General features: G+C 74.5%; 44 protein-coding genes and 4 pseudogenes (2 of these 48 cut by a window edge). 18 read left to right on the top strand and 30 right to left on the bottom strand.

The features are described 5' to 3' along the window. On the top strand, positions 1-709 hold the 3' portion of the coding sequence (locus tag AB0910_RS17035; RefSeq protein ID WP_366745396.1) for an NlpC/P60 family protein. 377 nt of this gene lie to the left of the window's left edge; only the last 709 of its 1,086 coding nucleotides appear in the window; its start codon lies beyond the left edge, outside the window; its stop codon occupies positions 707-709. A 134-nt stretch (positions 710-843) separates the two neighbouring features. Next, the gene (locus AB0910_RS17040; protein WP_366745397.1) at positions 844-1,239 is read left to right on the top strand and encodes a hypothetical protein; all 396 of its coding nucleotides are present in this window, start codon (positions 844-846) and stop codon (positions 1,237-1,239) included. 34 nt (positions 1,240-1,273) lie between these two features. Here AB0910_RS17040 and AB0910_RS17045 read toward each other — a convergent pair whose 3' ends face one another. The 4 genes from AB0910_RS17045 to AB0910_RS17060 all read right to left on the bottom strand — a co-directional run bounded on the left by AB0910_RS17045 (position 1,274) and on the right by AB0910_RS17060 (position 6,926). Continuing rightward, entirely contained in the window at positions 1,274-2,350 is a 1,077-nt protein-coding gene (locus AB0910_RS17045; protein WP_366745398.1) for a glycoside hydrolase family 172 protein, read from the bottom strand. A 103-nt stretch (positions 2,351-2,453) separates the two neighbouring features. Further along, positions 2,454-4,235: an ABC transporter permease subunit gene (locus AB0910_RS17050; protein WP_366745399.1), complete on the bottom strand. Its 1,782-nt coding sequence runs from the start codon at positions 4,233-4,235 to the stop codon at positions 2,454-2,456. 211 nt (positions 4,236-4,446) lie between these two features. Beyond that, the gene (locus AB0910_RS17055; protein ID WP_366745400.1) at positions 4,447-5,799 is read right to left on the bottom strand and encodes an extracellular solute-binding protein; all 1,353 of its coding nucleotides are present in this window, start codon (positions 5,797-5,799) and stop codon (positions 4,447-4,449) included. Positions 5,800-5,891: 92 nt separating this feature from the next. Beyond that, on the bottom strand, positions 5,892-6,926 hold the full coding sequence (locus AB0910_RS17060; RefSeq protein WP_366745401.1) for a LacI family DNA-binding transcriptional regulator: 1,035 nt from the start codon (positions 6,924-6,926) through the stop codon (positions 5,892-5,894). A 173-nt stretch (positions 6,927-7,099) separates the two neighbouring features. On the opposite strand from AB0910_RS17060, the gene AB0910_RS17065 reads away from it, so the two are divergent. After that, positions 7,100-8,788: a GAF domain-containing protein gene (locus AB0910_RS17065; protein ID WP_366745402.1), complete on the top strand. Its 1,689-nt coding sequence runs from the start codon at positions 7,100-7,102 to the stop codon at positions 8,786-8,788. 12 nt (positions 8,789-8,800) lie between these two features. Here the strand turns inward: AB0910_RS17065 and AB0910_RS17070 are convergent, their stop codons facing one another. The 5 genes from AB0910_RS17070 to AB0910_RS17090 all read right to left on the bottom strand — a co-directional run bounded on the left by AB0910_RS17070 (position 8,801) and on the right by AB0910_RS17090 (position 12,126). Then, entirely contained in the window at positions 8,801-9,511 is a 711-nt protein-coding gene (locus AB0910_RS17070) for a response regulator transcription factor (protein WP_366745403.1), read from the bottom strand. 110 nt (positions 9,512-9,621) lie between these two features. Next, positions 9,622-10,488, bottom strand: a complete 867-nt coding sequence (locus AB0910_RS17075; protein ID WP_366745404.1) for a universal stress protein — start codon at positions 10,486-10,488, stop codon at positions 9,622-9,624. A 37-nt stretch (positions 10,489-10,525) separates the two neighbouring features. Continuing rightward, the gene (locus AB0910_RS17080) at positions 10,526-10,999 is read right to left on the bottom strand and encodes a universal stress protein (RefSeq protein WP_366745405.1); all 474 of its coding nucleotides are present in this window, start codon (positions 10,997-10,999) and stop codon (positions 10,526-10,528) included. A gap of 84 nt (positions 11,000-11,083) precedes the next feature. Beyond that, positions 11,084-11,326: a DUF397 domain-containing protein gene (locus AB0910_RS17085; RefSeq protein WP_366745406.1), complete on the bottom strand. Its 243-nt coding sequence runs from the start codon at positions 11,324-11,326 to the stop codon at positions 11,084-11,086. Next, entirely contained in the window at positions 11,323-12,126 is an 804-nt protein-coding gene (locus tag AB0910_RS17090; RefSeq protein WP_366745407.1) for a helix-turn-helix transcriptional regulator, read from the bottom strand. Before AB0910_RS17090 ends, AB0910_RS17085 begins: the two co-directional genes overlap by 4 nt. A gap of 150 nt (positions 12,127-12,276) precedes the next feature. On the opposite strand from AB0910_RS17090, the gene AB0910_RS17095 reads away from it, so the two are divergent. Beyond that, a complete protein-coding gene (locus AB0910_RS17095) occupies positions 12,277-12,663 on the top strand; it encodes an ATP-binding protein (RefSeq protein WP_366745457.1) in 387 nt (128 codons plus the stop codon). Between the two features lie 234 nt (positions 12,664-12,897). Here the strand turns inward: AB0910_RS17095 and AB0910_RS17100 are convergent. The 4 genes and pseudogenes from AB0910_RS17100 to AB0910_RS17115 form a co-directional block, all read right to left on the bottom strand. Further along, positions 12,898-13,335 (bottom strand): annotated as a pseudogene (locus AB0910_RS17100) (protein kinase); the annotation flags it as partial. A gap of 138 nt (positions 13,336-13,473) precedes the next feature. Then, positions 13,474-13,893, bottom strand: a complete 420-nt coding sequence (locus AB0910_RS17105; RefSeq protein ID WP_366745408.1) for a DUF3592 domain-containing protein — start codon at positions 13,891-13,893, stop codon at positions 13,474-13,476. 67 nt (positions 13,894-13,960) lie between these two features. Next, positions 13,961-14,428, bottom strand: a complete 468-nt coding sequence (locus AB0910_RS17110; RefSeq protein ID WP_366745409.1) for a hypothetical protein — start codon at positions 14,426-14,428, stop codon at positions 13,961-13,963. A 233-nt stretch (positions 14,429-14,661) separates the two neighbouring features. Then, positions 14,662-15,279, bottom strand: a complete 618-nt coding sequence (locus AB0910_RS17115; RefSeq protein WP_366745410.1) for a TetR/AcrR family transcriptional regulator — start codon at positions 15,277-15,279, stop codon at positions 14,662-14,664. 109 nt (positions 15,280-15,388) lie between these two features. Here AB0910_RS17115 and AB0910_RS17120 point away from each other — a divergent pair, with 109 nt between their 5' ends. Next, positions 15,389-16,939, top strand: a complete 1,551-nt coding sequence (locus AB0910_RS17120) for an FAD-dependent oxidoreductase (RefSeq protein ID WP_366745411.1) — start codon at positions 15,389-15,391, stop codon at positions 16,937-16,939. A gap of 314 nt (positions 16,940-17,253) precedes the next feature. Here AB0910_RS17120 and AB0910_RS17125 read toward each other — a convergent pair whose 3' ends face one another. Both AB0910_RS17125 and AB0910_RS17130 read right to left on the bottom strand, forming a co-directional pair. Then, positions 17,254-17,940, bottom strand: a complete 687-nt coding sequence (locus AB0910_RS17125) for a response regulator transcription factor (RefSeq protein WP_366745412.1) — start codon at positions 17,938-17,940, stop codon at positions 17,254-17,256. A 125-nt stretch (positions 17,941-18,065) separates the two neighbouring features. Then, the gene (locus AB0910_RS17130) at positions 18,066-19,394 is read right to left on the bottom strand and encodes a PspC domain-containing protein (RefSeq protein WP_366745413.1); all 1,329 of its coding nucleotides are present in this window, start codon (positions 19,392-19,394) and stop codon (positions 18,066-18,068) included. A 136-nt stretch (positions 19,395-19,530) separates the two neighbouring features. Here AB0910_RS17130 and AB0910_RS17135 point away from each other — a divergent pair, with 136 nt between their 5' ends. Continuing rightward, positions 19,531-21,135 (top strand): PspC domain-containing protein, encoded by a 1,605-nt coding sequence (locus AB0910_RS17135; protein WP_366745414.1) that lies wholly within the window; start codon positions 19,531-19,533, stop codon positions 21,133-21,135. Then, the gene (locus AB0910_RS17140) at positions 21,122-21,385 is read left to right on the top strand and encodes a hypothetical protein (RefSeq protein ID WP_366745415.1); all 264 of its coding nucleotides are present in this window, start codon (positions 21,122-21,124) and stop codon (positions 21,383-21,385) included. The genes AB0910_RS17135 and AB0910_RS17140 overlap by 14 nt, the downstream gene beginning before the upstream one ends. Here AB0910_RS17140 and AB0910_RS17145 read toward each other — a convergent pair. Together AB0910_RS17145 and AB0910_RS17150 are read right to left on the bottom strand one after the other, a co-directional pair. Continuing rightward, positions 21,292-21,822: a DoxX family protein gene (locus AB0910_RS17145; RefSeq protein WP_366745416.1), complete on the bottom strand. Its 531-nt coding sequence runs from the start codon at positions 21,820-21,822 to the stop codon at positions 21,292-21,294. The two genes, AB0910_RS17140 and AB0910_RS17145, sit on opposite strands and share 94 nt — an antisense overlap. A 252-nt stretch (positions 21,823-22,074) precedes the next feature. Next, positions 22,075-23,349 (bottom strand): hypothetical protein, encoded by a 1,275-nt coding sequence (locus AB0910_RS17150; RefSeq protein WP_366745417.1) that lies wholly within the window; start codon positions 23,347-23,349, stop codon positions 22,075-22,077. Positions 23,350-23,729: 380 nt separating this feature from the next. Between AB0910_RS17150 and AB0910_RS17155 the strand changes: the two genes are divergently transcribed. From AB0910_RS17155 to AB0910_RS17165, 3 genes are all read left to right on the top strand, one after another. Continuing rightward, on the top strand, positions 23,730-24,071 hold the full coding sequence (locus AB0910_RS17155) for a MerR family transcriptional regulator (RefSeq protein ID WP_366745418.1): 342 nt from the start codon (positions 23,730-23,732) through the stop codon (positions 24,069-24,071). 310 nt (positions 24,072-24,381) lie between these two features. Beyond that, positions 24,382-24,585 carry a cold-shock protein gene (locus AB0910_RS17160; protein WP_345652238.1) on the top strand — a complete coding sequence of 68 codons (204 nt, stop codon included), beginning with the start codon at positions 24,382-24,384 and terminating at the stop codon, positions 24,583-24,585. A gap of 239 nt (positions 24,586-24,824) precedes the next feature. Then, positions 24,825-26,426, top strand: a complete 1,602-nt coding sequence (locus AB0910_RS17165; RefSeq protein WP_366745419.1) for a DEAD/DEAH box helicase — start codon at positions 24,825-24,827, stop codon at positions 26,424-26,426. 254 nt (positions 26,427-26,680) lie between these two features. Here the strand turns inward: AB0910_RS17165 and AB0910_RS17170 are convergent. Further along, positions 26,681-27,265, bottom strand: a pseudogene (locus AB0910_RS17170) (DUF998 domain-containing protein); the annotation flags it as partial. Between the two features lie 189 nt (positions 27,266-27,454). On the opposite strand from AB0910_RS17170, the gene AB0910_RS17175 reads away from it, so the two are divergent. Next, positions 27,455-28,369, top strand: coding sequence for a hypothetical protein (locus AB0910_RS17175; RefSeq protein WP_366745420.1), 915 nt, complete (start codon positions 27,455-27,457; stop codon positions 28,367-28,369). Positions 28,370-28,426: 57 nt separating this feature from the next. Here AB0910_RS17175 and guaA read toward each other — a convergent pair whose 3' ends face one another. After that, a complete protein-coding gene (gene guaA, locus AB0910_RS17180) occupies positions 28,427-30,022 on the bottom strand; it encodes a glutamine-hydrolyzing GMP synthase (RefSeq protein ID WP_366745421.1) in 1,596 nt (531 codons plus the stop codon). 358 nt (positions 30,023-30,380) lie between these two features. Here guaA and AB0910_RS17185 point away from each other — a divergent pair. Beyond that, positions 30,381-30,680: pseudogene (locus tag AB0910_RS17185) on the top strand (chorismate mutase); the annotation flags it as partial. Between the two features lie 498 nt (positions 30,681-31,178). Here the strand turns inward: AB0910_RS17185 and AB0910_RS17190 are convergent. From AB0910_RS17190 to AB0910_RS17210, 5 genes are all read right to left on the bottom strand, one after another. Continuing rightward, the gene (locus tag AB0910_RS17190) at positions 31,179-33,029 is read right to left on the bottom strand and encodes a GMC family oxidoreductase (protein WP_366745422.1); all 1,851 of its coding nucleotides are present in this window, start codon (positions 33,027-33,029) and stop codon (positions 31,179-31,181) included. Positions 33,030-33,061: 32 nt separating this feature from the next. After that, entirely contained in the window at positions 33,062-34,726 is a 1,665-nt protein-coding gene (locus tag AB0910_RS17195; protein WP_366745423.1) for a succinic semialdehyde dehydrogenase, read from the bottom strand. A 133-nt stretch (positions 34,727-34,859) separates the two neighbouring features. Continuing rightward, a complete protein-coding gene (locus AB0910_RS17200) occupies positions 34,860-36,713 on the bottom strand; it encodes a serine/threonine-protein kinase (protein WP_366745424.1) in 1,854 nt (617 codons plus the stop codon). 149 nt (positions 36,714-36,862) lie between these two features. After that, entirely contained in the window at positions 36,863-40,153 is a 3,291-nt protein-coding gene (locus tag AB0910_RS17205) for a protein kinase (RefSeq protein WP_366745425.1), read from the bottom strand. 210 nt (positions 40,154-40,363) lie between these two features. After that, positions 40,364-42,724, bottom strand: coding sequence for a protein kinase (locus AB0910_RS17210; protein WP_366745426.1), 2,361 nt, complete (start codon positions 42,722-42,724; stop codon positions 40,364-40,366). 665 nt (positions 42,725-43,389) lie between these two features. On the opposite strand from AB0910_RS17210, the gene AB0910_RS17215 reads away from it, so the two are divergent. Next, entirely contained in the window at positions 43,390-44,658 is a 1,269-nt protein-coding gene (locus AB0910_RS17215) for a nucleotide sugar dehydrogenase (protein WP_366745427.1), read from the top strand. 22 nt (positions 44,659-44,680) lie between these two features. Here AB0910_RS17215 and AB0910_RS17220 read toward each other — a convergent pair whose 3' ends face one another. The 4 genes from AB0910_RS17220 to AB0910_RS17235 form a co-directional block, all read right to left on the bottom strand. Continuing rightward, positions 44,681-45,805 (bottom strand): GuaB3 family IMP dehydrogenase-related protein, encoded by a 1,125-nt coding sequence (locus AB0910_RS17220; RefSeq protein ID WP_366745428.1) that lies wholly within the window; start codon positions 45,803-45,805, stop codon positions 44,681-44,683. 124 nt (positions 45,806-45,929) lie between these two features. After that, positions 45,930-47,432, bottom strand: a complete 1,503-nt coding sequence (guaB, locus tag AB0910_RS17225) for an IMP dehydrogenase (protein ID WP_366745429.1) — start codon at positions 47,430-47,432, stop codon at positions 45,930-45,932. A 305-nt stretch (positions 47,433-47,737) separates the two neighbouring features. Next, on the bottom strand, positions 47,738-48,313 hold the full coding sequence (locus tag AB0910_RS17230) for a sigma-70 family RNA polymerase sigma factor (RefSeq protein WP_345647859.1): 576 nt from the start codon (positions 48,311-48,313) through the stop codon (positions 47,738-47,740). A gap of 479 nt (positions 48,314-48,792) precedes the next feature. Continuing rightward, positions 48,793-49,404: a response regulator transcription factor gene (locus AB0910_RS17235; RefSeq protein WP_003948568.1), complete on the bottom strand. Its 612-nt coding sequence runs from the start codon at positions 49,402-49,404 to the stop codon at positions 48,793-48,795. Positions 49,405-49,721: 317 nt separating this feature from the next. Between AB0910_RS17235 and AB0910_RS17240 the strand changes: the two genes are divergently transcribed. After that, positions 49,722-50,081: a WhiB family transcriptional regulator gene (locus tag AB0910_RS17240; protein WP_366745430.1), complete on the top strand. Its 360-nt coding sequence runs from the start codon at positions 49,722-49,724 to the stop codon at positions 50,079-50,081. 111 nt (positions 50,082-50,192) lie between these two features. Here the strand turns inward: AB0910_RS17240 and AB0910_RS17245 are convergent, their stop codons facing one another. Continuing rightward, a complete protein-coding gene (locus tag AB0910_RS17245) occupies positions 50,193-51,083 on the bottom strand; it encodes a LysR family transcriptional regulator (protein ID WP_366745431.1) in 891 nt (296 codons plus the stop codon). A 94-nt stretch (positions 51,084-51,177) separates the two neighbouring features. Here AB0910_RS17245 and AB0910_RS17250 point away from each other — a divergent pair, with 94 nt between their 5' ends. Then, positions 51,178-51,927 (top strand): MOSC domain-containing protein, encoded by a 750-nt coding sequence (locus AB0910_RS17250; RefSeq protein ID WP_366745432.1) that lies wholly within the window; start codon positions 51,178-51,180, stop codon positions 51,925-51,927. Between the two features lie 75 nt (positions 51,928-52,002). On the opposite strand, the gene AB0910_RS17255 is transcribed toward AB0910_RS17250, so the two are convergent. Beyond that, the gene (locus tag AB0910_RS17255) at positions 52,003-54,114 is read right to left on the bottom strand and encodes an FUSC family protein (protein ID WP_366745433.1); all 2,112 of its coding nucleotides are present in this window, start codon (positions 54,112-54,114) and stop codon (positions 52,003-52,005) included. A 103-nt stretch (positions 54,115-54,217) separates the two neighbouring features. On the opposite strand from AB0910_RS17255, the pseudogene AB0910_RS17260 reads away from it, so the two are divergent. The 3 genes and pseudogenes from AB0910_RS17260 to AB0910_RS17270 all read left to right on the top strand — a co-directional run. Next, positions 54,218-54,988, top strand: a pseudogene (locus AB0910_RS17260) (SDR family oxidoreductase); the annotation flags it as partial. Between the two features lie 196 nt (positions 54,989-55,184). Further along, positions 55,185-56,282, top strand: coding sequence for a substrate-binding domain-containing protein (locus AB0910_RS17265; RefSeq protein WP_366745434.1), 1,098 nt, complete (start codon positions 55,185-55,187; stop codon positions 56,280-56,282). Positions 56,283-56,494: 212 nt separating this feature from the next. After that, positions 56,495-57,544, top strand: the 5' portion of a protein-coding gene (locus AB0910_RS17270) for a sugar ABC transporter substrate-binding protein (protein ID WP_366745435.1). 285 nt of this gene lie beyond the right edge of the window; 1,050 of the gene's 1,335 nt are visible here — the first part of the coding sequence; it begins with the start codon at positions 56,495-56,497; the stop codon falls past the right edge of the window.

Here is a 57,544-nt window from a genome sequence, read left to right on the forward strand (position 1 = left end):
GGGCGGCCTCGACCCTTCGATGCAGCTCGCGCTCTCGCCCGACCCCGACACGTTCCTGGAGAACGCGTCGGCGGCGCAGCGCGCGGGGACGCGCAACGCGAAGGCGGTCGAGCGCGTCCGCACGGAACTCACCCAGCTCGGGCGGCTGCGCACCGCGGCCGACAGCAGGCTCGCCACGCTCACCGCGCAGCAGAAGCAGCTCGCGCGCCACAAGAGCGAGATCCACGACAAGCTCACCACCGCGCGGCAGCTGCTCGACCGGCTGAGCGCGCCCGAGCGCACCGCGGTCCAGGCGGGCACCGGGGCCGCCGCCGGTGTGCAGCGCACCGCCGCCGTGCCGCGCCAGGCGGCCGCCCCCGACGCGCGGGCCGCGGCCGCCGTCGCCTTCGCGTACCGCGCGCTCGGCAAGCCGTACGTCTGGGGCGCGACCGGCCCGAACGCCTTCGACTGCTCCGGCCTGACGCAGGCCGCCTGGCGGGCGGCGGGCGTGTCGCTGCCGCGCACCACCTACACCCAGATCGGCGCGGGCCGCCGCGTCGCGAAGTCCCAGCTGGCCCCCGGCGACCTGGTGTTCTTCTACTCCGGGATCAGCCACGTCGGGATGTACGTCGGCGGCGGCAAGATGATCCACGCCCCGCACCCGGGCGCGCCGGTGCAGGTGGCGCCGGTCGACGAGATGCCGTTCGCGGGTGCCACCCGTCCGGCGTAGCCCGGGGGGCCGGTGCCGGGCGCCCGGGTCAGGATGGGCGCGGACACGCCGTCCGCGCACCGGCCACCCGCCGGCGGGCGGCGCGTGCGAGCATCCGCACACGCACAGGGGGCCGGCCAGAAGGGACGACCGCCGTGAGACGAGTCACCGCCGTGCGCGCCGCGGGAGCCTGCCTGGCCGCAGGCTCCCTCCTCCTGCTGGCCCCGGTGACCCCCGCCCCGCGCGGCTGCGGCGACCTCGCGTCCGGCCGCCTGTGCATCGAGGGCCCGATCGGCGGCGCCGGGGGCTTCACCACCCGGTACGTACAGTACGACGGGCGCCCCGAGACCCGCGTACGCCTCGGCTACCAGCGCAGGGACCACCGCCTCACGGCCTTCACCGACTGGTTCGGCACCACCGCCACCCGCCACGGCCGCGCCCAGCTCTCCGGCCACCTGGCCACGGCCCCCGACGAGTGCATCCGCGGCATCCTCACCGACGCCACAGGCCACACCCACGCCACCCCCTGGCGCTGCGCCCCGACGGCCTGACGCGACGGTTTCCCGGGCCGGCGGGCGGCGTGGGTCAGCGTGGCCGCCGCCCCGGGGCGGTGGGGAGTGGGGGGAAGGGGGTGTGGGGGGCGGTCTGGTACCAGTAGGCGGTGGTGCAGATGTCGTCGCTGCGTTCGAAGAGGCCGTGGTCCCAGGCGCCGATCTGCTGGAGGGTGACGCGCAGACGCTCGGTGAAGACGACCGGGTCGGGGAGGTGCCAGCGGTAGAGGCCGTGCGTGGGGGGCATGGCGACGGCGAAGGGGGACGCCTTCGTGGTGTCGGTGTGGGCGCTGTGCGGGTAGCCGAAGTACGGGGCGCTGAACGGGATCGGCTGCGGCTCCGGGGTGTGCGCCAGCGCGTTCTGGAAGGCCCACGCGCCGCCCGCGTAGTCTTCGAGGCCCGTGCTGCACAGGGTCGGGTGCTCCTCGTCCGCGTCGACGAAGAACTTCACCTCGCCCTCGCCCCACCAGTAGCGTTCGAGCGCGGTGAGGGCGATGTACGTGCCGACGTAGTGGCCGCCGCCCCGTACGCCGTCGAGGATGGTGTGGTCCGTGCCGGGCTCGCCGCCGCCGCGGGTGCGGCGCCACTGGGCGTGGAACGTGGCGAGGTCGGCGGGGAGTTCGTCCCCGACCGTGTAGTCGACCTGGAAGAACACGTGCTCCAGGTCGCCCGGGTGCTGGCTCTCCAGGGTGAGGCGCGCGCCCTCGCGGAACGGCATCGGGAAGTAGCAGTTCATGCCGCCGGTCGGCGCGACGGTGATCGGCAGGGAGGTGACCTGGGCCCGCGTGCCGAAGCCGTTGCAGAAGAAGTCGCCGAGCGGCACCTCGACCGCCGGATTGGGGTCGCCGTCCCAGTGGGCCCGCAGCACCAGGTCGCGCAGGACGAAGGGGCCAGCGGGCGTGGAGTCGGCGACGGTGATCCAGAGGTGCCTGATCACGCCGGGGCCCTCGATCTCGGCGAGCGTCAGGGTCTCGCCCGCGGGCAGCGGCAGGTACGCGCGCCCCTTGCGTCCTGGGCCGAGCGGCGACGCCTCCCGCGCCGCGGCGCCCGGGGCGCCGGTCGGGTTCTCTGCGTTGATCGACCGGCTGCGCACCGCGGTCGGGGCGGACATCAGACGGTTCCAGGAGACGTACACGGGGCTCGCTTTCGTGATGCGGGTGGTGCGTGGGCGCGTGCATGGGTGCGTGGCGCCAGGGGGACGGGGTCTCGGGGGCCTACTTCATCGCGCCCGCCGTCACCCCCCGGGTGAGCGTCCGCTGGAAGAGGAGGAAGAAGAGGAGGGTGGGGAGCAGCGACAGCAGCGACCCCGCGTTGAGTTCGGTGATGTCGATGGTGTTCTGGCCCTTGAGCGTGGACAGCGCGATGGGCACGGTCTGCGAGCCGGGGTCGGTGAGCATCACCATGGGGATGTAGAACTCGTTCCACGTCCAGATGAAGAAGAAGACCAGCAGCACGCTGAGGGTGGGCCGCATCGCGGGCAGCACGATCCGCCACAGGATGCGGAAGCGGCCCGCGCCGTCCAGGGCCGCCGCCTCAAGCACGGAGCGCGGGAACGTCGAGAGCAGCGACGACAGCAGATAGGTGCCGTACGCGCCCTGGAGCACGGTGAAGACGATCACCACGGACCAGATGGTGTTGCGCAGGCCGAGCGCCTGGGCGCCGCTGAACAGCGGGTAGAGCAGCGCCTCTTGGGGCAGCATCGTGGCGAACAGCAGGACGCCGGTGATCGCGGTCCTGCCCCGGATGCGGCCGATCCCGATGGCGTACGCGGCCAGCAGGCCCACGGCGACGCCGAAGACCGCGACGAGCCCCGAGATCAGGACCGAGTTGACGAGCGCCGCGGGGTAGTCGACGTCGGCGATGTACTTGGACCAGGCGCTGAAGGAGAGCGAGGTGGGCCAGGAGAGCGGCCCTCCCCGCGCGTAACCCGCCTCGGTCTTCACCGAGTTGAGGATCAGCAGCAGGAACGGCGAGGCGACGAGCAGCGCCGCGAGCGACATCGCGGCGAGCACGAACCAGCGGGCGGGGCCCTGCCCGCGCCCGGCGCGGAAGCGCTCGGACCTGAACCGGTGCGGCCTGGGGCGCGGCGCCCGTCCTGCCGCGCGCGGCGGCGCGGCCTGGGCGGCGCCAGGGGTGACGGGGGCGGTCATGCTTCGTCCCTTCGCGCTGCGCTGCCAGGCGAGCAGCAGCGTCGCCACCACCAGGATGAGCACGCTCATCACGGTCGCGATGGCGGCGCCGTAGCCGACCCGGGAGTACTCGAAGAAGTTGAGGTAGGAGTAGTACGAGGGCACGTACGTGGAGTTCTGCGGCCCGCCCTGCGTGAGGATGAGGACCGGCGCGAACACCTTCAGCGCGCCGACGGTCGCGGTGAGCACGACGACGAAGACCTCGGGGCGTATCTGCGGCAGCGTGACGGCGAAGAACCGCCGCCACCAGCCCGCGCCGTCCACCTCCGCGGCCTCGTGGAGCTCGGGGTCGAGCCGCTGGAGCGCGGCCATGAAGATCAGCACCGGGTAGCCGGTCTGGAGCCAGACGAGCACCAGCATCACGGAGTAGACGGCGATGTGCGGGTCGCCGAGCCAGTCCGGGGTGTCGTGCGCGCCGAGCGCGCGCAGCACGGCGTTGACCGCGCCGTCGCGCTGGGCGAGTATCCAGCTCCACAGCACGCCCGCGACGGCGATGGGCAGGATCTGCGGCAGGTAGAAGGTGGCGCGCAGCACGCTGACCACGCGGTCGCCGAAGCGCCGCCCGAGGTAGTCGAACAGCACGGCGGCGATGACGAGCCCGATGACGGTGGGCACGACGACGACCGCGACGACCATGTAGACGCTGTTCTCGAAGGAGCGCCAGAAGGTCGCGTCGGTGAACAGCTCGCGGTAGTTGCCGAGGCCGACGAAGTGCATCGGGGCGGCGCCGCCGAGCCAGGAGAACAGGCTGGTGACGACGTTGGCGACGAACGGCGCGAGCACGATGCCCGCGAAGCCGACCGCCATGGGCACGACGTACCACCAGTAGCCACAAGGCCCGCGGCGCCGCCGGGGCCGGGGCCGCGGGGGCGGCGCTGCGGTGTCGGGGAGGGTTGCCACGGTGGTTCTCCTGGGGTGGGGCGTGTGAGGTGGGTGGGGCGTGGGGACGGGCAGAGCCCGGGTACGGACGGGGTGGCGGCGCAGGTACAAGCGGGTGCGGTACACGGGCCGGGCCGGGTCAGCGCCCGAGCCGCGCCCGCCCGTCGTCGTAGAAGGCCTGGAGCTCGCGGTCGAAGCGGCTCGCGGAGACGTCCCCGCTCGCCAGGCCCTGGAGCCGGCTCTCCAGGAATTCGAGGAGCCCGGTGACCGGGTAGTCGGGGAAGTACGCGAAGGCGTCGCGCTTCTTCAGCGCGTCGAACTGCGCCGTGAAGCGCCGGGTGCGGGGGTCGGTGATGGCGGCCGGGTCGGAGCGCAGCGGCAGCCCGCCCTCGCGGCCCACGGTGTCCTGCGCGGGCTTGGCGAGCACGTCGCTGATGAAGTCGTACGCGAGGTCTTTGTGGCGCGCCCGCGCGGGGACGCTGAGCAGCTGGCCCGTGAGGCCCTCGGTGAGCTGCGCGCCGGGGAAGGCGAAGGTGCCCCAGTCGAAGTCGGCGCTCCGGCCCACGGTGGAGAACACCGGGGAGTTGTCGGCCATGAGGGGGTACTTGCCGGCGAGGAACGCGGTCTCCATCTGGTTCTGCGTGAGTCCGCCGAGCTTCGTGCCGAGGTGTCCGGCGCGCAGCCAGCGCACCAGTTCGCGGCTGGCCGTGGACCAGGGCGGCGCGGTGAAGTCGGTGCGGCCGCGCAGGAAGAGGTAGTCGTCGACCTGCCGGCGGTCGGCGTGCGCGACGACGAACTGGTACCAGAGCTGGAGCAGGCCGAACTCGCCCGCGTTGCTGGAGACCGGCACCTGGCCCTTGGCCGTGAAGGCGCGCAGCGCGCTCATCAGCGAGGCGGCGTCGTGCGGTACGGGGACCCCGGCCTTCGCGAACAGGTCCTTGTTGTAGAAGAAGGTGAACTGCTGACCCGAGGTGGGGATGCCGAACCACCGGCCGGAGCCGGCGATGCCGTCCTTGTCGTAGCGGGCGAGGTTCTGCATCGAGCCGGTGACGACGTCGTCCCAGCCGCGGGCGCCCACCTGCGGGGTGAGATCGGTGAGCAGGCCCTGCGCGGCGAGCTGCCCGCCGTCCGAGCTGCCCTTGTTGATCTCCATGACGTCCGGTACGTCGTCGCCGGTGAGCAGCATCTTGGCGTTCCTGCGGATGGAGTCGAAGCCCTGGGTGACGACCTCGACCCGGATGCCGGGGTGGTCGCGCTCGAAGGCGCGCACCGCGGTGAGGAACCCGTCGTACGCGGCCGAGCCCTTGGTCTCGAACTGCCAGACGGTCAGCGTGTGGTCGTCCCCGCCGCGGCCGAGCCCGAGACTGCCGCGCAGGTCGCTGCCGACGCCGCCGCAGCCGCCGAGCGTGAGGGCGGCGAGCGCGGTCAGCGCGGTGGCGAGGGCGCCGTGCCGCAGGGTGCGCCGGCGGGACGCGGTGCGCCTGGTGAACATCGTTGTTCCTCGTTCCTCTTGCATGGACCGGGGTGGTACGGGCCGGGTGGTACGGCCGCTCCGGTACGGGCCGGGCTGGTACGGGCCGGGGCTCAGCGCCCGCCCCGCGGCGGCGCCACCGAGTCGCGTTCGACCAGCGGACAGGGCATGAGATGGCCCTCGGGCGGCTCGTCGGCCGCCGCGCCCGTGATGCGCCGCAGCGCGCGGTGCGCCGCCCACGCGCCCATCGCGCCGTGCGGCAGCTGCACGGTCGTGAGCCCGGGGCTGAGCGCGTCGGCCACGTACTCCTGGTTGTCGAAGCCGACGACGGAGAGGTCGCGCGGCACGTCGAGCCCGCGGGCGCGCGCCGCCTGGTAGAAGCCCATGGCGATCTGGTCGCCGAAGCAGAAGACGGCGGTGGGCCGGTCGGGCCGGTCGAGCAGGCGCCCGGCCGGGGCGTCGGCGGCCCGGGTGTCGGCGTCCTCGGCCTCGACGACGAGCGTCGGGTCGAGCGTGAGGCCCGCGGCGCGCAGCGCCTCCTCGTACCCCTGGCGTCTGAGCCGCGCGGCGACGGGGTACGACGGCACGGTGCAGAACCCGATCCGCCGGTGTCCCGCAGCCACCAGCCGCGCGACCCCGGCGCGCGCCCCCGCGGCCTCGTCGGGCACGACGAAGTCGGCGCGGCTCGCCGGGTCGGAGGGGCGCCCGTCGAGGACGACGACGGGCACGCTGCGGGGCACCTCGGGCAGGTCCACGAGGCGGTGGTACGTGGTGGCGAAGACCAGCGCCTCGATGTTGCGCTGGAGCAGGGAGCGCACGGCGGGCCGCTGGAGCTCGTCGTTGCCCGCGGTGTCGATGAGCAGCAGGAGGTAGCCCTCGTCCCAGGCGGCCTGCTGGGCGCCTGCCAGCATGTGGCCGGAGAACGGGACGGTCGCGACGCGGTCGGAGACCAGGCCGATGGTGTGGGTCTGCCCCTTCTTGAGGCTGCGGGCGAGCTGGTTGGGCACATAGCCGAGCTCGCTCGCGGTGCGGCGGATCCGGGCCGCGGTGTCCGCGTTGACGCGCCCCTCGTCGCGGTCGTTGAGCACGAGGGAGACGGTGGAGATGGACACACCGACATGGCCTGCTATGTCGCGGAGTGTGAGCATGTCGTACCGTTTCGCTCGGTCAATCCTTGGACGGGTGGCGTCAAACGATTGATGACGGTAGGAACGTCAAACGTTTTGACGCAAGGGGTCGTACGCGACGGGTTACCGTGGGCGGCCGGACGGCGGTTCCGCGACCGCCGCGGGCGATGCGCGGACGGTGGGACGGTGGGACGGTGAGCGCAGTCAGACGCCGTGCGGACGACGGCCCCGGAAGCGACCCCGGGGGCGGCCCCGGCGGCCGCGCCGCGCCGCAGCCGAGCCAGGAGCTGCTCGACGCGGTGCTCGCCGTCGGCCAGGGCCTCGAACTGCCCCGCGTGCTGCACCGGATCGTCGAGGCGGCCGTGGACCTCGTGGACGCGGAGTACGGCGCGCTCGGCGTCATCGGCGAGGACCAGCGGCTCTCCGAGTTCGTGCCCGTGGGCCTCACCGCCGGGCAGTACGAGGCGATCGGGCCGCTCCCCGAGGGCCACGGGCTGCTCGGCGAGCTGATCCGCCACCCGCGCACCCTGCGCCTCAGCGATCTCGCCGACCACCCGTCGGCGACGGGCTTCCCGCCGCACCACCCGCCGATGCGCTCGTTCCTCGGCGTGCCGGTCAAGGTGCGCGAGGAGGTCTTCGGCAACCTCTACCTCACCGAGAAGCGCGGCCCCGGCGGCTTCACCGAGGAGGACGAGACCCTGCTCTCGACGCTCGCGGACGCCGCGGGCATCGCCATCGACAACGCCAGGCTCTACGAGCGCAGCCGCTCCCAGCGCAGCTGGATGGAGGCGAACGCGGAGATCGTCGCCGAGCTGCTCTCGGGCGCCGACGACACCGCCGTGCTCGGGCTGATGCTGGAGCGCGCGCGGACCGTCCTCGACGCGGACCTCGGGGCGGTGGCCCTGCCGGTCGCGGACTCCGACGACCTCCATGTGGCGCTGGCCTCCGGGCTCGACGCGGACGAGCACCGGGGGCTCGTGCTGCCGGTGCGCGGCTCCTTCATGGGCGCGGCGGTCGGCGCCTCGGCCCCGGTGACGAGCACCGACGTGCGGCACGACGCGAGGGTCACCGAGGGCCCGCCCCGCTGGGCGGGTCTCGGCCCCGCCGTCGCGGTCCCGCTGGGCACGGGCGACTCGCCGCGCGGGGTGATCCTGCTGGCCCGCAGGGCGCGCAGGGCGGCCTTCACCCGGCTGGAGACCGAGCCGCTGATGGCGTTCGCCGGGCAGGCGACGCTGGCGATGGAGCTGGCGGAGCGGCGCAGGGAGGCGGAGCAGCTCGCGCTGCTGCGTGACCGCGACCGCATCGCGCGGGACCTGCACGACCTCGCGATCCAGCGGCTGTTCGCGACGGGCATGACCGTGCAGAGCGCGCTGCGCTTCGTCGACCACCCGGAGGCGGCCGACCGCCTGGTGCGGGCCGTGGACGACCTGGACGAGACCGTCAAGATCATCCGTTCCACCATCTTCAGCCTGCGCTCGCGCGACCCGGCGCGCCGCACGGGCCTGCGGGCCCGCACGGTCGCCCTGGTCGAGCAGGCCGCCGCGCCCCTCGGCTTCCGCCCCTCGCTGCGCATGGAGGGCCTGATCGACACCGACGTGGCGGGCCGGGTCGCGGACGAGGCCGTCGCCGTCCTGGGCGAGGCGCTGACCAATGTGGCCCGGCACGCGCACGCCTCCTCCGTCGACCTCTCCCTGGTCGTACGCGCGGGCACGCTCACCCTCACCGTCAGGGACGACGGCGTCGGCATCGGGGGCGGGGGCCACCGCGGCGGGCTGCGCAATCTCGCGGAGCGCGCGGAGGAGCTGCACGGCGAGCTGGCCGTGGACACCGGGCAGGGAAAGGGGACCTGCCTGGTCTGGCGGGTGCCGGCGAGGCCGCAGTAGCGGGCCCCGCGGCTACGCCCGCTTCTCGACCCGCGTGGCGAGCATCGCGGCCTGGATGCGCCGCTCGACGCCGAGCTTGGCGAGCAGCCGGGAGATGTTGTTCTTGACGGTCTTCTCCGAGAGGAAGAGCCGCTTGCCGATCTGCGCGTTCGTCAGGCCCTCGCCGACCAGGTCGAGGATCTCCCGCTCCCTGGGCGTCAGCGAGGCGAGCGCGTCGGGCTCCGCCTGCGCCCCCTGGCCCTCCCCGCGCAGGCTGCTCATCAGCCGGGCCGTGGTCGACGGGTCGAGCATCGACTTGCCCGAGGCGACGGTGCGGACGGCAGAGAGCAGGTCGGAGCCCTTGATGTCCTTGAGCACATAGCCCGCGGCCCCCGCCATGATCGCGTCGAGGAGCGCGTCGTCGTCGTCGAACGAGGTCAGCATCAGGCAGGCGAGGTCCGGCATCTTCGAGCGCAGCTCGCGGCAGACGGAGACGCCGTCGCCGTCCGGCAGCCGCACGTCGAGCACGGCCACGTCGGGCCGGAGCGCGGGCCCCCTGCCGAGGGCCTCCGCCATCGTGGTGGCCTCGCCGACCACCCGCAGGTCGTCCTCGGCGTCCAGCAGGTCGCGCAGGCCCCGCCTGACGACCTCGTGGTCGTCGAGCAGGAACACCCGCACGGGCTCCTCCCGTGCCGTGCCCGGCCCCTCGGGCCTCCGGCAACCGCTCGTGTCACGCTGCTCCATCGTCGGCCTCCTGCCGCAGGGTGCGCGGACCCCGCGCGCCGCCTCCATCGTGCGTCCTGGCCCGCGGGGCCCGCCAGGGCCGTACGGGCCCACCGGCGGGACCGTACCGATCAGGCGTGCGGTACGACGACGACCGGGCACGTGGCGTGGTGCAGCACCCCGTGGTCGACGGCACCCAGGTGCGGCCCGGGGCCGCGCGCCCTGACGCGGCGGCCGATCACGCACAGCGAGGCGCCGCGCGCCGCCTCAAGGACGGCAGGGGCGGCGTGTCCTGGCTCGGCGACCGGGCGCACGTCGATGTCCGGGTTCTTGCCGCGCCACGGGCCGAGCGCGTCGAGCAGCCGCTCGTAGCGCTCGGCGAACAGGTCGGGCATCGTCGCCGCGAGGCTCTCGCCCGGCGCGATGCCGTAGGGCGCGGGCACGGGGTAGGCGTGCACCACGGTCAGGCCGCAGTCCCGCAGGCGCGCCGCCTCGAAGGCGTACGCGAAGAGGGCGTCCGTGCCGTGGTCGAGGTCGACGCCGAGCACCACGTCCCGCGGGTCGGAGCCGTCGGGCGCGGGCGAGTCGGCCCGTACGAGCGCGACCGGGCACGGCGCGGCCGCCACCACGCTCAGGGCCACGGACCCGACGAGGAAGCCGGCGACCGCGCCGAGCCCGCGCGAGCCGAGCACCAGCAGGTCCGCGTCGCGGGCCGCGGCGAGCAGGACATCGGCCGCCGGGCCCGGCTGCTGCTCGGCACGCACGTCGAGGCCGGGGAAGCGGGCCTCCGCACGGCGCACGGCCTCCCGCAGCACGCTCTGCCCCAAGGCCCGCCTGCCGTCGGCGGTCTGCGGCGAGGCGTGCGGGCCGGGCGCCGCCGACCATACGTGCACGACGCGCAGCGCCTGCCGCCGCACGACCGCCTCGCCCGCCGCCCACTCCACCGCGGACAGGCTCTCCTGGGACCCGTCGACGCCGACCGTCACGGAGCGCGCCATGATCCGTCCACCTCCTGGGTTCTCCGGGGCCCGCCCGTCACTCCGAGGCGTGCGGGACCTTGCCGCGGATGATCACGACGGGGCACTCGGCGTGCGAGGCGCAGTGCTGGCCGACGGAGCCGAGCAGCGCGCCCGTGAATCCGCCGTGGCCGCGGCTGCCCACGACCAGCAGCTCGGCGCCGCGCGACGCCTCGATCAGCACGCTCGCCGCGTTGCCGAACTGCACGGATGTACTGACCTCGACGCCCGCGCGCGACCCGACGGCGTCCTCGACTGCCTCGTCGAGCGTCTGCTTGGCCCACTCCTCGAACTGCCCGTTCATGACGCCGGTGCTCCAGCCCGTCACCGGGAACTCCCAGGTGATGATGGCCTCGACCACTCCCCCAGTGATCTTCGCCTGGGCCACGGCCCATTTCAGGGCCTCTTTCGAGGAATCCGAACCGTCGACGCCGACGACAACACGGTGATCCTGCGGTGACGTGCTCACCTGCTCCACCTCCTGGCTGGCCATGCCTCCAGGGTGGCCGGGGAGGGTGCGCGCGCGGGAGGGCCGGTCGGCCCCCCGAAGGGGGCCGCTCGGGCCGCGCCGCGTCGCTCAGCCGCGCCGCGCGAAGGCCACGAACTCCGCCCACGAGGCCGCGCGCAGGGCGAGCTGCCCGCCGTCCGCTCGCTTCGAGTCGCGGACGTGCACGACGCCGGGGCAGGCTGCGACCTCGACGCACTCGCCACCGCCCGTGCTGCTGTACGTCGACTTGCGCCAGTCGAGGGCGACTTCGACACAGTCACCACCCTCTGTGTTGCTGTACGACGACTTGAACCAGGTCAGGTCGGTGTTCATAGCTCCTCCGCCAACTTGCCGATGAAACGAGCCGACTCCTCTGGGCTGAGAGCCTGCCGGAGGATCATGGCATGGCGCTGCGTGGCGACCGACACTTTGTCCGGATCGGCATACAAGACGCCCGACAGCTGTCCCTCCTGATAGGCGAGATGGTCGTGTTCGGGCGTCTCCAGCAGCACCAAGGGCCCACTCAGCCCCGGGTTTGCAGTACCCGCAGGCAGTACTTGGATCGTCACATTGCGACGCTCCCCGGCTTCGAGAAGGTGCAGCAACTGCCGGTTGTGCACGTCCCGAGGCACGACCGGGTTCCGGAACACCCCCTCCGCGATGACGAAACTGTACGATCGGACGGCATTGCCGAGCAGACTCTGCCGCTCCAATCGCCCGGCGACCCGCACCTGAATCGTCTCGTCGTCAAGCGGTGGCCAGTGGGCCTTGAGCAGCGCGAAGGCCATCTCATCGGTCTGCAAGAGCCCGGGGAACAGCAGCGGCTGGTACGAGGACACGGCGATGGCCTCGGCCTCGTAGCGGACGAAGTCCTCCGCATACGAGACGTACTTCTCCGGCTGCAAATACTCCTGCGCAGCCAGAAGTAACCCACCCGCGCCGAACAACTCGTCCGCGACACGCAGCAGATGCAGCGTGGGGCGGCGGCGCCCTGTTTCCATCGACTTGACGTACTCGTACGAGCAGTTCGCCTCCGCGGCGAGTTTGTCGCGGGTCATGCCGGTGCGTTCGCGCCAGCGCTTGATCTGGTTGCCGCAGTACCGCCATGCCATGGGCGGCGGGGCGTTCTCCATGGGTACAACCACCCTCCGTACACAGGTCGTGACTGCTCCAGTCTGGCGTATTTCGGCAGCCTGCGGCTCATGAATCACGAGGTCGAGTGGCACTTCAACCGTAGTCCGCGCAGCGTGGCGCGCGCCCGGTCGTTGCTCTCCGTACAGGCGATGGAATGGAAAATCCCGGGCGAAATGGCCGAAACGTCAGTGCTGTTGTTGAGCGAACTGGTCACCAACGCCCTACGGCACGCCGGTTGTGCGCCGGGGCGCGAGATCTGGACCCGTGTGCTTCTGGACGGGCCGGTGGAGGGCGGGGGGCGGTTGCGCGTGGAAGTGTCGGACGCGTGCGACGCGCTGCCCCTCGTACGGCATCCGGCCTCGGACGAGGAGACGGGCCGCGGCCTCGCCCTCGTGGAGGCGCTCGCGCACCGCTGGGGCGCGGAGCCGCGCGCGTGCGGCATCGGAAAGACGGTGTGGTTCGAGCTCGCCCCCGTGCCGGGACGGCCGGACGATTTCGCCGGGGCAATGCCTGCGGGGTCGCAGCCGGCGCCATAACGTCATCTGCGGGTCCAGGTCGGGCCGAAACGCCGCCCTCACCCCCGTCAGGAGGGAGATCACGCCTCCTGCGCTCAGCGCCACGATCAGGGAGATGATCAGCATCGCGTGGCGCCCGCGCCGGGGAGAGGCGGGTTCCGCATCCGGGGGTGGGTCACGAGGGGGCGCAGGCTCCGGGGGCGTGCCGGCCCAACTGGGCGGCCAGGGGGGGGCGGGCAGCCACGGCTCCTTCGAGCCGGCGTCGATGACCATGGGCCCGTCGAGGGTGACCAGGACATTGGACGGCTTGAGATCACGGTGGACGAGCCCGGTGCCGTGGATGTCCCGCAGGGCATGGGCGAGGCCGGCGGCGAGCGCGTGTACCGAGCGCTCCGGCAGGGGGCCGTGGTCGCGCCCGACGACCTGCCGGAGGCTGGGACCTGCGACATAGCCGGTGGCGACCCACGGCACGGCGGCCTCCGTGTCCGCGTCGAGCACCGGCGCCGTCCAGCGTCCGCCGACCCGCCGCGCCGCCTCCACCTCGTACCTGAACCGCGCCCGGAACTCCTCCTGCACGGCCAGTTCCTCGCGCACCAGCTTGACGGCGACCGTACGCCCCCGCTCCGAGCGGGCGAGGTAGACGTCGCCCATGCCGCCCGTGCCCAGCCGCCCCAGTAGTCGGTACCCGCCGATCCGCCCCGGCTCTGTGGCCCCGAGCCCCTCATGTCGCGCCGCCCTCCCTGTACGTGAGTCCGCGTGAACGACACAGCGAGACTGCTGCGGCACGTTCGCGCCGCAGCGTGAACAGGACCACGGTTCAGCGCCCACTGGTCAACGGCCGTGCGGGGTCCCCGAGCCGGTCCAGATCCCCGAATACACGAAAAACCCGACAAGGAACAGCCAGACCCCGCCAAAGAGAATGAACCCGACTTTGAGAAAGTTCTTCCCGGTGCGATCGATTCGCGCGACATCCGGTTCGGCGGGAGAGTACCGCACGGGCAATTCGCCACCCACGGGAAGTTTCCCGATTCCCGACGATCGGGAGTGGAATGTGTGCGGGACACCCCACGCATCGACGAATTCGACCACTGCGAAGGAGGCGCTGCTGCCACCTGGAATGGAACGGCTGTCGTGACGGACCACTAATCCCCTGACACGCCTCCCGTCGCGTGTGAGGCGGCGCTGGACGAAAGCCTCGTGGATTCCGCTGCAGAAAATGATGAAACCGACTGCCATCTCTATCAAAGACACCGCTGTCTCCCTACCCGTGCCGTGGACAGTTCTTCGGAGAGCTCATGTCGCAGGAGCGGAGGGTGCGTCACCCACGGGCGGGTCGCCGAGGGGTGATCTTCAGGTTGTCGACGTGCCAGACGCCCATCCCCTTGGAGGTCAGCGTGCAGGTGTAGCGCTTGCGCACCTTGACGCCGGGGGATTTGTGGTCGTAGGCGACACCGGTGACCCGGTACTGCCTGGTGTCGCTGTCGACCGTGGTCGTCGCGTGGCCGTCCTCGTGCTCGGCGGGGAATTCGGCTTCCAGAGGCGACGCGAACTTGCCGCTGACGACGAACTCGCAGAATTCCTCGGCATCCGAGTCGGTCGCTCCGCCACCGCTCCCGCCTCCGCTGCCGGTGGCGCTGCTGCTCGCACTCCTGCCTCCGCCGTCGCTTCCGTCCCTGCCGCTGCTTTTGCTGCTGCTTTTTCCGCTGCACGCGGTGAGTGCGGTGAGCGCGGTGATGAGCAGAAGCACACCGAGGCCGATCGTGACCTTACGCACAGGATCCTCCAAGACGTAGAGGCTGCCGAGGTTCCATCATTGGCGATCACGGGTGTGCGAGGAAAGCGCTATGACGTTCCCGTGACATGCCTGTACCTCCGGTGTGGCCGAAGCGCGCAGAACAGGCCGTGGGACGTTATCGGAAAAGACTTCGCAGCTCGGTGGGCCGGACGAATCGATGTATGAAAATGAGCCATGTCCCATCCGGCTCGACGCGGCAGCCGGGGAGCCGCGCCGCCCCGGTCTCAGCGCAGGGCCGCGGCGCGCACCAGGGGCAGGAAGAGTTCGTCGACGATCTGCCGCAGGCGGTCGGGGGGCGGCGGCTCCAGGTCCATCAGCAGGTCGTGGCGTACCAGGTCGAACGGCAGGTCGAGCACCGCGGCGGGGATCCGGTCCAGGTCGATCTCCCCGCGCTCGTGGGCGCGCCGGTACAGGGCGCGCCCGTGCGGCAGCAGCTGGTCGCCCATGACCCGCTCGCGCACCTGCGCGGGGGTCAGATCGGCCTCGCCCACCGCGAGTCCCGCGAAGGAGGCGGCGGCCGCGATGGCGAAGAGGGCGGCGCGCGCCTCACCCACGGCCGCCAGATAGCCGAGGAGGTCGCCGCGGAGGGAGCCGGTGTCGGTGGGCTCGACCGGGTGGACGCCGCGGTAGTGCTCGATCGCCGCGAGCACGAGCTCGTCCTTGTTGGCCCAGCGGCGGTAGAGCACGGCCTCGCTTGTGGCGGCGCGCACGGCCACCGACTCCATGGTCAGGCGGGCGTAGCCGGCCTCGACCAGCTCGTCCCACGCGGCGCCGAGCAGCGCGGACTCCAGCTCCTTGCCGCGCCTGCGGCGGCGCACGGGCTCTGACGCGTCGCTCTCCACATCCCCCACCGTAGAAAGGTTTGCCTTTCTTATCAACCCGCGCCTACGCTGATTGGAAAGCAATTCCTCTCTTGTGCGACGGGCGACGAGGCAACGAGGTGACGAGGCGATGACCGGAACGACACAGACGCCACAGGCCGGAAGGACGCCGCGGGCGCGGCGCGCCCCGGCGGTGCTGATCGTCGGCGCGGGCCCGACCGGGCTGACGCTCGCCTGCGAACTCGCCCGCAGAGACGTGCCGTTCCGGCTGGTCGAGGCCGCGCGGGGCCCGCAGCCGGGGTCGCGCGGCAAGGGCGTGCAGCCGCGCTCGCTCGAAGTCTTCGACGACCTCGGCATCGTCGAGCGCGTCCTCGCGCACGGCCGGATGGCGATGCCGGTCCGCTCCACAGGACCGGACGGGCGGGTGACGCTCGGCGGCACCGAGACGCTCGGGGACCGCCCCGACATCCCGTACCCGGCGAGCCTGATCACGCCCGAGTGGCGGATCGAGGAGGCACTGCGGCTGCGCCTGGCCGAGCTGGGCGGCGAGGTCGAGTTCTCCACCGCGCTCGGCACCTTCGAGCAGTCGGACGAGTCCGTGACCGCAACGCTCGTCAGGGACGGCGGGACCGAGACGGTCACCGCGCGGTGGCTCGTCGGCTGCGACGGCGGCCACAGCACCGTGCGCAAGCAGGCCGGGATCGCCTTCGAGGGCGAGACCCGCGAGGAGGTGCGGATGCTCGTCGCCGACGTGGCGGTCGAGGGGCTCGCGTCCGACGCCTGGCACATGTGGCGGCACGCGGAGGGCTTCGCGGCCCTCTGCCCGCTGCCGTCGACCGGGGCCTTCCAGTACCAGGCGTCCATCGCCCCCGGCCAGGACGCGGACCTCGGCCTCGCCAACCTTCAGACGACCCTCGACCGGCGCACCGGCCACGCGGGCATCCGGCTCCACGAGCCGACCTGGTCGTCGCTGTGGCGCGCCAACGTGCGCCTCGCCGACCGCTACCGCGCGGGCCGGGTCTTCCTCGCGGGCGACGCCGCGCACATCCACTCGCCCGCGGGCGGGCAGGGCATGAACACCGGCATCCAGGACGCCCACAACCTCGGCTGGAAGCTCGCGGCCGTCGCCGAGGGCGCGCCGCCCGCGCTGCTCGACACCTACGACGCCGAGCGGCGGCCGGTCGCCGCAGGCGTGCTCGCGCTCTCCGACGCGCGCCTGCGGCAGGTCGTCGAGGACCAGGGCCTGCCCGTACGCCGCGACGCGAGCACCGCGCAGCTCGGCATCGGCTACCGCGGCTCGGCCCTGGCGTGGGACGACCGCGACGAGGACGCGCCGCTGCGCGCCGGCGACCGCGCGCCGGACGCCACCGGCCTCGCCACGGTCGACGGCGAGCGCAGGCTGTTCGACCTGACGCGCGGCGGCCGGCTCACCCTGCTCGCCTTCGGCCCTGCGCCCGCCGCGCCCGGCGCCAGGATCCTGCGCGTCGTGGCACACCCGGCCGCCCCTGGCGAACTCGCCGACACCGCGGGCCACCTGGCCCGCGCCTACGGCGCGACCGACCGCACCCTCGCGCTCATCCGCCCCGACGGCTACCTCGCCCTGCTCTCCGAAACCGACGCCGCGCCCGCGCTCCCCGCCGCGCTCGCCGCGCTGACGGGGACGGCCGGTCCGCGCCCCTGACAGGGGCCTCCCGGTCTGCAACGATCGGCGGGACCGTACGGAGTCGGCGGTGGAGGGGACATGACCATTCTGGTGCTGATCGGCGTGCTGGTACTGGTACTCGGCGGGTGCGGGTGCGTGGTGTGGGCGGCGCGCGGCGGGCCGCGCTTCGCCCGCGCCGTGGCGATGGTGACGCTCGCGTCGGGCGAGGCGGTCCGCCGCTCCGGCGTGAACCGCAGGCGGGACACGAACGGGTCCGACAGCTCCGCCGACTGGGCGGTGTCGCGGTGTCACCGGTCACGGGCGCGCGACCGGCGGGCGGCGGGCGGCGGGGCTCAGACCAGGCGGCGTGCCGTCGCCCAGCGGGTCAGCTCGTGGCGGTTGGAGAGCTGGAGCTTGCGCAGGACCGCGGAGACATGGGACTCGACGGTCTTCACCGAGATGAACAGCTGCTTCGCGATCTCCTTGTACGCGTAGCCGCGGGCGATCAGGCGCAGCACCTCGCGCTCGCGCTGGGTGAGGCGGTCGAGGTCCTCGTCGACCGGGGGCGCGTCGGTGGAGGCGAAGGCGTCGAGCACGAAGCCCGCGAGGCGCGGCGAGAAGACGGCGTCGCCCTCCTGGACGCGGAAGATCGAGTCCACCAGGTCGGTACCGGTGATCGTCTTCGTCACATAGCCGCGCGCGCCGCCCCTGATGACGCCGATGACGTCCTCGGCCGCGTCGGACACGGACAGCGCGAGGAAGCGCACGGGGTCGTCGGACGCGGCCATCAGCGGCGCGCAGCGGCGCAGCACCTCGACGCCGCCGCCGCCCGGCAGGTGGACGTCGAGGAGGACGACCTCGGGGCGGGTCGCCGCGATGACCGTGACGGCCTGGTCCACGTCGGCGGCCTCGCCCACCACCTCGACGCCGGTCTCCTCGGTACGCCCGATCTCCGCCTGCACGCCCGTCCGGAACATCCGGTGGTCGTCCACCAGCACGACCCGCGCACGGCGTCCCTGCGGTGTCCCGTCGCTACTCATGTCCGTCCGTCCATTCCTCGATGGTGTGGTGCGTGCCTCGGTGGTGTGGTGCGTGACTTCTCGGGCGTGCGGCCCGCGGGCCGTCCCGTACGGGCCGACCGTACGGGCCCGGACCACGGGCGGGCTCACGGCGCGTGCTCCTCGTCACCGCGGGTGCCTGCGGCAGCGGGTGCGTCGGGGGCGCGGTCCATCTCCAGCTCGACCACCGTGCCGCCCTCGGGGGCCGAGCGCAGCCGTGCCGTGCCGCCGTTGCGCCGCATCCTGCCGATGATCGAGCCGCGGACGCCCATCCGGTCCTCGGGCACCGCCTCCAGGTCGAAGCCGGGGCCGCGGTCCCGTACGGAGACGAAGACCGAACGCCCCTCCACCTCCGCGTACACCTGGACGGCCCCGCCGGAGCCGCCGTACTTCGCGGCGTTGACCATCGCCTCGCGCGCCGCCTGGAGCTGCGCGCCGAGCTTCTCGTCGAGCGGGCAGTCGCCGACGACGACCACCTCGATCGGGACCCCGTGGTGGTCCTCCACCTCGGCCGCCGCCTTGCGCACCGCCTCGGCGAGCGTGTCGGGCTCCTCGGCCTCGTCCTTGCCCGTGCCCTCCGGGCGGTACAGCCAGGCGCGCAACTCGCGCTCCTGGGCGCGGGCGAGGCGCCGCACCTCGCCGCCGTCGTCGGCACTGCGCTGGATCAGGGTGAGGGTGTGCAGCACGGAGTCGTGCACATGGGCGGCGACCTCCGCGCGCTCCTGCGCCCTGATGCGCATCGTCCGCTCCTCTGACAGGTCCTGCGTCATCCGTACGAGCCAGGGCCCGACGAGCAGCCCGACGCCCGCGACCACGGCGATCGACGCCGTGAGGACATTGCCGAACTGGGCGGCCGAGCCGCGCACCGCGACGAACACCGTGAGCCCGAGCCCGACAAGCGCCACGCCCGCGACGCCACGCGCCAGCTGGACCACCCGGCGGCGGCGGCCGATCTCCGTCCACCGGGCGCGGCGCGCGTTGTCCGCCTGGCGCCACACCAGCACGAGCCCGACGCCGATCAGCAGCATCGGCCAGATGTACGTGCCGGTGCCCGCGAGGCCCATGTTGACGTTGGCGACGAAGATGACCGCGCCGACGACCAGCGCGATCAGCGCGAAGACCTGGCCCTTGTCGGGCTTGCGCAGCCTGCGCCTGCCGTCCGGCAGCGTCTCGAACAGCGGCTTCGGCTGGGCGGACGACCTGCCACCCACGCCGAGCGGCACGACGATCCAGAACACCGCGTACAGCAGGGCTCCGAGGCCCTGCGCGAAGAACAGCGCGAGGAACGCGAGCCGCACCCAGACCACCGGCAGCCCCAGATGGCCGGCGAGCCCGCGCGCGACACCGCCGAGGAGCCGCCCGTCCACGCTGCGGTACAGCTTGCGCGGGGTCGGCTCCTGGGGCGCGGCGGCTCGGGGCGTGGCGGCGGCTGGCATGTGTCCGATGGTCACACGGGACGGGCGGGACGGGCACGGGTCGGCGCCGATATCAGGGACGTCGGGGGTCAATATCAGGGACGGCCCAGGGTCGGAGCCGGTGGAGACCGGGCCGCCCGGCAGCCACCATGGACCCATGACGATCCCGCGAGACCCCGAAGCCCCGGGCGAGCCGGACAGGCCCCCCGGCGGCGGAGGCCTGCCCGGCTCGGGCCCGCCCGACGCGGGGCGTGCGAGCGACGCAGAGGGCGCGGACGGCAGCGCGAGCCACGCGAGCCCTGCGGGCAGCGCGGACGGCGCGCGGGGCATGGACAAGGACGAGAAGGACAAGGACGAGGCCGGGGACGGGGCCGGGCGCAGGCAGCTGACGCGCAGCCCGCGCGGAAAGCTCGTGGGGGGCGTGTGCGCGGGCCTCGGCCGCTACTGCGACGTGGACCCGGTGATCTTCCGCATCGTCATCGGCGTCCTCGGCGTCGCGGGCGGGCTCGGGCTGATCTTCTACGGGTTCGCCTGGCTGCTGATCCCGCTGGAGGGCGAGGAGGAGAACGAGGGGCGCAGGATGCTCTCCGGCCGGGTCGAGGGCTCGGCGCTGATCGCGGTCCTCTTCGCGCTGGTCGGCTGCGGCCTCTTCCTCTCGATGCTGGGCAATGGCGGCACGCTGAGCTTCGCGGTCATGCTGGCCTGCGCGGCCGTCGCCTCCGCCGTCTGGTCCAAGCACCGGCGCGAGACGGGCAAGGGCGGCCCCTCCGACCCGGCCGGGGCGCACGGCGTGTCCGACGCGCCGCCGGAGACCAAGGCGCCGCCCGTGCCGGGCGGCAGCCCGTCCTGGTGGCGCGACCCCCTCGCCAGGGACGGCGCGGGCGGCCACCGCGCGGCGACCTATCTGTGGGGGCCCGCGGAGGAGCCGCCCGCCCGCCGCGGCGCCACCCGCGGGCGGGACCTGCACCGCGCCTGGGCCGCGGCCTGGGGCCGGAGCGCGGCGGCCGGCGCCGACACGGCCGGGCCGGGCGCGGGCGCGGCCGCCCCGCCCTGGGCGGAAGCAACCGCCGGGTGGCACGAGCCGCGGCAGCAGCAGGACATCGGCGGCGCGATCTTCCTCGTGGCGCTGATCGCGGGCGCGCTCTGCGCGTATCTCGCCTGGGACACGCACCCCTTCGCGGGCGCGCTCCAGATCGCGCTGGTCGCAGTGGTGGCCGTGCTGGGTCTCGGGCTCGTCGTGACGTCGTTCCTCGGCCGCGCCGCCTTCGGCACGGTGGTCCTGACGGTGATCGCGACACTGCTGCTCGCGGCGGCCACCGCCCTGCCCGACGACGCCACCGCGCACTGGAGCACGCAGACCTGGCGGCCCACGAGCGCCGCCGCCGTGCAGGGCGCGTACCGGCTCGGCACGGGCGTCGGCACGCTCGACCTGCGGGGCCTGGCGATACCGGCGGGCACCACGCTGCGCACGACGGCGCATGTGGGCGGCGGTCGGCTGAAGGTGCTGGTCCCCGCGGGCACCGCCCTCGACGTGCGGGCGTCGACCACCGCAGGAGCCGTCCGGCTGCCCGGGGACGCGCCCGACGAGCTGCACATCGCCCCCGACCAGCACCTGCACAGGACGTACCCGCCGCTTCCCGGCCCCGCGGCCGGAGGGCGGCAGGACTCCGGTCCGGCCCGGCAGTGGACGAGGCCCCCGGTGCTGGCGCTCACACTGGATGTCGGTCTTGGAGAGGTGGAGGTGACCCGTGCGGCGTCGTGAGGCGAGGCCGGGACGGCTGATCGTGGGGCTCGCGGCCCTGGCCACGGCCGTGCTGTACGGGGGCGACGCGGCGGGCGCCTGGCACACCCGGTGGTACACGGCGCTGCCGCTGCTCGCCGCCGCCCTCGCGCTGGCCGCGGTCGTCGGGATCGTGGGTCACGCCGTCCGGCGGCGGCGCCCGGGCAGGAGCGAGTCGACGGACAGCACGGGCGCGCCGACCACGACGAGCGGCAGCCAGGCCATGAGGTAGGCCAGGTCGTTGCCGTAGTAGTACGGCGTGGACTGCCAGCTGACGGTGAGCCACAGGCTCAGCGAGATCAGCGCGCCGCCCGCGGCGGCGACCCGGCCCAGGATCCCGAAGAGGGTCCCGATGCCGACCGCGAGCTCCCCGAGCGCGATCGCGAGGCCGAAGCCGCCGGGGCTCTTGAGCGCCAGGTCGACGAGCGCGGGGATGGCGGCGCTGTCGCGCACGCCCCGCATCATGTCGCCGATCGAGCCGGGCCCGCCGGCGTCGAAGAAGCCGTGGGTGGTGAGCTTGTCGATGCCCGCGTAGAGAAAGGTGACGCCGAGGAAGACGCGCAGCGGGAGCAGCCCGTACACGGCGGGTATGCCCCGCAGGCCGCGCGGCCTCTCCCCGCCGCCGTCGTGCACCGTCCCCAAGCCGGTCGTCCGAAAGCTCTGTGCCATGGCGGTCTGCCTCCCTGTCCGCGCCGTTGCCCGCGAGCCGGTCCCGCACGCGCGCTTCATCAGTGCATACGCGCCCGGCCCCAGGGACGCTCACCCCGGCCCCCGGAAACCCGCATTCTCACGTCCTTCTCACGTTCCCCCGCCCGCGCGGGACCGGCACCCGGCGCCGGCTCCGCGGTCCGCGCCCGCGGCACGTCCGCCCGCGGCACGTCCGCCCGCGGCCGGCCGGACGCGGCCCAGGCCGGGCGCGGCCTAGTCGCAGACCTCGACCGTGACGCTGTTGGTCTCGACGCCGGCCGCCGTGACGACCTGGACCGCGACAGGGCCGGGCTCGACCTCCACGGGGACGGGCACGGTCAGGAGGGCGTCGGAGGGGTTGGCGAAGCCGCCGGGGACGGGGACCAGCGGGACGTGGACATGGACGGCCCCTATCCGTACGACCATGCCGGCAAGCCGGTCCGGGGTCGCGGCACCCTGCGGTACGAAGCCCGCGCCGCGGATCTCGATGTCGTCGCCCGTCCTGATCGGCGCGTCCAGGTCGCCCGCCTCCCGTGAGCGCACCACGGAGAGCACGACGGGCCGGGTGCCGTCGGCGAACCTGCCCGCGAGATACGTGGCGGCCGAGACCGCGACGAGCAGGGCGAGGGCCCAGGGCAGGTCGGGGAGCTGGTCGGGGCGCCTGGCGAGGCGCACGGCGCAGAAGACCACGGCTGCCGCGTTGACGAAGGCGTACTGCACGTCGGTGAAGCTGCCGCGGCGGTCGTCGTCGCAGAGCAGGTCGGCGAGGCGCGGCCGGTCGGCGCGCACCTTCTGGAGGGTGCGGGCGGCGACCCGCGCGGCGACGACCTTGCGGACGGCGACGGCGACCGCGCACACCACGGCGAGGACCGTCAGCAGCCCGGCGCCGCGCGCCAGCGCGAGCCCGGAGACCAGCGCGTCGCGGTCGCCGTGCCGGGACGCGCCCGCGAGCTGGAGCGCGAGGACGAGCACCGAGAAGACGGCGAGCAGCAGCCACGCGGAGGCGACCGTGCGGGACGTCGACAGCCGGTTGTCCTCGCCGACGAGCGGCGCGAGCAGGCCGCCCCTGCCCCGGTGCAGGGTGGCCGCCGCCGTCAGCAGCCCGCCGAGCAGCGCCGCGGCGACAAGACCCGCCGTGCGGGCCGTGCTCCACCCGGCGCCGACCGCGGTGAGCGCCTGGACGAGGACCAGGACCACGAAGCCGCCCCACACCGCGCACAGGGTGACGCGCCAGACGGACAGCAGCCAGGCGCGGCCCGCCTCGCGGGCCCGCTCCGCGACGGTGCGCGCGGTCTGCGTCAGCTCGTCCGACACCCACTGGCGCGAGGCGCTCGCCGAGTGCCGTACGGCGGCGGGCAGGCCCCGGCCCGCGGCGAAGGTGTCCCGCTTCTCGGTGAACGCGGCGACGGCGCGCCGGTGCCCCTCGCGCGCCCCGTGCGGGCAGTCCCCGCAGGTGCACCCGCCCTCGTGCGCCGCGCCGGCACGCTCCGCACCCTCCCGCACCGCCACGCCGAACGCCACCTTCCCCGCCCCTACGCCCGAGGCGCGGACCCGCTACCGGCCCACGAGCCTCGGACACCTGAACTTCCGTGTGATGAGAGGGAATTCTGCCGTACATACCGCACGGCTCCGGCCGGATCGGCCGTCCCGCGGGTGACGACCCCGTCACGATCCGGAAGCAGCCGCCCACGCCGCGCGCCCCGCGGGGCCGGGACGCGACCGGGACACGGCGGCACGAGATACGGCAAAGCTGTCGCGAGCGTTGGAGACATGCTCGGGTCACCGGCTAGAGTTCTTCGCGGGACACAGCGGCCGGCCGTACGACCGGCGCCGATCGCCCCGGCCGCACCGCCGGCCGCTGCGCCCCGGCACTTCCGGAAGAGGTACGCATGACCCCAGAAGCCAGGCCCCGCGCGGCGGACCGGCTCGACGACGACGACTACCCGGCCTTCACCATGGGCCGCGCTGCGGAGATGATCGGCGCCACCCCGGCGTTCCTGCGCTCGCTCGGCGAGGCCAGGCTGATCACCCCGCTGCGCTCGGAGGGAGGTCACCGCAGGTACTCCCGCTACCAGTTGCGCATCGCGGCCCGCGCGCGCGAGCTGGTCGACGGTGGCACGCCCGTCGAGGCCGCCTGCCGCATCATCATCCTGGAGGACCAGCTCGAAGAGGCGCTCAGGCTCAACGAGGAGCTGCGCCGCGGGGCGGAAGGCGACAGGAGACCCGCCTAGACCGCACGCAAGGGCGGACGAAAATCTATCGCCACGAGTGCAGAATGTGGGCCTGTCGGCTGGGAAACTTCATGCGGCCGACAGGCGAACAGAAATCTTTCCGCGCACATTCAGGGCCACCATGCTAGGCTCGATGGCAGTTGCAGTTGTGGTTCCCAAAACTTCGAGTGCGCTTACCGGATCCGCATCCGGCAGGTGCACTTTCGTTTTTACCGGACCCCCCGTTCACGCGGGAGGCCCTGGCGGGGCAATCACCGGCAACACGGAATCGCACAGGGCGGTTCCGACATTGCCCCGAATGGAGAATGTTATGGCCACCGGAACCGTGAAGTGGTTCAACTCGGAAAAGGGCTTCGGCTTCATCGAGCAGGACGGCGGCGGCGCCGACGTCTTCGCCCACTACTCGAACATCAACGCCCAGGGCTACCGTGAGCTCCAGGAGGGCCAGAAGGTCAGCTTCGACGTCACGCAGGGCCAGAAGGGCCCGCAGGCGGAGAACATCGTCCCCGCCTGACCCGCGCGGCCCCCACGGGCACTGGAGCCGGGGTTTCGGCCTTCCGCCGAAGCCCCGGCTCCGCCGTGTCCGCCCCCCGGGTGCGGAATTTCCACCGCACCGGCAAGAATGCGGCCCGGCCGAACAGAGGCCGTTCACCGCTGCATCCCCGGCCCGTTCCAGCGAATCTTCGCACCGTTCCGCGATATCGACGGTGCCGGGAATTCCTTGACACGTGCCGCATCAAGGAAGGTTCAGCCTTGAACCGATCGCCCGGCACAGACAACCAGTCCTCCCGCTCCTCTCGCGGAGCCTCCGCACGCCGCTCGGGCCCGGCCGGCTCCGGCGGCCGCAGAAGCGGCCAGCGCCGCAGCTCGGGCGGCGGCAGGGGCGGCCAGACCGCCCAGCCGCGCGCCTTCGCCGCGCCGGAGCCCCTCACCCCCGCGCTGCCGCCCGCCGCGTCCTTCGAGGAGGCGGGCCTGCCCGCCCCGCTGCTCACCGCCCTGGCCGCCGAGGGCGTCACCGTGCCCTTCCCCGTACAGGCCGCGACGCTGCCCAACTCGCTCGCGGGCCGCGACGTGCTCGGCCGCGGCAGGACGGGCTCGGGCAAGACCCTCGCCTTCGGCCTCAGCATGCTCGCCCGCACGGCGGGCAGGCGCGCGGCCGCGCGCCGCCCGCTGGCCCTCGTCCTGGTCCCGACAAGGGAGCTCGCGCAGCAGGTCGAGGCCGCGCTCACCCCGTACGCGAAGGCGCTGCGGCTGCGCACGGCGACCGTCGTCGGCGGTCTCTCCATCGGCAGGCAGGCGGACGCGCTGCGCGCGGGCGCCGAGATCGTCGTGGCGACGCCCGGACGGCTGCGCGACCTCGTGGAGCGCGGCGACTGCGTGCTCTCCGACGTGACGATCAGCGTCCTCGACGAGGCCGACCAGATGGCCGACATGGGGTTCATGCCGCAGGTCACCGCGCTGGTCGACCAGGTCGCCCCGGACGCGCAGCACATGCTGTTCTCCGCCACGCTCGACGCCAACATCGACCGTCTCGTACGGCGTTACCTCAACGACCCCGTGGTGCACATCGGCGACCCCGCCGACGGCGTCGTCAGCACGATGGAGCACCACGTGCTGCACGTGCGCGACCTGGACAAGCAGGCCGTGACCGTGCGGATCGCGGCCCGCGAGGGCCGGGTGCTGATGTTCCTCGACACCAAGCACGCGGCGGACCGGCTGGCGAAGAACCTGCTCAAGCAGGGCGTACGGGCCGCGGCCCTGCACGGCGGCAAGTCCCAGTCGCAGCGCACCAGGACCCTGACGCAGTTCAAGGACGGCCTGGTCAACGTGCTGGTCGCCACGAACGTCGCAGCCCGCGGCATCCACGTCGACCAGCTCGACCTGGTCGTCAACGTCGACCCGCCCGCCGACCACAAGGACTACCTGCACCGCGGCGGCCGCACGGCGCGCGCCGGGGAGTCCGGCCTCGTCGTCACGCTCGTCCTGCCCGACCAGCGGCGCGAGGTCGCCCGGCTGGTCACCGCGGCGGGGATCACCGCGCAGACCACACAGGTCGCCTCCAGTGGCGAGGAGTTGGGCCGGATCACCGGCGCGCGCGAGCCCTCGGGCGTGCCCGTCGTCATCACGCCGCCGCAGGCCCCTGCGGCGCGCCCCGCGGGCTCGTCCTCCCGTGGCCGCGGCTCGCGGCCCGGCGGCCGGCGCCGCGGCGGCGCGGGTTCCGCCGCCGCACGCGAGACGGTCCCGGCGCCGCGCGCGAGGCGCCCGCACCGGGGCGAGGAGCGTCCCGGCACCGAGGCGCCGCGCACCGAGGCGGCACGCGGCGGCGGCCGGCGCCGCCGCACCGAACGCGGCTGACGGACACGGCGCAACGACAGGGCCCGGGGCCGGAGGCGTCCACGTGACGCCCCCGGCCCCGGGCCCTTCGCCGTCCCGTGCGGCGCCCGGGGACCGCCGGGGCGCGGGGCTCACCCCGTACGGTCGGGCCACCGCCCGGGGCGGCCGTCCGCCGCGGGACCGGAGCCGGGCAGGGTCTCGGGGCCCGGCCCCGGCAGGGTCTCGGGGGCGGGCGGCTCGTGCGTGCCGGGCGCAGGGGCGTACGTCCGCCGGGGCGCACGCGCGCAGGAGAGGACGACCAGCAGCGGCCAGAGGGCCTGGGCCAGGGTGACGACGCGCTCCGCCGTGCCCGGCAGGCGCGGGGCGCCCGCGCGGTGCAGCTCGATCCAGAACCAGGTGGCGCCGATCCACATCAGGGCGCTCGCCGCGGTGGCGGGGGCCGGCCGCAGGCCCCAGGGCGCCGCGCGGCCCCCGCGCCCGACGGCGAGCACCGGCCAGAGCGCCAGCAGGACGAAGCCGACAGCGGCGATCGCGCCGTGGTGCAGCGAGCCGCCGCTGCTCGGCGCGGGGACCAGCGTCAGCGCGAGCGAGGCGGCACCGCCGCCGGCGAGCGCCACGCGGCCCGCGGCCGCCGCCTGCCGCAGGCCCGCGGCGATCGCGAGATAGCAGGCGCCGAGCGCGAGCAGGGCGCACGTCAGCACCCAGTAGCCGGGCGCGCCGTAGGCGCCGAGGACGCTGATCGACGTGGTGGCCGGGTCGTAGCGCGGGCCCTGGAGCAGCTGGGCGACCCACCAGCCGCCGACCAGCAGGACGGGGGCGGCCGACGCGGGGACCACGATCCACCAGGGCACCTTGCGCATCGGGAAACCGTAAAACAGGACATAACGGCTTCCGTGGCGCACACGCGGGGCCGCCGCGCCGCACCGCCGGGGCCGCCCTGCCGCACACCCGGGCCGCACCGCCGTTGACACGAGGCGGCGGACGCGTTGATCATCGCCAGGTCCCGCGCCGCACGGCGGCGTCCGCGAGGAGAGAGGCCCGGTGCTTCCATGACCGACAGCGAGCACACCGGGGCCGGGCCGCGAGGGCGCACGCTCGCGGCGGGCCAGCGCACCGTCGTCTGGACGGCCACCACGGGCCCCGGCGCGCCCGCACCGCTCTACGAGACGGACCGCGTGCTGCTCGAAGCCCCCAACTGGAGCCACGACGGCGGGAGTCTGCTGCTCAACGGCGACGGCCTGCTGTGGCGCCTCGACGTGCGCGAGGGCGCGGAGCCCGAAGTGGTGGAGCTGCGGGGCGTACCGCAGGTCAACAACGACCACGTGCTCTCGCCCGACGGCGACACGGTGTACGTGTCCGGCACGGACGGCCACCTGTACGCGGCGCCCGCGACCGGCGGCGACGGCGCCCGCCTCACCGAGGACGACTCCGTCCACCACTACCTGCACGGCGTCAGCCCGGACGGCGCGACCCTCGCCCACGTGCTGATCCCGCGCGGCGAGCCCGGCGCGCCCGGCAGGCTCGCGCTGATGCCCGCGGCGGGCGGGCCGAGCCGGGTCCTCGACACGGGCGAGGGCCACATCGACGGGCCCGAGTACTCCCCCGACGGCGCCTGGATCCTCTTCAACACCGAGTCCTTCACCGAGGCGCCTGGCCACGCCCAGCTCGCCCGCGTGCCCGCGCTCGGCGGGCCCGCCGAGCGGCTGCTCGCCTCGGACACCGTCGACTGGTTCCCGCACGTGTCGCCCGACGGGCGGTACGCCACCTACCTGTCGTTCCCCTCGGGCACGCTCGGGCACCCGGCGGACCTGGACGTCGCCGTCCGGCTCGTGCGGACCGACGACTGGGCGGCGCCCGTGCACAGCCACGCCCTCTTCGGCGGGCAGGGCACCCTCAACGTCAACAGCTGGGCGCCCGACAGCGAGCGCTTCGCCTTCGTGTCGTACCCGCTGACGGGGCGCTGAGGAACGCGGCGGCCCTCCGTACGCGCGAGTGGCGGCGCGTACGGAGGGCCGGCGCGGCTACTCCCACTCGATGGTGCCGGGGGGCTTGCTCGTCACATCGAGGACCACGCGGTTGACCTCGGCGACCTCGTTGGTGATGCGGGTGGAGATCTTCGCCAGCACGTCGTACGGGAGGCGGGACCAGTCGGCGGTCATCGCGTCCTCGGACGAGACGGGCCGCAGCACGATCGGGTGCCCGTAGGTGCGGCCGTCGCCCTGCACGCCCACGGAGCGCACGTCGGCGAGCAGCACCACGGGGCACTGCCAGATGTCGCGGTCGAGGCCCGCGGCCGTCAGCTCCTCGCGGGCGATCGCGTCGGCCTCGCGCAGCAGGTCGAGCCGCTCGCGCGTCACGTCGCCGACGATCCTGATCCCGAGTCCGGGTCCGGGGAAGGGCTGGCGCTGGACGATCTCCTCCGGCAGGCCGAGTTCCTGCCCGACCATCCTGACCTCGTCCTTGAACAGCTTGCGCAGCGGCTCGATCAGCTCGAACTCGATGTCGTCGGGGAGCCCGCCGACGTTGTGGTGGGACTTGATGTTCGCGGTGCCCGTGCCGCCGCCCGACTCCACGACGTCCGGGTAGAGGGTGCCCTGGACGAGGAACGCGACGTCCTCGCCCTCCGCGCCCGCCTCGGCGACGATCTCCGCCTGCGCCTGCTCGAAGACGCGGATGAACTCCCGGCCGATGATCTTCCGCTTCTGCTCGGGGTCACAGACTCCGGCCAGCGCGGCGAGGAAGCGCTCGGACGCGTCGACGACCTTGAGCTGTACGCCCGTCGCCGCGACGAAGTCCTTCTCGACCTGCTCGGTCTCGCCCTTGCGCATCAGGCCGTGGTCCACGTAGACGCAGGTCAGCTGCGTGCCGATGGCCTTCTGTACGAGCGCGGCCGCGACCGCGGAGTCCACGCCGCCCGACAGGCCGCAGATCGCGCGCTTGGTGCCGACCCTGGCGCGGATCTCCGCGACCTGTTCGTCCACCACGTTCTCCGTGGTCCACGTCGGGTCGATGCCGGCGCCGCGGTACAGGAAGTGCTCAAGCACCTGCTGCCCGTACGTCGAGTGCATGACCTCGGGGTGGTGCTGGACGCCGTAGAGCTTCTTCTCGTCGTTCTCGAAGGCGGCGACCGGGACCAGGTCGGTGGCGGCCGTGACGGTGAAGCCGGCGGGCGCGGCCGAGCAGGTGTCGCCGTGGGACATCCACACGGACTGCTCGGCGGGCGTGCCCTCGAAGAGGGTCGAGCCGGGCTTCGAGACGTGCAGCGGGGTGCCGCCGTACTCCCGGGTGCCGGTCGCCTCGACGGTGCCGCCGAGCGCCGTCGCCATCAGCTGGAAGCCGTAGCACATGCCGAAGACGGGGACGCCCGCCTCGAACAGCGAGGCGTCGAGGCGGGGCGCGCCCTCCGCGTACACCGACGAGGGGCCGCCGGACAGGATGATCGCCTTCGGCCGCTTGGCGAGCATCTCGGCCACCGGCATGGTGGACGGCACGATCTCGCTGAAGACCCGGGCCTCGCGGACCCGGCGGGCGATGAGCTGGGCGTACTGCGCGCCGAAGTCCACGACCAGGACCGTGTCCTCGGGGGAGTGGGCTGCGGTGGGTGGTGCTGCTGGCACGGGCGGCCTTCCGGCGGTGGGGCGGTGTGGTCGGTCGGTCCTGCCGATTCTACCGGCGCCCCCGCGACGCCGGCTCCGCCCGCACCCGCAGGCGCCGGGCGCCGGCGGTCCGTGCCGGGCGGCGCGGCGTGGCCGTCTCAGGATGCGAACGCCGCTTTGGTCCGCGCCGTGCGGCGGGTCCATACTGCCGGTATGCGCGAGCACACGACCTTCGTCTTTACCTATGGCACCGGCCAGTCCGGGTGCCACGGTCGTGCCGCTTGCTGAGCTGACAAGCGACTTCCGAAAGCGCCCCGGACCGGCACGGTCCCGGGGCGCTTTCGCATTCCGGGCCGCACCCGCACCCGGGGCTCCGCCCGCCACCGCACGAGGAGCACCCGCCATGACCACAGCGACCGGCGCCCACACCCCCGAGGCCACCACCGTCATCGAGGGCGCGCGCGAGCGCATCGACGCGCTCGACGACCGCATCATCGGCCTCATCCAGGAACGGATGGCGGTCTCGGCCGTCATCCAGGAGGCGCGCATGTCCTCCGGCGGCCGCCGGGTGAACATCGCGCGCGAGAACGAGATCCTCACGCACTACAGCACGGCCCTCGGCAGGCCGGGCGCCGGCCTCGCGCTGACCCTGCTCGAACTGTCGCGCGGGCGCGCCTGAACCGCGGGCGGCGCGGCTCGCATCCCCGTTCGGCAAGGGGGCGTGCGGGCTCTCACCCGTACGGCGCGTGACCGGGCGCGCCGGGGCTTCGTTGGACCGTGCGTCCGTGCCCGCCAGGCACGGGCGAGGCAGTACCGAGCAGTGATCAGCAGCATCCACGCGTGGCTCTGCCGGGGTGTGTGGCGTACCTGAGGTGCGCCGTGGGACCGCACCCCGGCGACGGTGACCGGACGGCAGGGGACAGCAGCCCGGTCACCCGGCTCGGCCGGTTCCGGGGACGCCCGGGACCGGCCGCGTCCGTTCCCCCGGCGACCCCGGCGACTGCCCGCCGGCACCCCGCACGCCCCCCTCCCGGCGACCCGCCGTTGTGACGCGCCTCACACAGGATCCGCAGAGTCGGATGACAACCATCTACGCGGGTCGCTGGTCTTGCATGCGTTGACCCGATCAAGGGACGCTGCACTCGGAGGGGGGTGCAGCGTCCCTTGCGGTGTCCCCTCAGGAGTCGGCGGCCCCCCGCGCGTGCGGCACCTCGGGCAGCGGCACGAACGGCAGCCGCAGCGCCCCGAACGCCCCGTCCGGCACGGCGGGCGCCTTCGGCTCCACCGCGCGCAGCCGGGCATACGGCTCGCCCTGCGCGGGCCTCGGGTCGGCCTCGCCCTTGTTCGGCCAGAGCGACATCGCGCGCTCCGCCTGCGCGGTGATCGTCAGCGCCGGGTTGACGCCGAGGTTGGCGGAGACCGCAGAGCCGTCGACGACCGAGATCCCCGGGTGTCCGTGGACCCTGTGGTACGGGTCGATCACGCCCTCGTCCGCCGACGCCCCGATCGCGCAGCCGCCCAGGAAGTGCGCGGTCAGCGGGGTGCCCATCAGCTCGCCCACATTGCTGCCTGGGAAGCCGCCGATCTCCTCCGCGAGCAGCGAGGCGGCACGCGTCGCCGCCGGTATCTGCTTCGGGTTGGGCTCGCCCCTGCCCTGCCGCGCGGTGAGCAGCCCCTTGCCAGGCCCGCGCGGCCTGCGGTACGTCGTCAGGGAGTTGTCGAGCGACTGCATCACCAGCCCGATGATGGTCCGCTCCGACCAGCGGCGGTTGGACAGCGACCGCAGCAGCTGCGCCGGGTGGCGCGCGGCGCGGCCGAACCAGCCGCGCACCCGGTGTTCGCCGTAGGGCACCTGGAGGATGGACAGCGCGCCCATCGCGTTCGAGCCGCGCCCGTAGCGCACGGGCTCCACGTGCGTGTGCTCGTCCGGATGGACCGACGAGGTGATCGCGACGCCCCGGGTGAAGTCGGCGCCCTCGGCGCCGTGCCGCGCCCGGTAGCGCCGGTCGTCGGTCTGCGCGCCCACCAGCGCCTCGGAGTTGGTGCGGGTCAGCTCGCCGAGCCTGGGCGAGAGCCGGGGCAGCAGGCCGCGGTCCCGCATGGTGTGCAGCAGCGTCTGCGTGCCGTACGTACCGGCCGCGACGACCACGTACCGCGACCTGAGCACCCGGTGGGCGCCCCGCCTGCGGCGGGCGTCGGTCGGCACGGTGACCACGCGGTGGCCGCCGCCGCGGTGCTCGGTCACGGCCGCCACCGTCGTCATCGGGTGGACCACGGCGCCCGCGCGCTCCGCGAGGTGGAGGTAGTTCTCGGTCACCGTGTTCTTCGCGCCGTGCCTGCACCCCGTCATGCACTCGCCGCACTCGGTGCAGGCCGTGCGCTCGGGGCCCGCGCCGCCGAAGTACGGGTCGGGCACCCGGGTGCCGGGCGCGACCGCGCCGCCGGCGGCCCCGTCCTCCACGGCGTCGGCGCCGTCGCCGAAGAACACGCCCACCGGCGCGAGCCGGAAGGTCTCCCCCACGCCCATCGCCTCGGCCGCCGCCCTCAGGTGCACGTCCGACGGGGTCGTCGTCGGGTTGGTGCGCACCCCGAGCATGCGCCGGGCCTGGTCGTAGTACGGGGCGAGCTCGTCGCGCCAGTCGGTGATCGACGCCCACTGCGGGTCGGTGAAGAAGGCGGGCGGCGGCACGTACAGCGTGTTGGCGTAGTTGAGCGAGCCACCGCCGACGCCCGCGCCCGCGAGCACCATCACGTTGCCGAGCAGGTGCACGCGCTGGATGCCGTACAGGCCGAGCGCGGGCGCCCAGAGGTAGTTGCGCACGTCCCAGGAGTTCTTCGGCAGGGTCTCGCGGGTGAAGCGGCGGCCCGCTTCGAGCACGCCGACGCGGTAGCCCTTCTCCGTCAGGCGCAGGGCGGCGACCGAGCCGCCGAACCCGGAGCCGACCACGACCACGTCGTAGTCGTATGCGGCGTCGTCGTCCTCCGGCAGGGATCGCGCGGGGGCGTTCGGGAACTGTTCCGTGGGCAAGCTTCCTGCCTCCCTCTCGGCGCCGGCACCGCTCAGCGCAGGCGTATCGCCTTCATCGCGCGCAGGCTGCGGGTCATGAACCGGGCATAGGCCGCGTCGTCCATGCCGAACGACGGCGCGAGCGGCAGCAGGCTCTGCCTGGCCACCGTCTGGACCTCGGTGAACTTCAGGATGCCGGGGGCGCCGTGGCGCCTGCCGAGCCCCGAGTCCTTCATGCCGCCCATGGGCGCGCGGACACTGCCGTAGGCGGCCGCGTACCCCTCGTTGACGTTGACGGTGCCGGTGCGCAGCCGGCGCGCCACGGCGGCGCCGTGGCGCGGACTGCGGGACCAGACGCTGGCGTTGAGGCCGTAGCGGCCCTCGTTGGCGCGGACCACGGCCTCCTCGTCGTCGCGCACCCGGTACAGCGACACGACCGGGCCGAACGTCTCGTCGGCGCAGACCGCCATCGGCTCGTCCACGCCGGTCAGCACGGTCGGCTCGTAGAAGTACGGGCCGATGTCGGGGCGCGCCGTGCCGCCCGCGAGGACCGTGGCGCCCTTCGCCACGGCGTCCTCGACGTGCGCGCTCACCGTCTTCAGCTGGCGCTCGCCGCACAGGGAGCCCATGTCGGCGCCGTACGCCAGCGCGGAGCCGAGCCGCATCGCCCGCACCCGGGCGGTGAACCGCTCGGTGAACGCGTCGGCGACCGACTCGTGCACATAGATGCGCTCGATCGACACGCACAGCTGGCCCGCGGAGGAGAAGCAGGCGCGCACCGCGCCCGCGGCCGCCTTCTCCACGTCGGCGTCGGCGAGCACCAGCATCGCGTTCTTGCCGCCGAGTTCGAGCGAGACGCCGACGAGGCGCTCGGCCGCGCCGCGCGCGACCTCGCGGCCCGTGCGGGTGGAGCCGGTGAACGCGACGTAGTCGGCGTGGCGCACCACCTCGGGCCCGACGACCCGGCCCTCGCCGAGCACCACCTGGAAGACCTCGGGCGGCAGCCCCGCCTCGACGAGCAGCTCGCGCGCCCACAGGGCGGTCAGCGCGGTCTCCGAATCCGGCTTCATCACGACCGCGTTGCCCGCGGCGAACGCGGGCAGCGCGTCGCCGACCGAGAGTTCCAGCGGGTAGTTCCACGGCACTATCTGCCCTATGACGCCCTTCGGCTGCCGCAGCTCGGTGACCCGCGTCAGGGCGGGTACGACGCCGGTGCGGCGGTGCGGCCCCAGGTAGGCGCGCGCGGCGCGGCCGTAGTGCCTGGCCTCCACGGCGACGCCCTGGACCTCCTCGTGCGCGTGCGACCTGGCCTTGCCCGTCTCCAGCTGGATCAGGTCGAGCGCCTCGGTCTGCCGGTCGAGCAGCAGGTCGTGGAAGCGCAGCAGGACGGCGGCGCGGCTGCGGACCGGCAGCGCGGCCCAGGCGGGCTGCGCCGCGCGGGCCCGCTCGAAGGCGGCCGCCACGTCGGAGGGGTCGGAGACGGGCAGCTCGGCGAGCACCTCGCCGGTGTAAGGGGTGTGGCTCGCGAAGCCGCCCGAGCCGACGACGCCCCTGGCCAGCCTGGCCACCAGCTCCGGTGTGACGACGTCGGCCGCGGTGCGGGCGGCGGCCGGGGCCTGCGCGACCGGGTTGGTGCCGGTCGCGTCCCCTGCGCCCGCGGCCCGCGGCGCGCCCGCTCCGGCTGCCGCCGCTGACTTCGTCGACTCTGCGTCCGTCATGCGGCGAGCGTATGCCGCATCCACGGCTTTGGGTACCCGGCGGTAACCTTCTTCACCGCGCGGTCACCGCCGCGGGCCGCGGGCCGCCAGGACCGGCGGCCAGGGCCGCCGCTCGGGCGCCGGGGTGCGCCGCTCAGCCGCCCGGGTGCGCCGGCGGCTGCCAGCCGCGCAGGACCGTGGCGAAGCGCGCGTCGTCCCAGTCCGCGGTGGGGCCCGACATGTAGACGGCGTACTCGGTGCCGGTGTCGCCGTCCACGTACATCAGGTCGGCGGCGGTGCGCGGGCCTGGCGGGCCCTGCTTGGCGTCCTGATTCCAGGTGAACTCCCAGCGCGCGGCGAGCTTCTGGTCCCGGTAGGTGTCGTGGTCGAGGGTGATGCGGTGGTAGTCGGGCAGCGTGCCGACCTTGCCGCCCGAGCCCTCCAGGTTCTTGAGGTGGCCGAGCGGGGTCGGGAAGTCGGGCTGCGTGTCGATGGAGATGCGCACGAAGTGCTGGTCCCCGTCGGGGCTGTAGTCGATCGTCTTGACGCCCGGCACGCGCACGTACCCGTCGGGCAGCCAGATGCTGAACCCCTCGGGCGCGTCCACGCGCTGCCAGCCGGCCGGCGCGTCGCCCGCCCCCTGGCCCCCGCCGTCGCCCGCCGACGCGCCCTTGCCCGGCGAGCCGCCGCCCGGCGAGGGCGAGCTGCCGCCGCCCGCGCCCGTGCCCGTGCCGCGGTGGGTGGGGTCGACGGTGGCGCCGCCGTCCGCCCGGCCTTGTGAGCCGCCGAACTGCGTGACGCCGTAGCCGATCCCGCCGCCGATCAGCACGGCGGCGGCGACGGCGAGCGCGACGGCCCTGCGGCGCGAGCCGCGCCGGCCGCCCGGGCCCTGCGCCGCAGGACCGGTGGCCGCCGGGGGCACGGGCCCGGTGGGGCCCGCCTGCGGCCCGTACGCCCCCTGGTGGGTGGGGAGCCCTCCCGGGTAGCCGTACGCGCCCTGCTGCTGCGGCACCTGCCCGTAGCCCTGCGGGCCCTGCGGGGCGCCGTACGGGGGCGTCCCCGACGCGGTGCCGTATCCGGGCGCCCCGCCGCCGTACGGTGCGGGGCGCGGGGTGCCGTACGAGCTGACCGGCGCGGTGTACCCGGCCGTCGGGTGCGCGAAGGTCCCGGTGGCGCGGCCGGCCGCCACGTCGGCGAGCAGCAGCGCGCACTGCGCCGCCTCCGGCCGCTCCGCCGGGTCCTTGCGGAGCATCGCGACGATCACCGGGCCGAGTTCACCGGCGGCCGAGGGGTACGGCGCCTCGTCGGTGACGACCGCCTGGAGCGTGGCGAGCGCGCTGTCGCGGTGGTACGGCGAGACGCCCTGCACGGCCGTGTACAGCGTCGCGCCGAGCGACCAGAGGTCCGACGCGGGACCCGGCGCCGCGCCCTGCACCCGCTCGGGCGCCAAGTACTCGACGGAGCCGATGAGTTCACCGGTCCTGGTGACGGAGGCGTCGCCCTCGACCGCGGCTATGCCGAAGTCCGCGAGGAGCGCGCGCCCGTCGCGCGCCAGCATCACGTTGGCGGGCTTCACGTCCCGGTGCAGGACACCCGCCGCGTGCGCCGCGCGCAGCGCGCCGAGCACGGACTCGCCGATCCTGGCCGCCTCGCGCGGGTCGAGCCGCCCCGACTCCTTGACGATGTCGGAGAGCGAGCGGCCGTCCACGTACTGCATGACGATCCACGGCCTGTCGTCGTGGTCCAGCACGTCGTGGACGGTGACGACGTTCGGGTGGGAGATCCTGGCGGCGGCCCGCGCCTCGGTTCTCGTACGGCCGTTGAGTACGGCGCGTTCCGCCTCCGTCGCATACAGACCTGCCGTCAACTCCTTGACGGCGACCGTCCGGTGGAGCACCTCGTCCTGCGCGCGCCACACCCGGCCCATGCCGCCGCTGCCGATGGCCTCGGTGAGACGGTAGCGGCCCGCGAGCAGCATCCCCGCGCCCGTGCTCTGTGAATCGTCCACGTCCCCCGCCCTGTTCGTCGCCCCCACAGCGTACGAAGCGCCCCTGACGCCACGGAACACGGGCGCACCCAAGAGACCTACCTGTGACGCCTGTTGTGGGCCACTGCCTACACGGCGTCAGCAGCCTTGTGGAGACGGGGGCTTGCGCCTCAGCCGAGCACCTTGTACGAGGCGGTGGCCTGCTGGTAGATCCCGCTGACCTCGTCGCGCTGGCTGTCGGGGCCGATGACCTGGACGACGTGGTAGCGCCCGCCGATGATCATCGCGAGGTTGCGCACGTACACCGTCCTGCCGTTGGCGTCCTGCCAGGTGTACTGGCCCTCGGCCATCGCCTGCTGCCCGACGTCGATCCTGCGCAGCCCGGACGCGCTCGCCCAGGTCGAGGAGCGGAAGGGCTGGAGCTCGGGCTCCTTGTCGCTCTGGTAGACGAGCGGGTCGGAGCCGTCCGCCTGCACCGTGTCCCGGCCCGGCACGACGATCAGGGTGAAGTCGCCGCTGGTGTAGCGGACCTGGCCGCTGTCGTTGACCGGGTGGCGCTGCCAGTCCTTCCTGACCGCGACCTGGAAGCCCTCGGGGTCCTTGCGCAGCACGTACCCCTTCGCGAGGTGGGTGCCCGAGCCCGCGGCGAGGGTGGGCGCGTCGGTCGCGCCGCCGCCTGCCCCGCCCGCGTCCCCGCCGGGCGACGGGGAGGCGGGCGGCGCCGCGCTCCGGCCGCCCGCGGCCGCAGGGGCGCTCGTGGGCGCCTCCCGGACGCTCTGTCCCCGGTCCTCGCCCGACTTCGGCAGGAACACCATCGCGTAGACGATCGCGCCGACGAGCAGCAGCAGGATGAGGACGAGCAGCGTCCGGCCGAGCGAGCGGGGCGCGCGGCCGCCCGACGACCGCTTGGGCGCACGGTTCCTGCGGGGGGCCGAGGGGGTTTCCCCGCCGCGCCCGAACAGCTCGGCGCCCAGGTCGCCGCCGTCCGAGGTGTCGTACGCGGCCCCGTACGCCGTGTCGCGGGCGCCGTCGGCCGCCCAGGACGGCGCGGCCGCACCCTCGCCCGGCGGCAGCGGCAGGTCGGGGGGGCGCTCGCGCAGGGGCGGCTGCTCCGCGTAGGCGTAGGCGCCACCGCGCTGCTGCCTGCCCTTGCCGCGGCGGTGGCCGTGGCCACCCGTCTCGCGGCCCGCGCCCGCCTTGCGGCCGAAGCGGCGGCGCTTGCGCACGAGTTCGCCCTTGCGGCGCTTGATCGGCAGCCTGCCGTCCTCGGTCGGCACGGACACCAGGTCCTGCCCCGCGTCCGGCTCGGGCGCCGACCTGACGAGGGAGCGCAGCCAGCCGCGCAGCTCCTCGAAGTCCGGCCGCTCGGTGGGGTCCTGGCGCAGCAGCGACTCCACGACGGGCCGCAGCGGGCCGCACTCCTCGGCGAAGGCGGGCGGCTCGGAGCAGACCAGCTGCACCAGTTCGGCCGCGCTGTCCTCGGGATAGGGCGCGTGGCCCTGGACCGCGCGGTACAGCAGCGCGCCGAGCGCCCACAGGTCGGTCGCCGGGCCGATCGGCGCGGCGAGCTGCCAGTTCTCGTGGACGGGCCCCGCCTGCTCGGGCGACCAGCGCTCGGTGACGGCGCCGACGACGGCGATCCGCGCCTGGCGCGCGCGCTCGGCGGCGAGCGGGGTGGCAGGGCCGCCGTAGCGCGCGGCGGCCGCGCCCACCGGCACGGGGGCGTCCCAGCGGCTCCCCGCGTCCGCCGCGGGGACGAGCGGCGCGGGCCGCTGCGCCTGCGGCGCGTACCGCGGGTCGCCGCCCTCGCCCGCGCGCCGTGCGTCGGCGCGCAGCGCGTCCTCGCGGCCGCCGTGGGCCGGGGTGTACCCGGCGGGCAGGGCGGGCGTGCGGCCGCGCGGCCGGTCGCCGCCACCGCCGGCGGGGACGCCGCCCGCCGCGTCGTTCCACGGCTCGGGTCCGTCGCGCCACGTGCCGGCGAGCCGCGGGCGGTACGGGGACGGCGGTTCGTCGTCGTCCGTGTCGGCCTCCGGGTCGCCGAACCCGCTCGGCGGGGTGCTCCACCAGTCGGGCGCGGGGGCCTGCGGCGCGGGCCGCCCGGGGTCGGCACCCTGAGCGCCCTGAGCGCCCTGTGTGCCCGGGGCGGCCTGCGCGCCTCCGGTGCCCCCTGCGTCTGCGTCCTGCGTGTCCTGCGGGGTCCGGGGGTCGGGTGCGCCCAGGCCGTCCTGCGGGGTCGCGGGCTGCTCCCCGTACCGCGGCTGCTCCGGCTGCCACGGCCGGTCCTGCGGCGGCGCCTCCCGCCGCTCGGCGGCGGGCTGCCGCTGCTCCCCCGCCGCGCCGCCCGGCACGGCGTGCTGCCCCGAGCGCTCGTCGTCGGAGACGCGGGCGGCGGCGCGCGCCCCCGCGCGGTACGCGGCGATGGCGCCTGCGCGCGCCGCGCGCACCGCCTCCGACGCGCTGTTGGCCGAGGGCAGCGCGGGCTGCGCGTTGGGCCCGCCGTAGGGCGCGGGCACGCCGGGCGTGCTCTGCTGGCGGGGCGGGCGCGGCAGCGCGCCCGAGGTGCCCGACGAGGCGCCGTACGGGCTCTGCCCGCCGAAGGCCGCATGGCCCTGCGGCGCGGGCACCCCGGCCGTGGAAGGGCCGCCCTCCGCCGCGCGCGGCTCGGCCTGCCCCGGGCCGTAGGGCCCGGCGTACGACTCGGGGGACGCGTAGGGCGTGCCGGGCAGCTCGTAGCCGGGGGCGGCGGGCGGCGGCGGGGCGAAGGCCGACCGCTCACGCGCCTCGGGGACCTCGCGTCCTGGCGCCTGCTCGCGCTCCTGGTGCGGCACGGCGGAGGGCGCGGCGCCCGGGTCCGCGAAGGAGCCCTGCCCCGGCGGCTCAGGCACCGGGTCGTACCCGCACAGGGCCTCCTCGGCCGCCCCTGCGGCGAGGCCGGTGAGGACGACGCGGCCGTCGTCGCAGACGAGCACCGTGCGGGCGGTGATGTTGCGGTGCACCCAGCCGTGGCCGTGCAGCACGCGCACGGCGGTGAGCACGTCGGAGGCGATCTCCGCGGCGCGGTAGGGGGTCAGGGGGCGCTCGGCGAGGAGCGCGGACAGCGGGCGCGCCGCGACCAGTTCGCTCACGATCCACAGCGAGCCGGCCTCGGAGAATACGTCGAAGACCTGGTCGAGCCGCGGGTGGTCGGGGACCTGCGCCGCGTTCTGCGCCGCGTCGATCGCGCGGCGCACGGCCGGGTCGGCGGGGCCGCGCTGCGCGGCGCCGCCCGCGTGGGCGACCGCGCCGCCGTCGGGGCCGACCATCTCGGCCTCGACGACCTCGGGCAGCGGCACCTGGCGTACCAGCACCTCCTGGCCGCTGTACGTGTCGAACGCCCTGGTCTCGGCGACCTCGTACGCGTCCTCGGGGGGCAGCGGCAGGCGATAGCGGTCGGCCAGCACCCGTCCCGCGTAGTCCTCCACGATGCCTCCCCACGCCGGCCCGTCGGCCGGACCGGTCGCGCGTTCTTGCCGAGCCGTCAATTCCGGTCGTCTTGCGGCTTCTTACGACTGCGTACGGTCCGCGACCTCTCACCATACGTGTCCGCAAGCCCAGGCGCCGCCCGTCGCGGCAACGAGATGCGGAGGGTCACCTTCCGTGACAATTGGCGAAGATCGTATGGCCGAAACCCTCTAGGTGGACGGCTTGAACGTGTCGAACGCGGTGGCGCGGAGCGTCGTGCACGCGGAGCCGTCCCACTCGCTCGACGGGCAGGTCACCATGATCGAGTAGCCGTGCTTGGAGTCGACGCGGAAGCCGCGGTCGAGGACCGTCATCCGCCGGCCGTTCTGCTCCCGCTCGAACTGCCAGTCCGCGACGGTCGGATAGCCCTTGTAGTCGGCCTTTTTGATGCCGATGAGCTTGTAGTGGCTGCTGCTGCCGCGCACGGCGGGTTCGAGCTGCGTCCAGGCGGCGAGCGCGCTCTGCGTCGGGCTGCTCGTGAAGTCCACCTGTATGCGCGGGAATCCGCCGTCCGCGCTGAATATGCCGCCGGAGTTCTGCCCGGCCGTGGCGGTCTTGTGGAAGCCCTTCGGCATGGCCATGGAGAAGTGGAACTGCCCGTCGGCGACGGTGGCGTACCCGGCGGGCAGCGCGGAGCCGCCGCTCGCGCCGCCGGAGGCGCCCGTGCTCGGGGAGCCCCGGTGCGAGGCACCGCCGGAGGGCGCGGTGGCGCCCGAGGACCCGGAGGAAGAGGAGGACGGCGAGGCGGAGCGCGTACGGTCCGACCGCGGGCTGCCGGCCGGCGAACCGCCGCCCGCCGCGCCCGCCGACGCCCCCTGGTCCTGCTTGCCCTTGTCCTTGCCCTCGGCCGAGCCGTCGCCCGAGCTGAGGACGATGCCGAGCACCACTCCCACGACGGCCAGCGCCACCACCACGGCGACGATCACCATCGTCCTGCGCGACACGACGTCGGAGAGCGGCGCGCGCTGCGGCACGCCGCGCGCGGGGGCCGCGCCCACGGACGCCATGGCCGCGGTCGGGCGGGTGGCCGCGGCGCCGGCCGCGCGCTGCGGCTTCGCGGGGCGCGCGGCCGGCGCCTTGGCGGGGGGCTGCGGGGTCGTGGGGAGCGCGGCGAGGGGGACGACTCGGGTCGCGTCCAGCCCCGCGGGCTCCTGCTCCTCCTCCCGCACCTCCGGCGCGTCGACGACGCGCAGCAGCAGGGCGCGCGTCCTGGCGTCGTCGAGGCGCTGTTCGGGGTCCTTGGCGAGGAGGCCGTAGATGACCTCCGTCAGCGGGCCCGCGTGCTTGGGCGGGTCGACGGACTCGGTCATCACGGCGGTGAGCGTGGCGATGGCGGAGCCCTTGTCGTAGGGCGGGGTGCCCTCGACCGCCGCGTACAGCAGGCCGCCGAGCGACCAGAGGTCGGCGGCGGGGCCCGGCTTGTGGCCGCGGGCCCGCTCGGGCGAGATGTACGAGGGCGCGCCGACGAGCATGCCGGTGGACGTGACGGAGGGGTCGCCCTCCACCTGCGCGATGCCGAAGTCGGTGAGGACGACGCGGCCCTCCTCGGCGATCAGCACGTTCGACGGCTTCACGTCGCGGTGCAGGATGCCCTGGCGGTGCGCCTGCCTGAGCACGTCGAGGATGGCGAGGCCGACCTCGGCGGCGCGGCGCGGGGTGAGCGTGCCGTCCTCGCGGATGACCTCGGCGAGGGACTTGCCCTCGATGAGCTCCATCACGATCCAGGGCCTGTCGTCCTCGTCCACCACGTCGAAGACCGTCACGGCCCCGCTGTTGCGGATGCGGGCGATCGCCTTGGCCTCGCGCAGCGTCCTGGTGATGAGGCGTCGCTTCTCGTCGTCGTCGATGCTGGAGGGGAAGCGCAGCTCCTTCACCGCGACCGTGCGCCCGAGCATCTCGTCGAGGGCGCGCCACACCGTGCCCATGCCGCCGCGCCCCAGCACGCCGTTGAGCCGGTAGCGCCCGGCCAGCAGCCGGGGCTCCGCCCCACCCGCCTCCGGCTTCGCCTCCCGCGAAGCCCCCGCCGCGGCGGACCCGGCGTCCCGTGACGCCTTCCCGCGCGCCGCCGCCGGCCGCACGCCGGCGTCCGCCGCGGGCGCGCCCGGCTCGGGGTCCGCGTCACGCGCCGGCCCCTTACGGGCGGACGCGGCGGCCCGCACCGGCTTCCCGTCCTGCGCACCCGACGCGTCGCCGCCCGGGGCGTCCGCCCGCGCGGACCCGGCGGCCGACGCGGACTCACCACCGGGCGCCGCGACGGCGTCCCGCGCGGGGCGGGCGTCGTCCGTGGGGGCGCCTTCCTCGCTCCGCGCGTCGCGCGAGGAGCCCGCAGGCGCGGCCCCGGCGCCCGGCGGGGACGCCTTCGCGCGCGTCGGCGCGGGCGGCGCCTCGGCGCCCCGCGCGGCCCCGGCGTCCTGCCGTGGCGGCCGTGCGCCCTCGTCACCTGCGGGTTCTTCCGGCGTGGGCGCGTCCCGTCGGGGCTCGTCCCGCTGCGGGTCCCGCGCCGCTCTCTGCGGCTGCTCAGCCTCCGACATGCGTCCCCTCTGCGAATCCCGTAACGCGCCCTGCCAGAGGCTCCATTGTCCCCCACGCGGCGACCCCGGCTGCCCCCGGGTCAGAAGGTAGCGCAGCCGTTCGCCGCCCCGCGCCGGAGCGGGGGCATGTGCCCGGCGCACGCGCATCACCCGCACCGGCCGCCCCGCCTGGCCGGGCCCCCACCGCCGACACCACCCCGGAACCGGCGGCGGGGGTCCGGACGCGCGCCCGTGGAGCACGCGCCGCTGACCGGGTGCCCCCGCCCGGCGCCCGTAGTCCCGCCTCGGCCCCCAACTCCCGCGCCCGCGCGGCGGGCTGCGGCCCGCGGCGGGCCGGGGGGGGGAGGACGGCGGGGGCGGCCCAGGGGACGGCGCAGGGAGGCGGCTTCGCCGTGCGCGCGGGGCGCGGCGCCGCGTCAGATGAGGGCCGCTGTATTCCGATTGGGCCCTCAGCAACCGTCCCGACCTGCAACAACACGCCGACTTGCACAATCCGTCAATGCGACATAACGGTCATATTTACGCCTAGTCTGACAGTGCGCCTGACCGCTGCGTGCGTCGGGGCCGCGTGCACGTCCGCTCCCCGCGCCGTGCACGCCCCGCCCGCCGCCCGCATCCCGGCAGGCGTCCACAACCGCTCGGACCAGGGAAGGACGGCCGCCGCCATGCCCGCAGACCTCGCCGTCGTCGGACTCGGCCACCTCGGCCTGCCGCTGGCACGCGCCGCCGTGTCCGCAGGCGTCGCCACCGTCGGCTTCGACACCGACCCGCGGCCCGTCGCCCAGCTGACCGCGGGCCACACCCCCGCGGAGGGCGCGCTCACCGCGGCCGAGGCGCGCCGCATGCTCTCGGGCGGCTTCCGCGCCACCACCGACCCGGCCGAGCTCGGCCGGGTCCGCACGGCCGTGATCTGCGCGCCCGCCCCCCTCGGCCCCGACCGCACCCCCGACCTGACCGCCGTCGGCGAGGCGGCCCGCGCGCTCGCCGCCCGGCTGCGCCCGCACACCACGGTCCTGCTGGAGTCGCCCGTCGCGCCGGGCACCACCGAGGGGTTCCTGCGCGACCTGCTCGAAGAGGGCTCAGGCCTGCGCGCGGGGCGCGACTTCCACCTCGCGTACTCCCCCGGGCGCCTCGACCCTGGCAGCCGCACCCACGGCCTCGCCAACACGCCCAAGGTGATCGGCGGCCTCACCCCCGCCTGCACCGAGTCGGCCGCCGCGTTCTACGGCCGGCTCGCCGAGAAGGTGGTCCGCGCGCGCGGCCCGCGCGAGGCCGAGACCGTCAAGCTGCTGGAGACCAACTTCCGGCACGTCAACATCGCCCTCGTCAACGAGATGGCGATCCTCTGCCACGACCTCGGCGTCGACCTGTGGGACGTCATCCGGTGCGCGGAGACCAAGCCGTTCGGCTTCCAGGCGTTCCGGCCGGGGCCGGGCGTCGGCGGCCACGGCGTCCCCATCGACCCCGGCTACCTCCCGCACACCGGACGCGCCCCCGGCCACCCGCACCCGCTGCGGATGGTCGGCCTCGCGCAGGAGATCAACGGCCGCATGCCGCAGTACGTGATCCAGCGCTGCGCGACCCTCCTCAACGAGCACGGCAAGTCCGCGCGCGGCGCCCGGGTGCTGCTCCTCGGCGTCACCTACAAGCAGGACCTCGCCGACCAGGAGGCGTCACCCGCCACCGAGATCGCCGGCCGGCTGATGGACCTCGGCGCGAGCGTCAGCTACCACGACCCGTACGTCTTCGACTGGGGCGTGCGCGGCCTGCCCGTGCCGCGCGCCGAGTCGCTCTACGAGGCGGCCGCCGACGCCGACCTGACGGTGCTGCTCCAGCACCACCGCACCTACGACCTCCAAGGGCTCGCGGTCAAGGCGCAGTTGCTGCTCGACACCCGGGGCGCGAGCCCGGCGGGCGCCGCGTACCGCCTCTGAGGGCGGCGCCCGCCGTGCGGCGTCAGCGCTTGTGCTGCGCGTCCGCGACCGTGACCTCGACCCGCTGGAACTCCTTGAGCTCGCTGTAGCCGGTCGTGGCCATCGCCCGGCGCAGCGCGCCGAAGAAGTTCATCGAGCCGTCGGGGATGCGCGAGGGGCCCGTGAGGACCTCCTCCATCGTGCCGACCACGCCCAGGTCGACCAGCTTGCCGCGCGGCACGTCCTCGTGGACGGCCTCCATGCCCCAGTGGCGGCCCTTGCCCGGCGCGTCCGAGGCGCGCGCGAGCGGCGATCCGATCATCACCGAGTCCGCGCCGCAGGCGATCGCCTTCGGCAGGTCGCCCGACCAGCCGACGCCGCCGTCCGCGATCACGTGCACGTACCGGCCGCCCGACTCGTCCATGTAGTCGCGCCGGGCCGCGGCCACGTCGGCGACGGCCGTCGCCATCGGGACCTGGATGCCCAGCACGTTGCGCGTGGTGTGCGCGGCGCCGCCGCCGAAGCCGACGAGGACGCCCGCAGCGCCCGTGCGCATCAGGTGCAGCGCCGCCGTGTAGGTGGCGCAGCCGCCGACGATGACCGGCACGTCGAGCTCGTAGATGAACTGCTTGAGGTTGAGCGGCTCCGCGGCGCCCGACACGTGCTCGGCCGAGACCGTCGTACCGCGGATCACGAAGAGGTCGACACCCGCGTCGACGACGGCCTTGGAGAACTGCGCGGTGCGCTGCGGGGAGAGCGCGGCCGCCGTGACGACGCCGGAGTCCCGCACCTCCTTGATGCGCTGCCCGATCAGCTCCTCCTTGATCGGAGCCGCGTAGATCTCCTGGAGGCGGCGGTTGGCGGTGGCCTCCTCAAGGCCCGCGATCTCGTCGAGCAGCGGCTGCGGGTCCTCGTACCGGGTCCAGAGCCCTTCGAGGTTGAGGACGCCGAGGCCGCCGGACTCGCCGATGCGGATGGCGGTCTGCGGCGAGACCACCGAGTCCATCGGGGCGGCCAGGAACGGCAGCTCGAAGCGGTAGGCGTCGATCTGCCACGTGATCGAGACCTCCTTCGGGTCCCGCGTGCGCCGGCTGGGCACGACGGCGATGTCGTCGAACGCGTACGCCCTCCGGCCGCGCTTGCCGCGCCCGATCTCGATCTCAGTCACGATGTCGCCTTTCCCTGCTACGTCTGCCGCGTCCAAGTATCCCCGAGGGGCGCTCCCCGGCACGGCACAGGGGCGGCACCGGTGTCCCGGCGCCGCCCCCGCTGTACGGTCCGCGCGCGTGCCCTCAGCGTGAGCTGTAGTTCGGCGCTTCCACGGTCATCTGGATGTCGTGCGGGTGGCTCTCCTTGAGCCCGGCCGCCGTGATGCGCACGAAGCGGCCCTTGCGCTCCATCTCCCCGACGGACGCGGCGCCCACGTACCCCATCGTCTGGCGCAGGCCGCCGATGAGCTGGTGCAGCACGGCGGAGAGCGGGCCGCGGTAGGGCACCTGGCCCTCGATGCCCTCGGGGACGAGCTTGTCGTCCGAGGCCACCTCGGCCTGGAAGTAGCGGTCCTTCGAGTACGAGCGGCCCTGGCCGCGCGACTGCATCGCGCCCAGCGAGCCCATGCCGCGGTACGACTTGAACTGCTTGCCGTTGATGAACTGGAGCTCGCCAGGCGACTCCTCGCACCCCGCGAGGAGGCTGCCGAGCATCACCGTGCTGGCGCCGGCGGCGAGGGCCTTGCCGATGTCGCCCGAGTACTGCAGGCCGCCGTCGCCGATGACCGGGACGCCGGCGGCGAGACAGGCGGAAGCGGCCTCGTAGATCGCGGTGACCTGCGGGACGCCGATGCCCGCGACGACGCGGGTGGTGCAGATGGAGCCGGGGCCCACGCCGACCTTGACGCCGTCGACACCGGCGTCGATCAGCGCCTTCGCGCCGTCGGCCGTCGCGACGTTGCCACCGACGACGTCCACGCCGACCGTCGACTTGATCTTCGACATCCAGCTCAGCGCGTTGCTGTTGTGGCCGTGCGAGGTGTCCACGACGAGGAAGTCCACCCCGGCCTCGACGAGGGCCTGCGAGCGGTCGAGCGCCTCGGGGCTCGCGCCCACGGCCGCGCCGACCAGCAGGCGGCCCTCGGAGTCCTTCGCCGCGTTCGGGTACTGCTCGGCCTTCACGAAGTCCTTGACCGTGATGAGGCCCTTGAGCACGCCCTCGTCGTCCACGAGGGGCAGCTTCTCGATCTTGTGGCGGTGCAGCAGCGCCATCGCGTCGACACCCGAGATGCCGACCTTGCCCGTGACCAGCGGCATCGGCGTCATGATCTCGCGCACCTGGCGGCGGCGGTCCGACTCGAAGGCCATGTCGCGGTTGGTGACGATGCCGAGGAGCTTGCCCGCCGCGTCGGTCACCGGCACCCCGCTGATGCGGAACTTCGCGCACAGCTCGTCGGCCTCGCCGAGCGTGGCGTCGGGGCGGACCGTGATCGGGTCCGTGACCATGCCGGACTCGGACCGCTTGACCAGGTCGACCTGGTTGGCCTGGTCGGCGACGGAGAGATTGCGGTGGAGCACGCCGACGCCGCCCTGGCGGGCCATCGCGATGGCCATGCGCGCCTCGGTGACCTTGTCCATGGCCGCCGAGAGCAGGGGGATGTTCACCCGGACGTTGCGCGAGACGAGGGAGGAGGTGTCCACCTCGTTCGGCAGGACCTCGGAGGCGCCGGGCAGCAGCAGCACGTCGTCGTATGTCAGCCCGAGTGTCGCGAATTTCTCGGGCACTCCGTCGACGTTCGCAGTCATGACACCTTCCCCATATGGCCTTGATCGGTGCGGATGTCCATGCTAACGGCCGTGGAGGGGTCCCTGATTCCGTCCGCGCGAACCGCGGGGAACCGCCCCACCGACCGCCACCGCGCCGCTACGGTGAGCGGTTGCCCGCCGGCCGCCCGCCCACACCCGCCCCGGTGCGGCGAGCGCGCGGCTGCGGTGCTCGGCGCCGGTACGGGCGGCGCCGTACGCGCGAGCGTCGGGCCCTGCGCCGAGCGCCGCGGGATGCCCGTACGTGGCGGAGATCTCCCTCGCGGAACGCCCGGCGGCGGCGCGCCTCACTGCTCGGCGAGCGCCCGCAGTCTGCTCAGCGCCCGGTGCTGGGCGACGCGCACCGCACCCGGCGACATGCCGAGCACCTGCCCCGTCTCCTCGGCGGTCAGGCCCACCGCGACGCGCAGGACAAGCAGTTCGCGCTGGGTCTCCGGGAGGTTGGCGAGGAGCTTCTTCGCCCATTCGGCGTCGCTGCTGAGCAGCGCGCGCTCCTCGGGTCCCAGCGAGTCGTCGGGGCGCTCCGGCATCTCGTCGGACGGGACGGCCGTCGAGCCGGGGTGCCGCATGGCGGCGCGCTGGAGGTCGGCCACCTTGTGGCCCGCGATGGCGAAGACGAACGCCTCGAAGGGCTTGCCCGTGTCGCGGTAGCGCGGCAGCGCCATCAGCACCGCCACGCACACGTCCTGCGCGAGGTCCTCGACGAAGTGGCGGGCGTCGCCCGGCAGTCGGCTCAGCCGCGTACGGCAGTAGCGCAGCGCCAGCGGATGGACGTGCGCCAGAAGGTCGTGGGTCGCCTGTTCGTCGCCGTCCACAGCACGATGGACGAGAGCACCGATCGCCGTCGTCTCGTCGTCGCGCATCGGTCCATGGTGCCTTGGCGGACTCTGATTCGCGGCACCGCGTCTGTCGTTGTGCACCGAAGCGTTATGAGCAGGTGCGGCGGAACTCATCCTGCGCCCTCCCCTCGCGCTCGTCCGGCCGGTTCCCGAGGAACTCCACACAGTCAAGGATGCGTCATCGCGCGGGAAACGGATGCGACGGTGCCGTGGGCCGTACGGCGCTGCCGCCTGCCCGCGCGCCCTGCGCGGCCCCCGGCCGTGGAACCCCGCTGCTGAGGGGCCTGGAGGGCCGGGGCCGTCGCGCTCCCGCCGGATGTGCAGCTCGGATCGCGGCGCTGTGCGGGTCGTCCCGCGCCGCGCGGTGACGGGCTCCCGGAGAGGGGGTGGCGGCCCGCCGCTTCGCGGGGCCGTGGAGGGCTCCGGCGGAACCGGGTACGAGTCCGCCGGCCGCGATCCTCCGTGTGCGCGCCCGTGCCATACGGGCAGGGAGCCCTGCGGTCTCAGCGCACCAGGCCCCAGCGGAAGCCGAGCGCCACCGCGTGCGCGCGGTCCGAGGCGCCGAGCTTCTTGAAGAGGCGCCGCGCGTGGGTCTTGACCGTGTCCTCCGAGAGGAACAGCTCCCGGCCGATCTCCGCGTTGGACCTGCCGTGGCTCATGCCTTCGAGCACCTGGATCTCGCGCGCGGTGAGCGTGGGCGCCGCGCCCATCTCGGCCGAGCGCAGCCGCCGGGGGGCGAGCCGCCAGGTCGGGTCGGCGAGCGCCTGGGTGACCGTGGCGCGCAGCTCGGCGCGCGACGCGTCCTTGTGCAGATAGCCGCGGGCGCCCGCGGCGACGGCGAGCGCGACGCCGTCCAGGTCCTCGGCGACCGTGAGCATGATGATCCGCGCGCCCGGGTCGGCGGAGAGCAGCCGCCGCACGGTCTCGACGCCGCCGAGGCCCGGCATGCGCACGTCCATCAGGATCAGGTCGGAGCGGTCGGCGCCCCAGCGGCGGAGCACTTCCTCGCCGTTGGCCGCGGTCGTCACGCGCTCGACGCCGGGCACGGTCGCGACCGCGCGGCGGAGCGCCTCTCGGGCAAGCGGGGAGTCGTCGCAGACGAGCACGGATGTCATGAACGTCCTCCGCAGCTGATGCGCGTCACCTTGAGCCTCCAGGCTGTACATGTCGTCATCTGCGCGGTTGATGCCTCTCGGGCATGTGCCCGATCGCTTGTTCTCTCAACCGCCTGACCTCATCAACGATGGTCACCCGAAAGAGTTACGGGTCCCTCACGCAGAGCTATGCCCCATTTAGAGGCTTTTCTTCGCTTCTAGTGGTGTCTGGGGCTAGATTCGCAAAGAGTCATATTTACATCTACTTACACAAGAGATGTACCGTCATGAGCATCCGAAGCGTCCGATGCCGTCCAGGTTTCAAGGGGATATGAGCAATGGCAGATTTCTCCCGCCTTCCCGGACCCAACGCGGATCTGTGGGATTGGCAGCTCCTCGCGGCCTGCCGGGGTGTGGACAGCTCGCTGTTCTTCCACCCCGAGGGCGAGAGGGGTGCGGCACGGAGCGCACGAGAGAACTCGGCGAAAGAGGTGTGCATGCGGTGCCCGGTCCGCGCGGAGTGCGCGGCGCACGCGCTGGCGGTGCGGGAGCCGTACGGCGTGTGGGGCGGCCTGACGGAGGACGAGCGCGAGGAACTGATGGGCAGGGCGCGCACCCGTCTGGTCCCCGCGTCCGCCGCCGTGGGCGGGCACGGCCTCGACGGCGCCGACGGCGCCGACGGCGGCCCGGACGACTGACACCGCGGGACGGCGACCAACAGAAGAAACGTTCCTGCATACAGCTGCCCCGCAGCCGCGGGCCGGGTCCGCGCGCGTCCGCACGGCGTGGGCGCCCTCGCGGCCCGGGCGTCAGGCCGCGGCGGCGGCTGCCAGCTGGTCGAGGGTGGCGGCGACCGCGGGCACGGCCGCGAGGTCGGGCAGGGTGAGCGCGACGATCTCGCGGGAGACCGAAGGGGCGATGTCGAGGCGCCTGACGCCCTCGGCGCGCACCGAGGCGAGCGCGAGCTCGGGCAGCATGGCGACCCCGAGCCCCGCGGCCACCAGGCCGGTCACGGCCGGGTAGTCGTCGGTGGCGAAGTCGATGCGGGGCGCGAACCCGGCCGCGCCGCAGGCGTCGACCAGCTGGGTGCGGCAGCGCGGGCACCCCGCGATCCAGGGCTGGTCCGCGAGGTCGGCGAGCGCCACCTTGCCCGCGTCCGCCAAGGGGTGCCCCTCGGGCACGAGACCCACGAGGCGGTCCACGAGGAGGGGCCGCACCACCAGGTCGTCCCACTCGCTCTCGCCTCCCTCGTAGCGGAAGGCGAGCGCCACGTCGCACTCGCCGTCCCGCAGCAGCGCCGCCGAGCGCGGCGGCTCGGCCTCTTCGAGGTAGACGCGGGTGCCGGGGTGTGCGGCGCGCAGCGCCGCGAGCGCGGCGGGCACCAGCGTGGAGCTGCCGCTCGGGAAGGACACCAGACGCACCCGGCCCGCCCGGAGACCGGCGATCGCGGCGATCTCCTCCTCGGCGGCCGTGAGCCCGGCGAGGATGCCCGCCGCATGGCGGACCAGCGCCTCACCCGCCTGGGTGAGGCGGGTCTCGCGGCCCGCGCGGACCAGCAGGCGCGTGCCCGCGGACGCCTCCAGGGACTTCATCTGCTGGCTGACGGCCGGCTGGGTGCAGCCCAGCTCGCGGGCGGCGGCCGAGAAGGACCCGGTGGCGGCGACGGCGCGCAGGACGCGCAGATGGCGTGCTTCGATCACGGTTCCGAGTCTAGGGGGGCCATAAGACACTCTTTGGGGTTCGGGGACAAACGGCGGTGGATGCTTTCACACCGGCACCACTACGGTGGCCGCCATGAAGGTGCTGACGGTCAACGTGGGGCGGCCGAAACGGGTCCCCTATACGGACGCGCCGGGCGGCGTCACGGGCATCGACAAGCGCCCCGTGGACGGCCCGGTCATGGTGGAGGACCCCGGCCCCGAGCGGTCGGGCGGCGGCGGCCTCGCCGGGGACGCGGTGTGCGACCACCGCTTCCACGGCGGCAGCGACCAGGCGGTGTACGCGTTCGCGCGCGAGGACCTCGACCGCTGGGCCGCCGAGTTCGGCCGCCCCCTGCCCAACGGCGCCTTCGGCGAGAACCTCACCACGTACGGCGTCGACCTGGCGCACGCGCTGATCGGCGAGCGCTGGCGGGTCGGCGCCGACCTCCTGCTGGAGATCACCAGCGGCCGCATCCCGTGCCGTACGTTCCAGGCGTGGCTGGGCGAGGACGGCTGGATGCGGCGGTTCACGCGGCGCGCCGAGACCGGCGCGTACCTGCGGGTGCTCGCGCCCGGCGCGGTCCAGGCGGGCGACCCGGTCGAGGTGGTGCACCGGCCCGCCCACGACGTCACGGTGCAGCTGGCGTTCCGCGCCACGACGATCGAGCGCCACCTGCTGCCGCGGGTGCTCGCCGCGGGCGAGGCGCTGCACGCCAAGGAGCTGCGGAAGGCCAGGGCGTACGTCGCGCGGTACGGCGACCGGCAGGGCGCCGCGGCGGCCGGGGCATCGGCCGGGGCCGGGGCCGGGGACGCCGACGAGGCGTCGGCGGCGGTCCGGGCGTAGCCGGACGGACGCCTGCCCGCCGCCGGCTCAGAGGACGGCTGCCTGACGCCGGCAGAAGCGCCACCGGCCGGCGGCTCAGTGGGCCGCGCGCTCCCTGGGGCGGGCGTGGCGCGGGGGTTCACGGTCGGGGGCCCTGGGGGTGGGGACGAGCCGGGTGTTCAGGGTCTCCAGGGTCGTGGCCGTGCGCAGGCCGAGGGTGAGGAGGCGGCTGCGGGCGCGGGAGACGCCGTCGGGGGCCGCGGGGTCCGCCAGGTCGGCGAGGCCGCTGTGGGCGGCGACCGCGTCGAAGCCCGCGCGCAGGGCGCCGGCCGGCAGGGTGCCGCGGGCCGCCACGGCCGCCGCGAGGCGGGCGAGGCCGTCCGCTGCGGCGTCGGCGAGCTCGGCCGCCTCGGGCACGGCGTCGGCGTCGCGCGCGGGCAGCAGGTCGTAGAGCAGGGAGCCGCAGCGTGCCACCTCGTGCAGGGACTCCTGGACCGCGGCGAGGGCGGCGGCGTCCCAGTGCGCGCGGTGGGCGCGCGGCTCGTGGGCGAGGCCTGCCGCCGCGCTCTCGACGCGCTCCCTGCTCTGCCGCGCGAGGCCCCGCAGCGTGTCGACCGCGGCCGGGTCGAAGGCCCCCGCCGCGGTGTACCCGGCGATCAGCGCGGACAGCAGGCGCCGCTGCACGTCGAGCCAGTCGGCGACGAGCGTGTGCAGGCGGTCGTGGTGGTACGTGGGCACGGCGACGAACACGGCGAGCCCGATCAGCGCGCCGAGCAGCGTGTCGGCGGGGCGGCCCCAGGCGATCAGGTGCGGCGCCGAGCCGAGACGGGTGACGAGGAAGACGATCCACGCGGTGATGAAGAAGTTCAGCACCAGCTGGCCGACGCGCAGCGTCGCGTAGACCAGCGCGACGAGCACCACCGACGCGGCGACCAGGCCGCCGGGGGTCCACCACGCGGGCAGCAGCACCGCCCAGGCGGCGAGGCCGCCGAGGATCGAGCCGATGGGGCGGCCCCAGCCGCGCGCGAAGGTGTGGCCGTAGTCGGGGAAGAGTACGAGCATCGTGGTGAGCGCGGCCCAGAAGCCGTGCTGGGGCAGGGCGTTGCCCCAGAAGTCGCCGAGCGCCCGCCCGGCGGCCTCGGCGGCGACCGTGCCGAGCGCGATGCGTACGGCGTGCCGGAACAGCGGTGCGCCGGGCCGCAGTTCGGCGCGGAGCAGCCGGGCACCCGCGCGTGCGGGGCGAACGGCGGGGAAGGCGCCGAGCACGCCGTCGAGGCCCTCGGGCCCGCGCGCGGCGAGCCAGTGCGCCGTGAGCCGCAGCGCCTCGCGCAGCCGGGCCGCCAGGTCGGGCCCCGCGCCCTCGGGGACGGCCGCCTCCGCGTCCTCGGTGCGGCCGGTGAGCAGGGCACGGGCGACGGCGTCGAGCACGGCGGCGGTCGCCGCGCGCGGGAGGGCTTCCGGGGTGCGGGCGGCGTGCAGGGTGCGCCGTACGGCCTCGGCCTCGGCGAGCAGCCCGTACAGCGGGGCCGCCGCGGGGCGGGAGAAGCCCGGCAGCAGGTCGAGGGCGCGGCGGGCCGCGGTGAAGGGGGCGGACGGCAGCCGCACGGCGGGGTCGGCGCCCAGCCGGGCGTAGTCGGCGAGCGACTGGTAGAGCGCGGCGAGCGCCCTGCGCTGGGCGGGCAGCCGCCGGCCGTACGGCGGGAGCAGCTGGGCGGCGGCGACCATGGCGGCGCCTGCGCCGATCCAGCCGACCATGGTCAGCCCTGCCGCCGTGGACGGCGCCAGGTCGGCCGTGATCATCAGGCCGATCGCGACGAGGCAGGCGCGGATGCCGGGCGCGACGCCGAGGGCGCGCCACAGCCCGGCCGCGTAGGCGACGGCACCGAGCGGCAGCAGGAACCACCAGCCGAGCGGGTGGAGGAAGACGCCGGCGAGGGCGGCGAGCGTGAAGGCGGCGCCGAGTGCGGCCGCGTTGACGGCGCGGTGCCTGAGCGGCGCGAGCAGAGTGCCGATGCCGCAGATGAACGCGCCGACCGTCGTCATCGCCCAGGCGAGCGGGTCGTCGAGCAGCGCGCCGAGCACGGCGGCGCCGACGACGGCCGCGAGGGCCCTGGCGATCGCCACGGGGTCCGAGAAGACGCGCTCGATCCGGAGCGCGGCGGTGAAGCTGCGGCGCACGGAGCGCCACCAGCCCTGTACCTCATCCATATAGATGTATCTTACACCTAGTGCCGTCGCGGCACGTCCCGCCCGCGCCTGCACCGCGCCGGGGACCGACCTGACGGCCCGGAACAAGCGCTACCGTGCCGCTATGACGACTGCTTTGATTACGGGCGCGACCGCCGGGATCGGTGCCGCGTTCGCGCGGCGCCTGGCCACGGACGGGCACAACCTCGTCCTGGTGGCCCGTGACGTGCGGCGGCTGCGCGAGCACGCGACCGAGCTGCACGACCGGCACGGCATCGAGGCCGAGGTGCTCGCCGCCGACCTGTCGAAGGACGGCGGGATCGAAGCGGTCGAGAAGCGGCTCGGCGACCGCAGGGCCCCCGTCGACCTGCTCGTCAACAACGCGGGCTTCGGGCAGCGCGGCGCCTTCCTCGACGTGCCGCTCGACGACGAGCTCGTGATGCTGAAGGTGCACTGCGAGGCGATGCTCAGGCTCACCAGGGCGGCTGTCGCCGGGATGCGGGAGCGCGGGCGCGGCGGCGTCGTCAACGTCGCGTCCGTCGCCGCCTTCGTGCCGCGCGGCACGTACGGGGCGTCGAAGGCGTGGGTCGTGCAGTTCACCCAGGGCGTGGCGCGCGACCTCGCGGGCTCGGGGGTGCGGCTGATGGCGCTCTGCCCCGGCTTCGTCCGCACGGAGTTCCACGAGCGCGCGGGCCTGGGCACCGACAACATCCCCGGCTGGATGTGGCTCGACGCCGACAAGCTGGTGGTCGCGGCGCTCGCCGACCTGGCGCGCGGCAAGTCGCTCTCCGTCCCGGACCCGCGCTACAAGGCCCTGATGGGCGCGGCACGGCTGGCGCCGCGCGGCCTGCTCGGCAGCATCTCCTCCCGGGCCGGCCGCAAGTACGGGCCGCGCCACGGGGACGCGGGCGCGGGAGCCGCCCCGGAGGCGGAGGCGGGCGCGGGCGCGGAACCCGGCTCCGGCTCCGGCCGTACGGTCTGAGCCCGGCGGGCGTACCCGGGTGCACGGCCCTCGATTACAGTGATCGAATGATCGAACCGCCCCGCGGTTCGATCAGAGGGGACGCCGAGGGAGCGAGGAGAACGCCGCCGTGCGCGAAGGCGCCGCAGAACGCCACGACCGCCTGCTGAACCTGGTCCGCGAGCGCGGCCGGGTGCGCGTCGCTGACCTCGCGGTCCAGCTGGGCGTCTCGCCGGTGACGGCGCGCCGCGACGTCGAGGCGCTGGCCGCGCGCGGGCTGCTCGACCGGGTGCACGGCGCGGTGTCGTGGCCCGAGCGGCACGGGCCCTCGGGGACGGCGCCCGGCGGCGGCAGCCCGGTGATCGGGATGCTCGCGCCCGCCGCGGGCTACTACTTCGCCGACATCATCCGCGGCGCCCACGAGGCGGCGGCCGCGCTCGGCGCCCGGCTGATCCTGCGGGTCTGCGACTACCGGCCGGAGGACGACGCCGCGCACGCCTCGGGGCTGCTCGCCGCCGGCGCGCAGGGGCTGCTCGTCGTGCCGAGCTGGACGCGGCCCGAGCACCAGGCCGCGTACGCGGAGTGGATCGCGCGGCTGCCCGTGGACGCCGTGCTGGTGGAGCGCAGGGCGGAGCCGGGCGGCCCGCTCGACGGCATGGACCGGGTCGGCTCCGACCACGCGCACGGCGTGCTGATCGCGGTGCGCCACCTGGCGCGGCTCGGGCACGGCGCGCCGCTGCTCGTCGCGCGCTCCGACAGCCCGACCGCGCAGGCCGTGCGCACCGGGTACGCGCGGGCGCTCGACGCGCTGGGACTCGGCGCGGGCCTCCCGGTGCTCGACTCGACGCCCGACACCCCCGGCCACCCGCCGGAGGCGACCGCGCTCGCCGTGCGCGACCTCGTGCGCGAGGGCCGGGCCACGGCGGCGCTCATGCACAACGACGAGGACGCCACCCGCATGGTACGGCGCCTGGCCGCGCTCGGCGTCGGCGTCCCTGGCGACCTCGCGCTCATCACGTACGACGACGAGGTGGCCGCGCTCGCCGACACCCCGCTGACAGCCGTGGCGCCGCCGAAGCGCGCGGTCGGCCGCAGCGCCGTGGAACTGCTGGTCGAGCGCCTCACGGCGGCCGCGGACGACCGGGAGGCGCCCCGCCGCCACCTGGAGCTGCTGCCCACCCTGCGCATCCGCGCCTCCTGCGGCGCGCCCCCCGCCCCGGCTCCCTGAGCCCCGGGCCTCCGGGTTTCCGGCCCCCGGGCTTCCGGGCCCGCGGGACTTCGGGCCCCGGGACTTCGGGCCCCCGGGGCTCCAGGCCCGCGAGGCTCCAGACCCGGACTTCGCTCATTTTTCGATCATTCAATCTTTCGCTCTTGACTTCGCTCACGGCGGCTCGAAGTATCGCCGCGACCGCCTGTCCCCCGACGAAGAGGAGCAGCGCCGTGAGCCGCAGCTGGTCCCGGTCCCTGCGAGCAGCCGTGGGAGCCGCCACCGCGTTCGTCTCGCTCGCCGTGCTCACGGCGTGCGGCGGCGCGGCGCAGGCCCCCGCGGAAGGCACGCCCGAGCACCCCGTCACCGTCACCTTCTGGGCCTGGACCAAGGGGTCCCAGCAGGTCGCCGACGCGTTCAACGCCACCCACGACACCGTCAAGGTGAAGTTCGAGGAGATACCCTCAGGCGGCCTCGGCGGCTACCCGAAGATCGCCAACGCCGTGAAGGCGGGCATCGCGCCCGACGTGCTGTCCATCGAGTACCCCTCGCTCGCCCGGTTCGTCAGCCAGGGCTCGCTCCAGGACATCAGCCGCTACCTGACCCCCGCGGTGAAGAAGCAGTTCCTCCCCCAGACCGTCCAGCTGACGACGATGGGCGGCAGGAACTGGGCCGTGCCCTCCGACGCCTCGCCGCAGATCTTCTACTACCGCAAGGACTTCTTCACCCGGCACCACATCCCGCTGCCGCGGACGTGGGCCGAGTTCCGCACCGCGGCGCAGCAGGTGAAGAGGGCCGCGCCCGACACCCGTATCGCCACGTTCTTCCCCGACGACCCGACGTTCTTCCAGACCATGGCCTGGCAGGCGGGCGCCGCGTGGTTCAGCACGCGCAACGGCGCCTGGCGGGTGGACACCACCGACCCGGCGACCCGCAAGGTCGCCGCCTACTGGCAGGGCATGATCGACGACAGGCTCGTCAGCACCGCGCCCTCCTACAGCCCCGAGTGGACCGCCTCGCTGAAGGCCGGCACCACCGTCGGCTACCTGGGCGCCTCCTGGGGCGCCGGCACCCTCGCCGGCCTCGTGCCCGAGGAGAAGGGCGCATGGGCGGCGATGCAGATGCCCAGCTGGGACGCGGCCCACCCGAGCGTCGGCATGAGCCAGGGCTCCACCTTCGCCGTCTCCAAGAACAGCAAGAAGACGGCCGCCGCCATGACGTTCATCCTCTGGATGGCGACCTCCCCCGACTCCGTGAGGGCCCGGGTCGGCGCGAGCACCTCC

Source organism: Streptomyces sp. NPDC047002, from assembly GCF_040704505.1.
Taxonomy (GTDB): Bacteria; Actinomycetota; Actinomycetes; order Streptomycetales; family Streptomycetaceae; genus Streptomyces.

Excerpts from the sequence above, each read along its gene's own strand:
- AB0910_RS17045 (WP_366745398.1), bottom strand. The coding sequence starts at position 2,350 with ATGTCCGCCCCGACCGCGGTGCGCAGCCGGTCGATCAACGCAGAGAAC.
- AB0910_RS17050 (WP_366745399.1), bottom strand. The coding sequence starts at position 4,235 with ATGGCGGTCGGCTTCGCGGGCATCGTGCTCGCGCCGTTCGTCGCCAAC.
- AB0910_RS17055 (WP_366745400.1), bottom strand. The coding sequence starts at position 5,799 with ATGTTCACCAGGCGCACCGCGTCCCGCCGGCGCACCCTGCGGCACGGC.
- AB0910_RS17060 (WP_366745401.1), bottom strand. The coding sequence starts at position 6,926 with ATGCTCACACTCCGCGACATAGCAGGCCATGTCGGTGTGTCCATCTCC.
- AB0910_RS17070 (WP_366745403.1), bottom strand. The coding sequence starts at position 9,511 with ATGGAGCAGCGTGACACGAGCGGTTGCCGGAGGCCCGAGGGGCCGGGC.
- AB0910_RS17075 (WP_366745404.1), bottom strand. The coding sequence starts at position 10,488 with ATGGCGCGCTCCGTGACGGTCGGCGTCGACGGGTCCCAGGAGAGCCTG.
- AB0910_RS17080 (WP_366745405.1), bottom strand. The coding sequence starts at position 10,999 with ATGGCCAGCCAGGAGGTGGAGCAGGTGAGCACGTCACCGCAGGATCAC.
- AB0910_RS17085 (WP_366745406.1), bottom strand. The coding sequence starts at position 11,326 with ATGAACACCGACCTGACCTGGTTCAAGTCGTCGTACAGCAACACAGAG.
- AB0910_RS17090 (WP_366745407.1), bottom strand. The coding sequence starts at position 12,126 with ATGGAGAACGCCCCGCCGCCCATGGCATGGCGGTACTGCGGCAACCAG.
- AB0910_RS17095 (WP_366745457.1), top strand. The coding sequence starts at position 12,277 with ATGGAATGGAAAATCCCGGGCGAAATGGCCGAAACGTCAGTGCTGTTG.
- AB0910_RS17120 (WP_366745411.1), top strand. The coding sequence starts at position 15,389 with ATGACCGGAACGACACAGACGCCACAGGCCGGAAGGACGCCGCGGGCG.
- AB0910_RS17125 (WP_366745412.1), bottom strand. The coding sequence starts at position 17,940 with ATGAGTAGCGACGGGACACCGCAGGGACGCCGTGCGCGGGTCGTGCTG.
- AB0910_RS17130 (WP_366745413.1), bottom strand. The coding sequence starts at position 19,394 with ATGCCAGCCGCCGCCACGCCCCGAGCCGCCGCGCCCCAGGAGCCGACC.
- AB0910_RS17135 (WP_366745414.1), top strand. The coding sequence starts at position 19,531 with ATGACGATCCCGCGAGACCCCGAAGCCCCGGGCGAGCCGGACAGGCCC.
- AB0910_RS17145 (WP_366745416.1), bottom strand. The coding sequence starts at position 21,822 with ATGGCACAGAGCTTTCGGACGACCGGCTTGGGGACGGTGCACGACGGC.
- AB0910_RS17155 (WP_366745418.1), top strand. The coding sequence starts at position 23,730 with ATGACCCCAGAAGCCAGGCCCCGCGCGGCGGACCGGCTCGACGACGAC.
- AB0910_RS17160 (WP_345652238.1), top strand. The coding sequence starts at position 24,382 with ATGGCCACCGGAACCGTGAAGTGGTTCAACTCGGAAAAGGGCTTCGGC.
- AB0910_RS17175 (WP_366745420.1), top strand. The coding sequence starts at position 27,455 with ATGACCGACAGCGAGCACACCGGGGCCGGGCCGCGAGGGCGCACGCTC.
- AB0910_RS17195 (WP_366745423.1), bottom strand. The coding sequence starts at position 34,726 with ATGACGGACGCAGAGTCGACGAAGTCAGCGGCGGCAGCCGGAGCGGGC.
- AB0910_RS17210 (WP_366745426.1), bottom strand. The coding sequence starts at position 42,724 with ATGTCGGAGGCTGAGCAGCCGCAGAGAGCGGCGCGGGACCCGCAGCGG.
- AB0910_RS17215 (WP_366745427.1), top strand. The coding sequence starts at position 43,390 with ATGCCCGCAGACCTCGCCGTCGTCGGACTCGGCCACCTCGGCCTGCCG.
- guaB (WP_366745429.1), bottom strand. The coding sequence starts at position 47,432 with ATGACTGCGAACGTCGACGGAGTGCCCGAGAAATTCGCGACACTCGGG.
- AB0910_RS17230 (WP_345647859.1), bottom strand. The coding sequence starts at position 48,313 with ATGCGCGACGACGAGACGACGGCGATCGGTGCTCTCGTCCATCGTGCT.
- AB0910_RS17235 (WP_003948568.1), bottom strand. The coding sequence starts at position 49,404 with ATGACATCCGTGCTCGTCTGCGACGACTCCCCGCTTGCCCGAGAGGCG.
- AB0910_RS17240 (WP_366745430.1), top strand. The coding sequence starts at position 49,722 with ATGGCAGATTTCTCCCGCCTTCCCGGACCCAACGCGGATCTGTGGGAT.
- AB0910_RS17250 (WP_366745432.1), top strand. The coding sequence starts at position 51,178 with ATGAAGGTGCTGACGGTCAACGTGGGGCGGCCGAAACGGGTCCCCTAT.
- AB0910_RS17255 (WP_366745433.1), bottom strand. The coding sequence starts at position 54,114 with ATGGATGAGGTACAGGGCTGGTGGCGCTCCGTGCGCCGCAGCTTCACC.